This window comes from Enhygromyxa salina, from assembly GCF_002994615.1.
Taxonomy (GTDB): Bacteria; Myxococcota_A; Polyangia; order Nannocystales; family Nannocystaceae; genus Plesiocystis; species Plesiocystis salina_A.
Map to the genome: position 1 here is coordinate 1 of NZ_PVNK01000162.1, position 46,915 is coordinate 46,915.

General features: G+C 69.5%; 36 protein-coding genes and 2 tRNA genes. 16 read left to right on the plus strand and 22 right to left on the minus strand.

The features are described 5' to 3' along the window. The first annotated feature begins 628 nt into the window (after window positions 1-628). Entirely contained in the window at window positions 629-1,417 is a 789-nt protein-coding gene (locus ENSA5_RS17535) for a MerC domain-containing protein (RefSeq protein WP_146155816.1), read from the plus strand. Here the strand turns inward: ENSA5_RS17535 and dapF are convergent. The 5 genes from dapF to ENSA5_RS17560 form a co-directional block, all read right to left on the minus strand. Further along, window positions 1,357-2,220 carry a diaminopimelate epimerase gene (dapF, locus tag ENSA5_RS17540; RefSeq protein WP_106392825.1) on the minus strand — a complete coding sequence of 288 codons (864 nt, stop codon included), beginning with the start codon at window positions 2,218-2,220 and terminating at the stop codon, window positions 1,357-1,359. The genes ENSA5_RS17535 and dapF overlap by 61 nt on opposite strands. A 114-nt stretch (window positions 2,221-2,334) precedes the next feature. Then, window positions 2,335-3,378, minus strand: a complete 1,044-nt coding sequence (locus ENSA5_RS17545; protein WP_181197858.1) for an AAA-type ATPase lid domain-containing protein — start codon at window positions 3,376-3,378, stop codon at window positions 2,335-2,337. A 252-nt stretch (window positions 3,379-3,630) separates the two neighbouring features. Next, window positions 3,631-4,299: a preprotein translocase subunit SecG gene (secG, locus tag ENSA5_RS17550; RefSeq protein WP_106392827.1), complete on the minus strand. Its 669-nt coding sequence runs from the start codon at window positions 4,297-4,299 to the stop codon at window positions 3,631-3,633. A gap of 6 nt (window positions 4,300-4,305) precedes the next feature. Continuing rightward, the gene (gene tpiA, locus ENSA5_RS17555; protein ID WP_106392828.1) at window positions 4,306-5,103 is read right to left on the minus strand and encodes a triose-phosphate isomerase; all 798 of its coding nucleotides are present in this window, start codon (window positions 5,101-5,103) and stop codon (window positions 4,306-4,308) included. Between the two features lie 9 nt (window positions 5,104-5,112). Beyond that, window positions 5,113-6,330, minus strand: coding sequence for a phosphoglycerate kinase (locus ENSA5_RS17560; protein ID WP_181197859.1), 1,218 nt, complete (start codon window positions 6,328-6,330; stop codon window positions 5,113-5,115). Between the two features lie 599 nt (window positions 6,331-6,929). Here ENSA5_RS17560 and ENSA5_RS17565 point away from each other — a divergent pair. Beyond that, the gene (locus ENSA5_RS17565) at window positions 6,930-8,501 is read left to right on the plus strand and encodes a hypothetical protein (protein WP_106392830.1); all 1,572 of its coding nucleotides are present in this window, start codon (window positions 6,930-6,932) and stop codon (window positions 8,499-8,501) included. A gap of 14 nt (window positions 8,502-8,515) precedes the next feature. On the opposite strand, the gene hutH is transcribed toward ENSA5_RS17565, so the two are convergent. Continuing rightward, window positions 8,516-10,051: a histidine ammonia-lyase gene (hutH, locus tag ENSA5_RS17570; protein WP_106392831.1), complete on the minus strand. Its 1,536-nt coding sequence runs from the start codon at window positions 10,049-10,051 to the stop codon at window positions 8,516-8,518. Window positions 10,052-10,266: 215 nt separating this feature from the next. Here hutH and ENSA5_RS17575 point away from each other — a divergent pair, with 215 nt between their 5' ends. Both ENSA5_RS17575 and ENSA5_RS17580 read left to right on the plus strand, forming a co-directional pair. Then, window positions 10,267-11,970, plus strand: a complete 1,704-nt coding sequence (locus ENSA5_RS17575) for a serine/threonine-protein kinase (protein ID WP_106392832.1) — start codon at window positions 10,267-10,269, stop codon at window positions 11,968-11,970. Between the two features lie 263 nt (window positions 11,971-12,233). Next, window positions 12,234-14,063, plus strand: a complete 1,830-nt coding sequence (locus tag ENSA5_RS17580) for a serine/threonine protein kinase (protein WP_181197860.1) — start codon at window positions 12,234-12,236, stop codon at window positions 14,061-14,063. A gap of 147 nt (window positions 14,064-14,210) precedes the next feature. Here the strand turns inward: ENSA5_RS17580 and ENSA5_RS17585 are convergent, their stop codons facing one another. The 7 genes from ENSA5_RS17585 to ENSA5_RS17615 form a co-directional block, all read right to left on the minus strand. After that, window positions 14,211-15,164: a M14 family metallopeptidase gene (locus tag ENSA5_RS17585; protein WP_106392834.1), complete on the minus strand. Its 954-nt coding sequence runs from the start codon at window positions 15,162-15,164 to the stop codon at window positions 14,211-14,213. A gap of 16 nt (window positions 15,165-15,180) precedes the next feature. After that, window positions 15,181-19,140 carry a DEAD/DEAH box helicase gene (locus ENSA5_RS17590; protein ID WP_106392835.1) on the minus strand — a complete coding sequence of 1,320 codons (3,960 nt, stop codon included), beginning with the start codon at window positions 19,138-19,140 and terminating at the stop codon, window positions 15,181-15,183. 572 nt (window positions 19,141-19,712) lie between these two features. After that, window positions 19,713-21,914: a hypothetical protein gene (locus tag ENSA5_RS17595; RefSeq protein WP_106392836.1), complete on the minus strand. Its 2,202-nt coding sequence runs from the start codon at window positions 21,912-21,914 to the stop codon at window positions 19,713-19,715. A 47-nt stretch (window positions 21,915-21,961) separates the two neighbouring features. Continuing rightward, on the minus strand, window positions 21,962-22,786 hold the full coding sequence (locus tag ENSA5_RS17600) for a hypothetical protein (RefSeq protein ID WP_106392837.1): 825 nt from the start codon (window positions 22,784-22,786) through the stop codon (window positions 21,962-21,964). Further along, window positions 22,786-24,642 carry a sigma 54-interacting transcriptional regulator gene (locus tag ENSA5_RS17605; RefSeq protein ID WP_106392838.1) on the minus strand — a complete coding sequence of 619 codons (1,857 nt, stop codon included), beginning with the start codon at window positions 24,640-24,642 and terminating at the stop codon, window positions 22,786-22,788. The genes ENSA5_RS17600 and ENSA5_RS17605 overlap by 1 nt, the downstream gene beginning before the upstream one ends. Before the next feature lie 35 nt (window positions 24,643-24,677). Continuing rightward, window positions 24,678-25,715 carry a hypothetical protein gene (locus tag ENSA5_RS17610; protein WP_106392839.1) on the minus strand — a complete coding sequence of 346 codons (1,038 nt, stop codon included), beginning with the start codon at window positions 25,713-25,715 and terminating at the stop codon, window positions 24,678-24,680. A gap of 120 nt (window positions 25,716-25,835) precedes the next feature. After that, complete coding sequence (locus ENSA5_RS17615; RefSeq protein WP_106392840.1) at window positions 25,836-27,674, minus strand: serine/threonine protein kinase; 1,839 nt, start codon at window positions 27,672-27,674, stop codon at window positions 25,836-25,838. Window positions 27,675-27,916: 242 nt separating this feature from the next. On the opposite strand from ENSA5_RS17615, the gene ENSA5_RS17620 reads away from it, so the two are divergent. The 11 genes from ENSA5_RS17620 (at window position 27,917) to ENSA5_RS17670 (ending at window position 36,302) form a co-directional block, all read left to right on the plus strand. Beyond that, a complete protein-coding gene (locus ENSA5_RS17620; RefSeq protein WP_106392841.1) occupies window positions 27,917-29,803 on the plus strand; it encodes an AMP-dependent synthetase/ligase in 1,887 nt (628 codons plus the stop codon). A 95-nt stretch (window positions 29,804-29,898) separates the two neighbouring features. Next, window positions 29,899-29,970, plus strand: a tRNA-Val gene (locus ENSA5_RS17625). Between the two features lie 283 nt (window positions 29,971-30,253). Next, window positions 30,254-32,026: a threonine--tRNA ligase gene (gene thrS / locus ENSA5_RS17630; RefSeq protein WP_106392842.1), complete on the plus strand. Its 1,773-nt coding sequence runs from the start codon at window positions 30,254-30,256 to the stop codon at window positions 32,024-32,026. A gap of 304 nt (window positions 32,027-32,330) precedes the next feature. Beyond that, window positions 32,331-33,020 (plus strand): translation initiation factor IF-3, encoded by a 690-nt coding sequence (gene infC / locus ENSA5_RS17635; protein ID WP_444843370.1) that lies wholly within the window; start codon window positions 32,331-32,333, stop codon window positions 33,018-33,020. A 107-nt stretch (window positions 33,021-33,127) separates the two neighbouring features. After that, on the plus strand, window positions 33,128-33,331 hold the full coding sequence (rpmI, locus tag ENSA5_RS17640) for a 50S ribosomal protein L35 (protein ID WP_106392843.1): 204 nt from the start codon (window positions 33,128-33,130) through the stop codon (window positions 33,329-33,331). Window positions 33,332-33,334: 3 nt separating this feature from the next. Continuing rightward, window positions 33,335-33,688 (plus strand): 50S ribosomal protein L20, encoded by a 354-nt coding sequence (gene rplT, locus ENSA5_RS17645; protein ID WP_106392844.1) that lies wholly within the window; start codon window positions 33,335-33,337, stop codon window positions 33,686-33,688. 151 nt (window positions 33,689-33,839) lie between these two features. Next, a complete protein-coding gene (locus ENSA5_RS17650) occupies window positions 33,840-34,124 on the plus strand; it encodes an integration host factor subunit alpha (protein WP_106392859.1) in 285 nt (94 codons plus the stop codon). 8 nt (window positions 34,125-34,132) lie between these two features. Further along, the gene (locus ENSA5_RS17655) at window positions 34,133-34,786 is read left to right on the plus strand and encodes a MerR family transcriptional regulator (RefSeq protein ID WP_106392845.1); all 654 of its coding nucleotides are present in this window, start codon (window positions 34,133-34,135) and stop codon (window positions 34,784-34,786) included. Between the two features lie 74 nt (window positions 34,787-34,860). Next, window positions 34,861-34,934: transfer RNA gene (locus ENSA5_RS17660), tRNA-Pro, on the plus strand. Window positions 34,935-34,998: 64 nt separating this feature from the next. Next, entirely contained in the window at window positions 34,999-35,760 is a 762-nt protein-coding gene (surE, locus tag ENSA5_RS17665; protein ID WP_106392846.1) for a 5'/3'-nucleotidase SurE, read from the plus strand. Continuing rightward, window positions 35,757-36,302: an adenine phosphoribosyltransferase gene (locus tag ENSA5_RS17670; protein ID WP_106392847.1), complete on the plus strand. Its 546-nt coding sequence runs from the start codon at window positions 35,757-35,759 to the stop codon at window positions 36,300-36,302. The genes surE and ENSA5_RS17670 overlap by 4 nt, the downstream gene beginning before the upstream one ends. A gap of 91 nt (window positions 36,303-36,393) precedes the next feature. Here ENSA5_RS17670 and ENSA5_RS17675 read toward each other — a convergent pair whose 3' ends face one another. The 4 genes from ENSA5_RS17675 to ENSA5_RS17690 all read right to left on the minus strand — a co-directional run bounded on the left by ENSA5_RS17675 (window position 36,394) and on the right by ENSA5_RS17690 (window position 39,759). Continuing rightward, complete coding sequence (locus ENSA5_RS17675) at window positions 36,394-37,020, minus strand: ATP-binding cassette domain-containing protein (protein WP_181197861.1); 627 nt, start codon at window positions 37,018-37,020, stop codon at window positions 36,394-36,396. A gap of 191 nt (window positions 37,021-37,211) precedes the next feature. Continuing rightward, a complete protein-coding gene (locus ENSA5_RS17680) occupies window positions 37,212-37,631 on the minus strand; it encodes a DUF423 domain-containing protein (RefSeq protein WP_106392849.1) in 420 nt (139 codons plus the stop codon). Continuing rightward, complete coding sequence (locus ENSA5_RS17685; RefSeq protein WP_146155818.1) at window positions 37,628-38,155, minus strand: DUF5329 family protein; 528 nt, start codon at window positions 38,153-38,155, stop codon at window positions 37,628-37,630. The genes ENSA5_RS17680 and ENSA5_RS17685 overlap by 4 nt, the downstream gene beginning before the upstream one ends. 59 nt (window positions 38,156-38,214) lie before the next feature. Further along, window positions 38,215-39,759 carry a L,D-transpeptidase gene (locus tag ENSA5_RS17690; RefSeq protein WP_181197862.1) on the minus strand — a complete coding sequence of 515 codons (1,545 nt, stop codon included), beginning with the start codon at window positions 39,757-39,759 and terminating at the stop codon, window positions 38,215-38,217. Between the two features lie 245 nt (window positions 39,760-40,004). On the opposite strand from ENSA5_RS17690, the gene ENSA5_RS17695 reads away from it, so the two are divergent. Then, entirely contained in the window at window positions 40,005-41,606 is a 1,602-nt protein-coding gene (locus tag ENSA5_RS17695) for a hypothetical protein (RefSeq protein ID WP_106392852.1), read from the plus strand. 12 nt (window positions 41,607-41,618) lie between these two features. Here the strand turns inward: ENSA5_RS17695 and ENSA5_RS17700 are convergent, their stop codons facing one another. The 5 genes from ENSA5_RS17700 to ENSA5_RS17720 all read right to left on the minus strand — a co-directional run. Further along, window positions 41,619-43,193: a B12-binding domain-containing radical SAM protein gene (locus tag ENSA5_RS17700; RefSeq protein ID WP_106392853.1), complete on the minus strand. Its 1,575-nt coding sequence runs from the start codon at window positions 43,191-43,193 to the stop codon at window positions 41,619-41,621. A gap of 35 nt (window positions 43,194-43,228) precedes the next feature. Beyond that, window positions 43,229-44,158, minus strand: a complete 930-nt coding sequence (locus tag ENSA5_RS17705) for a hypothetical protein (RefSeq protein WP_146155819.1) — start codon at window positions 44,156-44,158, stop codon at window positions 43,229-43,231. A 31-nt stretch (window positions 44,159-44,189) separates the two neighbouring features. Further along, on the minus strand, window positions 44,190-45,197 hold the full coding sequence (locus ENSA5_RS17710) for a hypothetical protein (protein WP_181197863.1): 1,008 nt from the start codon (window positions 45,195-45,197) through the stop codon (window positions 44,190-44,192). A 117-nt stretch (window positions 45,198-45,314) separates the two neighbouring features. Next, window positions 45,315-45,956 (minus strand): hypothetical protein, encoded by a 642-nt coding sequence (locus ENSA5_RS17715; protein WP_106392856.1) that lies wholly within the window; start codon window positions 45,954-45,956, stop codon window positions 45,315-45,317. A gap of 223 nt (window positions 45,957-46,179) precedes the next feature. Next, the coding region (locus ENSA5_RS17720) for an N-formylglutamate amidohydrolase (RefSeq protein WP_146155821.1) at window positions 46,180-46,915 on the minus strand (736 nt) is incomplete at its 5' end.

The window sequence follows — 46,915 nt, forward strand, 5'->3', positions numbered from 1 at the left end:
AGTTCGGGGTATCGCCGTACGAAAAGCACCTTCGACGACCAGCCGACCGACCTGGTGAGAGAGCACCAAGAGCCTTCTGCATCCCAGATGGAGAGGCGACGCCCCGAACTCGGACCTCCTGTGGCCCAGCGCGGACCCCAGCGGCGACGACAGAGCCTCATCAACGGATGGTGCCCAGCGCCTCGGATCGGGGTCGTTCACGGCAAAGAGCAGAGCGCAAAAAGGCCGCAGGAGGTCCGAGTTCGGGGTATCGCCGTACGAAAAGCACCTTCGACGACCAGCCGACCGACCTGGTGAGAGAGCACCAAGAGCCTTCTGCATCCCAGATGGAGAGGCGACGCCCCGAACTCGGACCTCCTGTGGCCCTGCGCGGACCCCCAGCGGCGACGACAGAGCCTCATCAACGAGCCGGAGGTGCCCGCCGCGGACCCAGCGGCGACGACAGAGCCTCATCAACGAGCCGGAGGTGCCCGCCGCGGACCCCCAGCGGCCACGACAGAGCCCTCATCAACGCCGCGAAACCCAGATCGGACTTCGGGTACGCAGTACGGGGACCGCGAGTCGCGCAGGGCGCTGCTGGTGATCCGGTCCGGTGGCGGAGCAGGCCGAAGCAGCGTACACGAGCACGGTGACCTCCGGTCCAGACGAGCGTGCTCCGGCCAAGCGTGAGCAGGGGGAGACCCGCCCGGCCCCGCGTCGCTACCATGTCGCGCTGACGGCCAAGGAGGTGCTCGAGCGCCTGTCGGAGCAGGCGGGGGTCAAGGCCTACGAGCGCAACATGCTCCCGGACTTCGGCGGGTTGATCGAGGACGCGGAGTACACCCTCGAGCTCGGCTCGCGCGAGTTCACGATGCACTGCGGTCCGCCGGCGGCGCGGGGGCAGTCGGCCACGGGCATGCTGCGGCTCTTGTACTTGCGCGGTCGGCTCAGCTCGACGCGAGAGGGCACGCTGATCGAGCTTCGCTTCGCCTATCGCCGGCCACGCTGGGCCCTGCAGCGGTGGGTCGGGTTCTTGGCCCTCGCGGGTCTCGGGTTGGTGTGGGTCCTCGTTGGCCCCGGAGTCCTGGCCAAGAAGGCCTTGCTCTACGGTGCGCTCGCGCTCGTGCTCGGCCCGGTGATCGCCCACGATCTGCGCCGCGCAGATCGAATCGACGAGCAGCGCCGCGCGATGCTCAACCTGATCGAGCGCACCTTCGGTCCGATCCAGCTCGACGATCCGCACCCCGACGAGCCCTATCGCCGGCGGATGCTGCCCGGACCTGCGGGCCCAGCAGCTGAAGCGAGCGACGAAGACTCGGACTCGTCGGACGATGCGCGCGAGCCCGAGGAAGGGCAGGCCGGGGACGAGGGCGACAGCTACGACGACTCGGCCGCAGACGGCGACACGGACCCGTCGATGACCCCCGAGAAGGCCTGACGGGCGGGGCCGAGCATGGTCACGCCGACGCGCGGATCCGCGGGCACCGTGACATGGAGGACGCCGCCGGGCAGACGGACCGCGACGGGCGTACCAGCCGGGACCAGGCCCCCTTCGACGGCCGCGACGACCGTGCCGCAAGCTCCGGTCCCGCAGGCGTCGGTGATCCCCACGCCCCGCTCCCAGACCCACAGCTCGATCGCCGACGGGCTCTGGACCCGGGCAAACTCGACGTTGGTCTTGGCCGGTTGGTAGACGGGGTCGAGCTCGAGCGCGGATCCGAGGGTCCGCGCGAGGGCCTCGGGATCTTCGTCGCTGCCCACGAAGCAGACCGCGTGGGGGTTGCCCATCGAGACGCCGACGAACTCGCGCCCGCCGCCGGCCTCGGGCCGCGCCGCGCCGAGGAGCTCGGCCGGGCCCATGTCGACGCGGACCGAGACCTCGGCGCCGGTCCGCGCGGTGATCTGACAAGCCCGCGGTCCAGCGTCCGTGTCGATCGTCATCGCCTCGATCGAGCGACGCTCGCCGACGTACGCGGCCACGCAGCGGAGCCCGTTGCCGCACATCTCCGGTCGTGAGCCGTCGAAGTTCACGACCGTCATCGAGGCCTCGGCCGACCCGCGCCCGGGCCCGACGATCAGGATCCCATCGGCGCCCACGCCCCGCCTCCGATCGCACACGCGCGAGGCGTTGGCCTGGGCCCACGCGATGTCTCGAGCGAGCTCGACGGCGCTGCGATCGAGGCGATCGAGCAGCACGAAGTCGTTGCCGAGACCCTCGACCTTGCGAAACGCGATCGGCATTCGCAGGAGGGTATACCTGCTAGCCCCAGATCAAGCGCTGAACCAAAAAAGCTGAATGATTTAGGTCGAGTACGAGCCGAGAGGCGAGCGTTTGAGGCGAGCGTTGGGGGGGAGCTAGAGACTCTGCGTGCTGGGGTTGTTGCTCGGGGCGCGGAGCTCGTTGAGGCCGAATTTCTCGAGCTTGCGGCGAAGCGCGTGACGGGTGATGCCGAGCAGCTCCGACGCCCGCACGATCCGCCCGGATGAGAGCTTGAGCGCGAGCTGCAGGGCCTGGACCTCGATCTCGCGGAGCGAGGAGCCAGGCAGACGGATGACGAGCTCGGACTCGCCGGTCGTGTGCACGGCGGCCCCGTCGTCGAGGCCCAAGAAGCACTCGCCGGTGACCCAGTCACCCGAGCTGCGCAAGATCGCCTGCTCGACGATGAACTGCAGCTCGCGGACGTTGCCCGGGAAGTCGTGGGCCTCGAGCTTGGCCAGCGCTTGGGGAGAGATCCCGCGGATTGACTTGTCGTAGCGGCGCGCGGCCTCCTCGGCGAACTGGCGCGCGAGCTCGGCGACGTCGCCGCCGCGGTGGCGGACGGCCGGGACCGAGACCACCGAGTTGCCCGCCCGCGCCAGCAGCTCTGCGTGGAGCAGCGAGGTGTCCCGGAGCTGGTCGGGGTTGCGCTTGGTGATCAGCAGCAGCGCGCAGACCAGCTCGACGCCCTGGCTGCCGAGGATCTCCAGCAGCCGACGAATGGCTGGCTCGTCGGCGCGCTCGAAGTTGCGCAGCGCGACGGTCCCCGGCGCGCTCGCGCCGCTGGCAAGCCCGCTGGTCAGCGTCGCGATGACCCGGTCGAGCTGACTGTGGAGGGTGGGGTCGTCGGCGTCGAGGACCAGCAGGGGACGGGTCGACCGGTTGCCGCAGCGATGAATCCACTGGGCCACGCGAAGCTTGCCGGTTCCGGGCCCGCCGTGGATCACGACCACCGCCGAGCCCTCGCTGCCGATCTGGGTCGCGCGGATGCGCAGGCGCTCGATCACGCTCGACTGACCGGCCAGCCAGCTCTCGGCGGCCTCAGCCAGGCCGTCGCGGCTTGGCGCGACGTGGGTATGAAATTCGATCTGCGAGAGCTCACCTCGCGGGCCAGCCCACACTTCCCGCAACGAATCCGGCATGACGTTCTCCTTCACTCCACTGTGCTCGACTTCACCCGACATCAGCTCGGGCAATCACGCGCCGCGCTCCGGGTTCGCCTCATTCCTATCAGCAAACCCCGGTAGGACTGCAAGCAAAATATCAGTGCACTATGGATCAGTTGGGAACGGTAAGATGCGCGTTTTTGAGCATCCTTATTATAGGTACAATTAGCTCAGGCGGCCTAAATGGCCGCCTGAGTGTCGAAATCGAGGGTTTAGGAGAGGTGCCGCTCAGCCAGCCTGGTCCTCATCCGGCCCGTCGACCGAAGTGTCATCAGTCGTTTTTTTATCATCCGGCGCAGCATCTTGCGGGATTGATTCGCCACTTTGTGGCGAATCGCCCCGGTCTTCGTCGGGCGAATCGCCACGTTCCCCATTGACTGCGCCGTCGTCGGAACCCGGCTCGTCGGCCGGTTCTTTCGCGGGCTGCTCGGGGGCGGGGTCCGGCTCCGCTGCGGGCTCCGGCTCCGTTGCGGCCTCCTCGATCATCTCGAGGGGCGCGGCGCTCTGGGCCGGGACCATCGCGCTGGCCTCGGCCTGCATCGCCTTGCCTTCTTCGGCGGTGGGCAGCGGCTGCGGGCGCGGGCCGAGGCGCTCGTAGTTGATCTCTTCGTCGGCCTCGAGCATGCCCTCGGAGCCCTGGTCTTCGCTCTCGAGGAACTCCGAGCCGACGTGGGCGCTGGCGTAGGCCAGGTACATCGCACAGATCATGAAGGTCGCGGCGAAGCCCTGGGTCAGCTTCGACATGAAGTCGGCCCCGCCGCCTCCGCCGAACACGCCCTGGCTCGCGCCACCGCCGAGCGCCGAGCCGAGCCCGCCGCCCTTGCCAGCCTGAAGCAGGATCGAAAGGACCATGATCAGGGCGACGATGACGTAGATGATGGTGATGAAGGTGGTCATCGGAATTCAGCTCGCGCGGACGTGGTCGGCGGCGCAGGTCACGATATCGAGGAACGAGCGCGGGTCAAGCGACGCACCGCCGACCAGGAACCCGTCGATGTCTCCGGCTGCGAGCAGCTCGGTGGCGTTGGTCGGTTTGACGCTACCACCGTAGAGCAGCGATCTGTCAGCGCCTCGATGACCCTCGGCGTCGAGCCAGGCGCGGATCGCTGCGTGCATCGAGCTGGCCTGCTCGGGCGTCGCGGTCCGGCCGGTCCCGATCGCCCACACGGGCTCGTAGGCGACGGCCACGCGGCTGGGCTCGAGCTCAGGTGGGAGCTTCGCCAGCGCCGCCGAAAGCTGCGAAATCACGACGCTTTCGTGCTCGCCAGCGTCGCGTTGCTCGAGCCGCTCGCCGACGCACAAGACCACGTCGAGGCCGCCGGCGAGGGCCGACGCGAGCTTGCGGGCGACGAGCTCGTCGGTGTCGCCGAACTGGGCTCGGCGCTCGGAGTGGCCAATGATCGCGGCGCTGACGTGGGCCTCGCGCAGCATCGCGGGGCCGACCTCGCCGGTGAACGCGCCGCTGTCTTGGGCCGCGACGTCCTGGGCGAGCAGGCGCGGCGCGGCGACCCCGTCGCCCGTGTGGGGCGCGACGCGGTCGAGCGCGAGGTAGGTCGGCGCGATCCCGGCGCGGACGCCAGTGACCCCGCCGAGCGCTCCCGGGAGGCCGGCGGCGACCGCCTCGGCGAGCTGCGCGGCGGGCTCGCGCAGCAGGTTCTGCTTCCAGTTTCCAAGCACCCAGATCGTACGTGTCACAGTCATCTCCCGGTTTCAGTTCGAGCTTGCCAAGGCGGTGACGCCGGGCAGCTCGCGGCCCTCGACGAACTCGAGCGAGGCTCCGCCGCCCGTCGAGATGTGATTGATGTCGTCGGCGCGGCCCGAGGCGTTGAGCGCCGCGACCGAGTCGCCGCCCCCGACGAGCGTGTAGCCGCCGCAGTCGGCGACGGCCGCGGCCACGGCCATGGTCCCGGCGGCGAAGACCGGGTTCTCGAACACGCCCATCGGCCCGTTCCAGAACACGGTCTTGCCCGCGCTGATGACGGAGGCGAAGTTGGCCTCGCTGCGCGGTCCGATGTCGAGGGCGAGGGCGTCGTCGGGGACCCCGTCGGCGACCGCCACGACCTGCGCGTCGTCGCTGTCGAGGGCGGCGCCGCAGCGCAGATCAACGGGCAAGATCACGCGGACATCGCGGGCCGCGGCCTTGGCGAACACGCGCTTGCACTCGGCGAGCAGCGCCCGCTCGACCCGCGAGCCGCCGAGCACGCTGCCGCGGGCGAGCAAGAAGGTGTTGGCCATCGCCCCGCCGATCACGATCGCGTCGTCGGCCTGGAGGCGCTCGGTCAGCGCGACCAGGACCCCGAGCTTGTCCGAGACCTTGGCCCCACCGACGACCGCGACGAAGGGCCGCGCGATGTTGTCGACCAGGCGCCCGAGCGCGTCGAGCTCGGCGGCCATCAGGAGGCCGGGGGCGTGGGCGCGGACCAGCCCGGGGACGCCGACGACCGAGGCGTGAGCCCGGTGCGAGGCCCCGAAGGCGTCGTTGACGTAGGCGTCACACAGCTTGGCGAGGGCCTTGGCGAACTCGGGGTCGTTGGCTTCCTCGCCCGGCTCGAAGCGGAGGTTCTCGAGCAGCACGATCTCGCCCGCGCGGGTGTCGTTGACCAGCTTCGTGACCCCGTCGCCGACGACCTCGTCCGGCAGCCGGATCGGGCGCTCGAGCAGCTCGGACAGGCGACCCGCGACCGGCCCCATGGACAGGTCGTCGACGACCTTGCCCTTGGGCCGCCCGAGGTGGGAGCACACGATCAGACGAGCGTCGCGCTCGATCAGGGCGCGCAGGGTCGGGAGCGCGGCGCGGATACGGGTGTCGTCGGTGACCTCGCGCGCGTCCCCCTGACCACGCAGCGGCACGTTGAAGTCGACGCGCACGAGCACGCGGCGGTTGTCGACGTCGAGATCCTCGAACGAAGGCAGCTCGGGCGAAGCCATCGCCCCCGCCATAACGCATTCACCCGCCTTGGTCACCCCAAATGGGTGACGAAGACGGGTGACGAAGACGGGCGAGGGGAGCGCTACTCGGCGGGCAGCAAGCTGTCCTTCGCCTGCATGTCCGTGGACAGCAGCCCGAGGAGCTCGGCCGACACACCGATGATCTGCTCGCGCGTGTAGCCTTGATCTTGCAAATGCCGGAACAGAGTGCGGGTGAACACCGGCACGCGGCGGGCATCTTGCGACGGGTGGATACGATTGCGCGTAGTCATTCGCCTTGTCCGGCGCCGGTTTGTGCAACCCATGGGCCCAGATCCGCGAGATTTGGTCGGCTGGGTGAAAAGCCACTGAATTCAACCGCTTGGTTTTCGAAGCCCGGTGTCTGCGCGGCCCGAGAATTGGTGAAATCGCGCTCAGGGTGAAGGTCAGTGCACGCTTTTGATGGGTCTGAGTGTGTAATGAAGTTCGCGTATGCAGGGGTCCTACATCGGATGAATCATCCTCAAACAGTGTTTATGGGCTGAACGGCGCTCACTCCAAGGCCGTCGAGGCCCTCGGCTCGACCCGAGCGCGGGACAGCCCCACAATGGCGGCCCCAGATGCGCAAAGTCGCTGGAACCACGGCGCTCACGGTGCTCGGCTTGATCGTGATCGTGCTGAGCTCGGCGTGGCTGCGGACACCGGGCTTCACGCAGGGCGGGTTCGCGTCGCACGACGTGGCCGGCATCCTCTACAACGCGATGGTCCTCGACCGGGGCGGGCTGCCCTACGTCGACACCCTCGAGCTCAAGGCGCCGGGCACCTTCTACCTGGCCACGTGGTTCGCGGGACCCGAGGCCCGCGACATCGCTCGCTTTCAGATCGCGGCCAACCTCTGGGCGCTGCTCGGGCTGGTGCTGGTCGCCGGGCTGGGGTGGCGGCTGTGGGGCAAGCTGGGCGCGCTGGCCAGCGCGGGGCTCTACGCGCTCCACGACGCGCACCTCGACTCGATGGACGCGAACTACGTGACCTGGGCCAACGCGCCGCAGATCGCGGCGTTTTGGCTGGGCATCGAGGCCGGGCGCGCGCGCAGCGATCGCTGGCGCCCGACCCTGTGGATGCTCGCGGGAGCCCTCGCCAGCTTCGCCGCGCTGTGCAAGCGGCCCGACGCCGTGGTCTTGCTGGCGCTGCTGGTCATGGCGGGGGTGTGCTCGAGCGCGCGGACACGCGGGTGGGCCCGGGCCGTCGACCCGGGCTGCGTACTCGCCGGTTTCGTGCTTGGACATACACCGATTACCTTGCAGTACCTCGCCGCCGGGCAGCTCGGCGCGCTGGTCGACGGCTACTTCCTGAACCGCTGGGGCCTGCGCTACGTCGGGGCCAGCGAGCTCGGCCTCGGTCCGTCGCTGCGCGAGGGCGCGCTGGCCAGCGCGCACTTCCTCGGGCTGGCCGTGGTCCTGGCCAGCTTCCCCCTGTTCGCGGCGCTCGGACGGCGCGTCGGCGCGTGGCGACGCGCCGCCGCGCTCCAAGAGAGCGAGGCCCGGCAGCTGCGCGAGCTCGGCTTCGTGCTCGCGTGGCTGCTCGGAACCCTGATCGCCGCGAGCCTCGGCTTTCGCTTCTACAAGGGCTACTTCGTCGCCGTCGCCGCGCCGCTGTGTCTGCTCGCGGCGGCGCCGATCGGCCTGCTCGGGCGTCGCTGTCCGGCCCACTGGGCTCCGCGCGCGCTGGTCTTGGCCCTGTGCTCGGTCCTCGTCGGGCGCGAGCTGCTGATCCTCGATCACACCCGCGCCGATCGAGCCAAGCCCCACGACCTCGGCGGCCGCCGGATCGCCGCGCACCTGCTCGCCAACACCCAAGCAGATGACACGATCTGGATCTGGGGCTGGCACCTGTGGGACGTGTATCCGCTCGCTGGACGGATGTCGGCGAGCACGATCTACAAGTCCCTCGGCATTCTCAGCCAGCCCAACGACGACACCTGGCGGCGGCCAGCGACCCGTCTGCGCTTCGTCGAGTCGGAGTACTCGGCGCAGCTGATCCGAGAGCTCGACGCCGCGCGGCCGGCCTACGTGGTCTTGGGTTCGACCGTCCCGCACCGTGACTTCGACGAGCTGAAGTCGTTCCTGCGCCGCGACTATCGGCGCGACTATCGGGTGCGTATCGGCCGGGTTCAGTTCTGGCGAAGGCGCTGACCGAGCGCCGTGGCTCAGGCTTGGGCGGCCTCGCGCAGCCGCCCGGCCAAGATCGCCTCGGCCAGCGACTCGAGCTCGGCGCTCATGCTGCGGTCACCGGTGTAGGGGGCGAGGTGCTCGCGGATCGCCGCGTGCACGCGCATCAACGCCGGGCTGCTCTCGCGCTCGCGCAGATCGACGCCGCGGGCCGCGGCGGCGGCCTCGATCGCGAGGACGCGGGCGAGGTTGGCGACGACCGAGGCGAGCTTGCGCGAGGCGATCGGACCCATGCTGACGTGATCTTCCTTGCCCGCCGAGGTCGGGATCGTGTCGACGCTGGCCGGGAACGACAGCGACTTGCACTCGCTCGCGAGCGCGGCCGCGGTCACGTGGGCCATCATGAACCCGCTCTCGACCCCGGCGTCGTCGCTGAGGAAGGGCGGGAGCCCGCGAGAGTGTCGGGCCGTACACAGCCGATCGATCCGCCGCTCGCTGATCGTCGCGAGGGTGGTCAAGGCCGCGGTCGCGTGGTCGGCCGGGAGCGCGACGCTGCCCGCGTGGAAGTTGCCGCCGCTGAGGACGTCGAAGCCGGCCTCGGGGTCATCGGGATCGCGGAGCAAGACCAGCGGGTTGTCGGTGAAGCTGTTGAGCTCGATCGCGACGGCCCCGGCGACGTACTCGATGGCCGTGCGCGCGGCTCCGTGGACCTGTGGCATGCAGCGCATCGAGTAGGCGTCTTGAACGTTGCCGCAGTCGGCGTGGGACCGGTTGATCGCGGACCCGGCGATGAGCTCGGCGACCCGCGCTGCGCTGTGCTGCTGGCCAGGGTGGGGCTTGCCAGCGTGAATCCGGGGATCGCAGTGGGTCGAGGTCCCGAGCATCGCGTCGAGGCTCAGGGCGCCGATGATGTCGGCGGCCTCGACCAGCTCGCGGGCGTCAGACACGGCCAGCGCCGCGATCGCGGTCGTCACCTGGGTCCCGTTGATCAGGCTCAGGCCCTCTTTGGGGCCGAGCACCAGGGGCTCGAGCTCGCAGCGGCGCAGCGCGTCGGCCCCGGACATGCGCTCGCCCGCGAGCCACGCCTCGCCCTCGCCGATGATCGGCAGCGCGAGGTGGGCGAGCGGCGCGAGATCGCCGCTCGCCCCCACGCTGCCCTGGCGGGGGACGATCGGCACGACGCCTCGGCGCAGCAACTCGAGCAAGCGGGCGGGCACGACCGGGCGGACGCCGGACGCCCCGAGCGCGAGGGTGTGGGCACGCAACATCAAGAGCGCCCGGACGACGTCGGCGCCCAGGGGGTCACCCACACCGACTGCGTGGCTGCGCAGCAGATTGCGCTGGAGATCCTCCAGCTTGTCGGCCGGTACCGCGATGTTCGAGAGGTCACCAAACCCGGTGTTGACTCCGTAAATCTTGCCGCCCGCGGCGAGCGAGCGCTCGAGCAGTGCGCGGGTCCGAAGCAGCTCGACCTCGGCGGTCTCGCTCAGGGTCGCGTGGGCGCCCCGTCGGGCGACCCGGTGGACCTCTTCGATGTCGATCCGACGCCCGACGATCACCGTTTTGACGGACATGGCGACTTCGATAGCACGGGACGCCAGAACCCGAGCGCGTTCCCCCAGGCTCCAGCCCAGGGTGAGCTCACGTGACCCCGACGCCGGGTCCGACGCCGGACGCAGCCGTTTTTTTGTCGCGTTGACCGCTGCTGCGCTCACGTCTACGCTGGTCTGAAGTGCGAGTCTGCCCGCAGTGTGGGGCTCGCTACGAGGGTGAGGCGGTCTTTTGTCCCATGGACGGGTCGGCCCTCGGCGCGCGCCCGAGCCCGATCGGCTCCGCGCCGGTTTTGGGCCCCCTGAGCCCGTCACCGGCGACCGCGTCTTCGTCGGGCTCCGTCGCGCGTTGGCAGCCCGCGAGCGCGAGCGCGAGCATCCCCACGCTGACCGCGACGAGCAGCCCGGGCTGGCACGCGGCCCCTGCAGGTGGAGCGGCGGCCAGCGCGTCGGCAGCCGCCTCCGAAGCTTGGAGCCCGCCGCCGCGCGACGTCGCGCTCGAGGAGGAAGAGCCCCTGTTCGGGGTCGTGCTCGGTGATCGCTATCGCATCGATGAGCACATCGGCAGCGGCGGGATGGGCCTGATCTACAAGGCCACGCACCTGCTGATCGGCCGCAAGCTGGCGATCAAGGTCTTGCGTCAGCGCTTCGCCCAGCAAGAGGAGATCGCCAAGCGCTTCGCCCAGGAGGCTCGCCTCGCGTCGAGCGTCAAGCACCCCAACGTCGTCGACATCATCGACTACGGGACGACGCCGTCGGGCAGCCCGTTCAGCGTGATGGAGTTCCTCGATGGGCGCAGCCTCGCCCGTGAGATCGCGCAGCACGGGCCGCTCGAGCCCGCGCGCGCCCTGCAGATCGCCTGCGCGATCGCGCGTGGGTTGGCCGCAGCCCACCGCGTGGGGATCATCCACCGCGATCTCAAGCCCGACAACGTGTTCCTGGTCGAGGACGATCAGCAGCCCGAGCAGGTCAAGCTCCTCGACTTCGGGATCGCCCGGGTGGCCGGCTCCAAGACCCGCCTGACCATGGCTGGCGCGATCGTGGGCACGCCGCAGTACATGTCGCCCGAGCAGGCCCGCGGCGACGAGCTCGATCCGCGCTCCGACCTGTACGCGCTCGGCGTGCTGTTGTTCGAGTCTCTCACGGGTCGGGTCCCGCTGACCGCCGACTCGGCCGTCGGGACCCTGACCATGCAGGTGTTCGAGCTCGCCCCGCGGCTGAGCGACATCGATCCGCGCTTTTCCCAGTTCCCCTCGATCGAGACCGCGCTCGGTCGACTGTTGGCCAAGAACCGCGACGAACGTCCAGTGACGGCGCTCGACGCGGCGCGGGTGCTGCAGGCTGCGGCCGCCGCCGACCTCGGCTCGCGCGGCGACGAGCGCGAGCGCGCAGCGAGCGATGGCTGGCCCCAGCCGACCCCAGCCGTGTCCGAGCAGGACATCGTTCGGCGGGCGACGATCATGATCGGCTCGGGCTCCGTCGCCCACGCACACAGCGTCGAGGGTGACGGTCCGGCGACCGGTGACTTCGCCGCGAAGGCGGGCGGGGAAGGGGACTCGGTCCGCAAGCGGCCGAGCATCATCATCCGCGAGGGGGTCCCGTCCAAGGCCCAGCCTGCGCGCGTCGGGCCGGCCGGGTCCGCTCGACCCGCCGCCACGACCTCTCTGTCGAGGACGCCCACGCCAGAGTCGACGCGACCCCTCGGCAAACCTCCGCGTCCGGGTCTTCGCCGCCGACACCTCCCGCTGATCCTGATCGGCGCGGGAGCGGCGATCTTCGCCGCTCTGGTCACAATTGGCTTCGTCCAGTGGCTCCAGCGACGGGAGGCCCCTGATCCGGATGTCACAGGGATGAAGGGATCCGCCGTCGAGCAGCGTTGGCTCTCGCGTGCGCAGGAGCTCGACGGCCGAGGTGATCCCGGGCTGGCCTCGGATCGACAGTGAGCGCCCGCTCGCGGCGGGCGCGAGGGCGGGGTGTCCGAATACCCCTGGTTGGGCCGCAGTCGAAGGGCTCGCGTGCGTGTTCGAGCACACCCACCCAAGCCGCCCCTGCGGCCCGAGCGTTGCCCGCGAGGTGCGACTTGCGAGACAATCCCGGTGCAGAAAATAGGGTAGGCTAGCCCAGCCTCCCAACCGAAGAGCGACTCATGGCTGAACCCAATATGAAGATGAAGGCTCCCCCCCCGCCACCACCGGGAGCGGGATCGATGGGCGGCAAGAGCACGATGATCGCTGGCGCGCCGCCGGCGACGCCCAAGGCCACCGTCGTGGCAGACGGCAACTCGCCGCCGCCGACTCCACCTTCGACCGGCACCGTGGTCGCGCCCCCAGCCGACGAGCTCGCCAGCGGCGGCACGATGATCTCGAGTGGTGACGCTGGCGTCCCCGCGGTCGTCCCGGTTCAGGCGTCCGCGCCGGTTGCCACCGATCTCATCGGCCAGACCCTGCTCGGCCGCTACAAGGTCATCAAGAAGCTCGGCGAAGGCGGGATGGGCACCGTCTATCTCGGCGAGCACGCGACGATCGGCAAGACCTTCGCCATCAAGGTTCTTAGCCACGAATTCGCCCACAAGGACGACCTCCGCGAGCGCTTCTTGCAAGAGGCGCGCGCGGCCTCGATGATCAGCCAGGAGAACGTCGTCGAGATCACCGACTTCGGTGACACGCCAAACGGCTCGGTCTTCTTCATCATGGAGTTCCTCAAGGGCGAGGATCTCTCGGACACCGTCAAGGATCAGGGCCGCCTGCCGTGGGCGCGGGTCCAGCCGATCATGCTGCAGATCTGCCGGGCGCTGGCCGCCGCGCACGACGCCGGCATCATCCACCGCGACATGAAGCCGGAGAACTGCTACCGCATCAAGCGGGGCAAGAACGAGGACTTCATCAAGGTCCTCGACTTCGGCATCGCCAAGGTCACCTCCGAGGAAGAGGGCGAGGGCAAGGGCCTCACCCGCACGGGCATGATCTTCGGTACGCCCGAGTACATGTCGCCCGAGCAGGCCCAGGGCGCCAAGCCCGATCACCGCGTCGACGTGTACGCCGTCGGCGTGATCCTCTACGAGCTGCTCACCGGTCGGGTCCCCTTCACCGCGGACACCTTCATGGGGATCTTGACCAAGCACATGTTCGAGGTGCCCGAGGCGCCCTCGGCCGTGGTCCCCGACGCCGGGATTCCGCCCGAGGTCGAGGCGATCATCCTCAAGGCGATGCAGAAAGACCGCGAGCTGCGCTTCGCGGACATGCGCGAGATGGCGGCCGCGATCGAGGCCGTGGGATCCGGCGCGGCCGCGGTCGGCTACGTCAACGAGAACATCGCGCGCCCTTCGACCGGGGAGATGGCGTTCACCGGAGGTCGGCCGACCCCGGCGCCCGGGACGGTGCCGCCCATCGCGGGGCCCTACGAAGAGGAGCGCAAGTCCAACAAGGGCATCGTGATCGGCATGATCGCCGCGGCCGCGCTCGTCGCCGCGGGCGTCGGGGCGTTCATCGCGTTCGGCGAAGACAAAGATGCGGTCGCGACAGAAGACCCGGCCGAAGACCCGGCCGCCGTGGCCAAGGCGCCCGAGGTCGAGGAGCCCGAGGTCGAGGAGCCCGAGATCGAGGAGCCTGAGAAGGTCAAGGAGATCGCGGTCGGGACCGAGACGGTCAACTACCACATCACGACCAGTGACCCCGACGGCAACCCGATCGAGGCCTCGATCCTCGATCCGCGTGACAACGGCAGCTACGGCAAGACCAACACAGCCGAGGGCGTCGACGTCGAGAAGTCCTCGGATGCCTTGCCGCTGGTGCTCAAGGCCCAGGGCTTCGATCCGCTGCAGATCGAGATCTATCCCGAGCGCGACAAGAACTTCGAGTACAAGCTCGTGCCGACCAAGAAGGCGCCGACCAAGAAGGTGTCGTCGACCAAGAAGAAGGCGGACACGAAACCCGCGGAGAAGAAGGTCGAGCCCAAGCCCCAGGAAGAGACCAAGACCAAGCCGCCGCGGCGGGTGTCTCCCGATCTCAAGGACCCCTTTGGGGCCCGCGGCGGCTAGTTGGGGCCCGCGGCGGCTAGTTGGGGCCCGCGGCGGTTAGCTGAGGCCCGCGGCGACCGGCTAGTTGGGGCCCGCGGCGACCGGCTAGTTGGGGCCCGCGGCGGCTAGCTGAGGCCCGCGGGCGCGAGTTGGGGTCCGCGGCCGCTGCTAGCTCGATGGCCGCGGGGTTGCGATCGCGGCCAGCAAGTACGCCGCGACCCCGGGCACGTCGTTGTCGACCCAGGGCTGGGGATCGCGGGGGTTGAAGCGCCAAAACAGCGGCGCCCGCCGCCCGAAGGTCTGAGCCAGGCTCGCCGGGAGCGAGAAGCACTCGACGCAGATCGACCAGCAGCGACGCTCATGGTGCTGATGGTCCTCTTGCTCGCCCGTGAAGGTGTCGAACACGCGACTGGCGAGGCGGAGGTAGCGGGTCCGCGGCTGGGCCCGAGCCAGCGCTCGACACAGGCGCCGATAGGTCTGGAAGTCCTCGCGCGTGTGCACACGGGCCGGAAACATCGTGCCCATCACGCTGTGGAGGTTGGCGCTGGCGTGGAAATCTTGCTGCTCGAGCAGGCGATCGAGCGCCGCGGTCTCGGGCTCGCTCAGGGCGTGGGGGCCGCGATAGGTCGCGTCGCCGGGCGTCGAGCTTCCTGCCCCGGGCAGCGGCAGACGTCGGGTGCCGCGCGGCAGCGGCCAGTTGCGGTTGAGATCGACCCCATGGTGGTTGTGGCGCAAGGTCGCGAGCGGACCCACGCCGTCGCGGGCGTAGGTCCGGGCGTAGCCATCGGGGTTGAGGCACGGCGCCAGCCACAGCTCGGCCCGCTCGACGAGCTCGCGCAGCGGCGCGGGAGGTGTGCCGCTCGCTAGCTGAGCGAGGATCCCCGTGCAGACCCGGTTGCCGATGAATTCGGGCCCATGGGTGTTGGCGCAGACCAGGACCCGCGGGCTCGAGCCCGACCCGTCGCGTCGTGGGATGCGGACCGCGTGGAGCGGGCGGCCCTCGACGCTGCGGCCATACTCGAGCAACTCGGCGCCCACGCCCGATCCCGTGGCCCGCTCGACGAGAGACGCGAGCTCTCGCTCGCGCTCGTCGGGGCTGGGGTAGGGATCGAGGAGGGCCATTACATGACCCTCGCGCTCAGCCCTTGTCGGCGACGCCGATGTCGGTCGCCGCGGAGCTGCCAGACGGTGTTGGGCTGACGGTCTCGGCCGCGACGTCCTCGTTGGGCGCGACCTCGGCCGTGACGTCCTCGTCGGGCGCCGCGTCGGCCTTGGTGTCGGCCGAGCTGTCTTCGGACGCAGCTGGCTCGTCAGTCGCCGCCGCAGGCTCCCCCTCCGTCTTGGTCTCGGCCGGAGCTTCGGTCTCGGCCGGAGCTTCGGTCTCGGCCGGAGCTTCGGTCTCGGCCGACGCCTCGCTCGGGGACGCCACGTCGCCGAGCGCTTCGGTCGCCACGGCCATGGTCTCTGCGGCGCGCTCGTTCGGCAGCCGCAGCGGGGCACCGCCACCGTCCTCAATCCGGACCAGGGTCAGCGCGACGTCCTCGACGACGCTGCCATCGATCCGCGCGATCACGGTCTCGACATGGTGGAGGTCCATGCGGAACAAGGTGTTGCGATCGCGGACGGTCAGGTCCTTGACGGCCTTGCCGTGCAGACCGGTCAGACGCCGGAGCAGCGAGCGGACATGGGCGGCCTTGTGCCCGTGGCGACGGCCGATGTTGAGTCCGACCCGCACCAAGGAGCTCTCGTCGGGCACGTCTTGGATCAGCGGGACATCAGACTCGGGCTCGCTCGTCGGCTTGGCCAGGCTCCTGTCGCTCGACGTCGCCGCGAAGTCGGCGTCGCTGTCGTCGTCGCTGTCGTCCTTGTTGTCGTCCTCGCGCTCGAAATCCGAGGCCGAGAACTTGCCCGCCCAGACCTCCCAGAAGTCCTTGTGGGGAGGACAGGTCAGCTCGGGGGGAGCGGGCGGGGTCTTCTTGCGTCGGCGTCGGCGACGGCGCTTCTTCTTGGCGGGTTCGGCCGCAGACTCGGCCGCGGCCGGGCTTGTGTCGGGCGCGGATGAGCTCGTGTCGGGCGTCGCGACATCGGGTCCCGCCGGGGCCGACGCAGCCGGATCTTGGGTCCCTGCGTCGGAGCTCGGGCTGGCGTCGGCGGCCGAGGTGTCGGCGTCGTCGTCGCCGTCGGTGTCGTCGTCGCCGTCGGTGTCGTCGCCGTCGTCGTCGGTGTCGTCGCCGTCGTCGTCGTCGTCGTCGTCGGTGTTGGCGGCGGCGTCGCTGTCGGTGAGATCTTCGACCTCGACCTCGTCGGTGAGATCGTCGAGGACCGCGCGGCGACGGCCCTTGAGGGTGAGCTCGTCGAGCTCGTCGATCTCGCCGAACTCATCGCGCACAGCCGACAGCTCGTTCTCATCGATGTCGATGACGATCTCGTCTTGAGACACGAGCGGGATCTCGCGCGCGACCGATTCATCCTTCGATTCGCTGCGACGACGGCGACGACGCGACCGTGGGCGGTCGGCCCCGTCGCCCGAGTCACGCGAGGATGCACGGGCGGAATCCTCGCCAGCCCCCGCGCTTCCTCGGCGTCGGCGACGGGGGCGGCGCTTGCGTTTGCGCTTCTGGCCACCGTCGGCGCTCTCGTCGCTGGCGGCCTGTTCGTCGCCCTCGCTCCCACCGTCGGCGCTGGGGGCGTCGGCGCTTGCTTGCGCGTCCGCACCTGCTGCCTGCACATCCGCGCCTTCGTCCTCGCCGGACTTGCGGCGGCGACGGCGACGGCGACGGCGCTTCTTGGGCTTGGCGCCGTCTTCGTCAGCCGCGGTGTCAGCGGTCTGTGTCTCGTCGACCCCGGCATCCGCGCTCGGATCGCTTGCTGCGGCGGCTTCGGTCGCGGCGGCCTCGGTCGCGGCGGCCTCGGTCGCGGCCTGGCCGTCCTCGACCGTGGCCTCGGCGAGGGTCTCCTCGGCAGCGCCGACCGACTCGGGCGCCGGTTGAGCTGCGACAGCGGGCTCGACGGGCGGGGTTGCGACAGCCTCGGTTCCAGCCTCGTCACGCGCGATGGGCTCGCGCTTGCGGGAGCGACGACGTCGGGGCTCCTCGCGTTCGCGGGTCCGCTCGCTCGTGGGCGAGTCCTCGCGTGAATCGGTCCGCTGATCGGAGTCGCGTTCACGGCCCCGGTCGCGCTCACGACCCCGGTCATGACGGTCACGTGACCGCCCCCCGCGATCGCGGTCACGATCGCGGTCACGACCACGATCACGCCCGCGCCCACGGCTGTCGCGGTCACGACCGTCGCGCCCACGGCTGTCGCGGTCACGACCGTCGCGCCCACGGCCATCGCGGTCACGACCGTGTCGCTCACGTGATCGGCCAGGGTCGCGGCGTGCACCCTCGCGCAGCTCGTCGAGGCCTTCGTCGCTCTCGCTCTCGTCGTCTTGGGCCTCGGCCTTCGCCCGGAGCCGCTCGCCCTCGATCGCCTCGTGGAGCAGATACGCGACGACGAGCTCGCCGCGCGGATCCTCGGCGAGGCGGCGCGCGAGCAAGCGCCACTCCGGCGAGACCGGCTGGGAGTAGTCGTGGCTGATGCGGTCGAGCTTGACCTCGGTCCGGGTGGCCGCGAGCTCGTCGCTGCGCGGCATCTTGCGCTGGGTGAACTGGATGCTCTTGTAGCTCTTGGTCAGCGTGTAGAAGTTGCCGATCTCGAGCGGTGAGATCAGGCTCAGCGCCTGCCCGGCCCGACCTGCGCGGCCGGTCCGACCGGTGCGGTGGACGTAGACCTCGGCGTTCTCGGGGAACGAGTAGTTGATGACGTGGCTGACGTGGGACACGTCGATGCCGCGGGCTGCGACGTCGGTCGCGACGAGGAAGCGCAGCTTGCGGTCGCGGAACTGGCCCATGACCTTCTCGCGCGCGACCTGGGTCAGGTCGCTGGACAGCGCGTGGGCCGAGTAGCCGTTCTTCTGGAGCACGTTGGCGACCAGCCGGGTCTCTTCGCGGGTGTTGCAGAACACGATCGCGGCGGCCGGATCCTCGAGCATGATCACGTCGAGGAGGTCGCGGGTCTTGATCGTCCCGCCCGTCGAGTAGTAGGCGTGATCGATCTCGGCGGCGGCGATCTCGTCGCCCGAGAGCTCGATGCGGACCGGGTCACGCATGCTCCGTCGGGCGATGCGTTCGATCGCCCGTGGGACCGTGGCCGAGAACAGACAGGTCTGGCGCTCGACCGGGCACGCGCTGAGGATCGCGCGGATGTCCTCGAGGAAGCCCATCGAGAGCATCTCGTCGCACTCGTCGAGGACCACGGTGCGGACCTTGGACAGATCGAGCGAGCGACGGCGGATGTGATCGAGGATCCGACCCGGGGTGCCGACGACGGCGTGGACGCCGGATCGGAGCGCGTCGAGCTGGGGGGCCATGGCCGTGCCGCCGTAGACCGGCAGCACGTCGACGGGGGTGTCGACCGCGAGGCGCACGAGCTCCTCGCAGACCTGCTTGGCGAGCTCACGGGTCGGCAGCAGCACGATCAGCTGCACGCCCGTGTCGCTGGCCGGGCCACGCTCGAACCGGCTGGCCAGCCACGGAAGGCAGAAGGCTCCCGTCTTGCCGCTGCCGGTCTGCGACTGCACGACGACGTCGGCCCCGCTGACCATCGTCGAGAAGGTCTTCGCCTGGACGGGCGTGGGCTGGGTCCACCCGAGGGTGTCGATCGCGGAGCGCAGGCCAGGCGGGAGATCGAGTTGATCCCAGCTCGCAGGTGGCTCGGGCTCCGGTTCGTCGCCTTCGGAGGACGGCTCGGTGCTGGCGGGCTCCGGTTCGGCGCTGGCGGGCTCCGGTTCGGCGCTGGCGGCCTCTGGCTCGTCGCTGGCGGGCTCCGGTTCGGCGCTGGCGGGCTCCGGTTCGGCGCTGGCGGGCTTCGGATCGGCGCTGGCGACCGTGGGCGGGGGCTCGGCCTCCGCTACCTCGGCAGACGCGTCTGCGTTGCTCGACGCCTCGACCTCACCGGCCTGGTCGGGCTCGGTGGCGGTCTCGCTGCGCGGGTTGTCAGATTGGCTTTGGGATTGCGCTTGGTCCGACGCTTGGTCGGACCCAGTGGTCTCGGTCATCGAGGGAAACCTTCGAGCGCGCTGAGCTCCGCACGCGCTGCGGCCGATTGCCGCCTCCGTTCCCGCTCTCGAGCATGTTCGTCATCGATTCGCTCGAGCTTGTGCAGCAGGTCGGGGCTGGCATCGCCACAGGCCGCGTGGGTCTCGCGGAGGAGGTTGGCAAAGTCTTCGTCGGCCTCAGTCCCTGTGTCGGCCCGCGAAGGGGAACGATCCATCAGGGCTAGGAGCCTCGCGCGCATGAGCTCCACGCGGTAGGAGCAGTCGGCTTGGTCATCCGGGAGTCCTGGGCTCTGTTGCCAGAGTCCAACGCCGACGCCCCAAAGGGCGAAGACAATCACGGCGACGGCACCGATGATTCGAATCCACGTGAACACGCGCTTTCGGCTCGGTGGTTGAGGCTTGGTCAGTTGCGGCGAGTGTTCCAGGATCGGCCCCGGCGGTCAAGCGGGCCCGCCAATTGAAACTCTGCTCTGGCGGGCGTCAGAGCAGTGTAGAGGCCGTTCGTGCGCAAGCGTGTGGGACGTGACGTGGGCGGAGGGGACGATCGCGCTATGCGTGAGCCGCGCCTGCGCTCAGCCTCCACACGCGGTCTCGCCGCGTTTGCGCGTCGTAAACTGGAAGCGTCCGTCGATCAGCAAGGAGATCGGCGTGGCGGTCGGCCCGCCTGGCCGGACCCGGCGAATCTGGCAGCCGAGGGTCGACGATCCGTGACAGGCGAGGGGATCGTTGAGGTCGAGACCGGTCAGCTCGGGGATCCCGTCAATTCCAGGCCAGCCGCTCTGCTCGGCCCAGGATCCCGTATCCAGCGGGGTGACCTTGGTCGAGGAGACCTCGAAGTCGCGGAGATGGACCTGGACGAGGACCCCGTCGTCGAGCTGGAGAGGATCGCCCAGGACCGCGTTGAACACGCCGTCGATGTCGGCGAGCATCGGCGAGCCCTCGCGCAGATCGAGGACTTGAAAGGGGGCGGGCCCGCCGGGCTGACCGACCGCGGGGTACGCGGTAACCACGTAGACGCCGGGATCGACCGGCAGCACGAAGCTCCCGGCGGCGTTGACGCGGGCCTGATAGTAGAAGGGACCCGAGGGATCGCTGTCGTCGGTGTCGACGCGAAGTCGCTCGGCCGCGACGACCGCGTTGCTCGCGCTGCACCCCTCGCTGATGCACACGATCTCGCCGCGGAGCAGCACCCGCGGCTCGAGCTCGAAGGGCTCGAACTCGGTCGTCTCGGGGCCGACCGTGAGGTTGAAGCGCTGCGAGCGAAACGCCGAGCCGACCGGCTGAACGATCGACACCCGATAGTTGCGGCTGTCCTCGTCGGGATCGCCGGTTGTCAGCGAGACGCTGCAGCCCTCGTCGTCGCAGGTCTTGACGTTGCGGACCAAGATGCCGCTCGACCCGTCGCTGTTGGCCGCCGTCGGGACGCAGCCGGCGAATTGCCACACGGCGAGGTTGGGGTTGTACCACCGGGTCTCGAAGTTGACCTCGCCGAAGTTCTGGCAGCTGTCGAGGGTCGGCGGGGGCGGGGGCTCGACCTCGGGCTCGTTGCTCGGCAGGCACTCGGTCGAGCAGCACTCGTAGACGCCGAGCTCGGTCTCGGTCAGCGCGACGGGGTCGCCCTCGAGCGAGAAGGAGATCGCCTGGGGCGGCTGCCAGTTCGGCAGGCACAGGACCCCGTCGATGGTGACCTCTTTGAGGATGTCGGGCTGGGCCTGGAGCGCGAAGCCCTGGTTGAGGTCGTAGATCATGTTGGGCAGGCCCGAGTCCGCGGGCGGCGTGACGCGGACCAGGAATTGCCGCTCGAGCGGATCGGCGAGGCTGTCTTCGCAGTAGGTGTAGAGCTGCGCGGGCGGGAAGGCCCCAGCGGGATCCTCGAGGCTGATGCTCGATCCCGCGGACACGCCGCTCAGATCGAGGCCGCAGCTGCCCTCGAGGTTGCACGCCCAGCCGAGCGCGCAGTCGAGATCGTCGACGCACGCGCGCCCGGTTCCGAGCACCGTCGAGCTGCTTGCGATCGCTTCGTTGTAGATGAACTCGATGTTGGCGGCGGGCACCGGGCTTCCGGCCAGGGTCCGGACCGCGCCCTCGTTGCCGACGATCGCTCGCTGACAGCGTACGCGCCCGGTCGCCTCGAGCTCCTCGGGCGCGTCCTCGGCGATGACCCGCCAGTAGGTGCTGGTCGAGGTCGCGCCCTCGGGCGGGGCGACCTCGAGCTCGAGCGAGGCGTGGGCCCGCTCGTCGTCGGACTCGTAGCTGGGCCAGATGAACTCGACGGGCGGCGGGAGCTCGCCCTCGGGCACCGGCTGGTCCGGGACCGTCACGTAGTCCTTGCGCGAGCTGCTCAGATCGGCGAGCCCGAGGCGCGAGAGCGAGCTCAGCCCGAGGCGCTTGTCGGTCTGGGTGGTGCAGGTCAGGGCGTCCTCGTCACACACGCCCTCGCACTCGCCGCCGCCGCAATTGAGCACCGGGCGTGACTCGCTCGCCCGCAGCTGGTGGGACTTGATCAACGACTCGCGCTTTTGGACGCGCAGGAGGGTGCCGGCGAGCTCACGGGTGATCTCGGGGTCGCAGCCTTGGAGCTCGACGCGGAGATCCCCCTCGATGATGTCGAAGCCGAGCACGGTCAGGGGGGGCAGCTCCGCGGGCACGCAGATGTTGCCCTGGGCGAGGGAGCAGACCGCTTGATCCCCGCAGTCGTCGTCGTCGTTGCAGTCGGCGATTGGATCGCGATCGACGGTGCTGCACCCGCCCGCCGGGCCCAAGCCCAGGGCCAAGCCCAGCCCCGCGCCGAGGCTCAATCCCAGACCCGGCCTGGGCCGCACTAGGGGTCCGTGATGTCGGCGCATCCGCACTTTTCGTCGGTCTCCTCGAGACACTGAAAGACGTAGGTCTGGATGTCGTATGTAGCGCCCGCGGCGATGTTTGGCACTCCCTCCAGGACGACGGCCATGCTCTCGAGCGGGTCGCCCCCGGTCGTGGCGTCTCCGCTGTCGACGAGCGTGGCCTCGCGCTGAAACCACTGGCGGTCGGTGACCATGACCGAGAGGGTGTGAAAGCCGGGGGCGACCGGGCGGCCGGCGCCGTTGCACAGGTCGAAGCCGTTGGCGTCGCTGAGGGTCAGCGAGCGGACGTAGGGCCGGGGGCGCTTGAGGACCTCGAGCTCGTAGGAGCTGAACGAGACGTCGAGAGGGTCGCGGGGATCGAGGTAGGATCGATAGGCGACGTAGTCGAAGGCCGCGTCGCCGAGGGTTGGATCCCAGTCGAGCAGCGCGGCGGCGTAGATCTTGTCGGCGGGCTCGCCGTCGACTTCGTCCTGGTCTTCGATGTAGAGCGAGACCCCGGGCAGCTGCTTGGCGTCGATCTTGTTCTCGCCGCAGATGCACAGCTCGTAGTCGCTCGGGTCGAGGAAGGTCGGCAGGGCGGTGAAGGCCGGCAGCGGGCACTCGCAGGTCTCGGGATCGCAGGCGCAGCGGGCGTCCTCGTCGATCGGGATGCCCTCGACGAAGTGGACCGGGTACTGGTTGATGTCGGTCGTGAACACCTGGATGTCGCGGTCGGGGATGATGCACGCGAGGCCGACCCCGATCGCGGCGGCGCCGAGCAGGGCGAGCACCAGCCCGCGGCGACCCACGCCCGCGGCGTTCATCAGCTGCTGGCCTCCTGCGACTTCTCCTTCTCGATCTTCTCGAGGTGGCGGAAGATCGTGCGCGGATCGACGCCGAGGTCGCGCGCGGTCTTGGTCCGGTTGCCGTTGTTGAGCGCGAGGACCTTGTCGATGTAGGCGCGCTGCCAGCGGTCGCGGGCCTCGGTCAGCGGGACGATGTCCTCGGGCGAGCTCGCGCCCTCGGGCACGTCGAGGTCGAGATCGGCGGCGTTGATCCGAGGCCCCTCGGCCAGGACCATCGCTTTTTTGAGGTGGTTCTCGAGCTGGCGAATGTTGCCGGGCCACGAGAAGTTGGCCATCGCTCGCTCGGCGCTGTCCTCGAAGCAGGTCTGCGGATCGAAGCGATCGCCGAATTCCTTGGTGAAGCGCCCGACGAGGTAGCGGGCGATCAGGAGCACGTCGTTGCCACGATCGCGCAGCGGCGGCAGCTCGATGCCGATCACGTTGAGGCGGAAGTAGAGGTCCTCGCGGAAATTGCCCTCGTCGACCTCGCGCCGCAGCTCGCGGTTGGTCGCGGCCACGACCCGGACGTCGATCGGCATGGTCTTGGAGTCGCCGACCCGCTGGATCTGTCGCTCCTGCAGCACCCGCAGCAGCTTGACCTGGAGGGCCAGCGGCATCTCGCCGATCTCGTCGAGGAAGATCGTGCCCTTGTCGGCGGCCTGGAATTTGCCAATTTGATTGGCGACGGCGCCCGTGAACGCGCCCTTGACGTGGCCGAAGAGCTCGGACTCGATCAGGTTCTCGGGGATCGCCCCGCAGTTGACGGTCACGAAGGGGCCCTTGGCCCGGGGCGAGCGGTCGTGGATCTCGTGGGCGATGAGCTCCTTGCCGGTCCCGGTCTCGCCGGTCACGAGCACGGTGATGTCGGTGCTCGCGACCTTCTCGACCCGCTTGTAGACCTCGATCATCTGCGGGCACGCGCCGATGATCGAGCCGAATTTGACGTTCTCGAGCCGCTCGGCGAGCTCGGTCTTCTCGCTGCGCAGCTCGTTGAGCAGGGTCGCGTTCTTGATGAACAGCGCCGCCTGGCTGGCGAAGACCTCGAGGGTCTCGAGCTGCTCGCTCGTGAACAGGTCGACGATGTCGTTGTTGCCGACGTAGAGCAGCCCGAGCAGCTCGCCGCGGACCAGCAGCGGCGCACACATCACGCTCGAGAGCTTGAGGTTGATGACCGAGAGGCTGTTTTGGAACCGGGTGTCGTGGAGCGCGTCGGAGATGATCTGCGGCTTCTTGCTCGAGATCACCGAGCTGATGATGTCGTCGGACAACAGCGCCGAGGGGTCGTCGACGGGCTCGCGCTCGAGGTTGCGGGCCACGCGGATCTCGTAGCCGGCCGGGTCGTCGGGGTTGCTGACCCCGGCGAGGACCAAAAAGCCCTTGCTCGCCCGGGTCAGGCTCACGACCTGGTCGATCAGCTCATCGAGGAGCCCGTCGAGGTCGGCGGGCGTCGCGAGCAGGCGCGAGAAGTTGTGCAGCTTCTGCATCGCCGCGAGCTGCAGCGCCGACTCGTCGCCGCGCGGGGTCGGGGTCTGCGGGGTCGGGCGCTCGTCGAGGGTCGAGAAGGTCAGCTCGAGCTCGCCGATGACGAAGATGTCGCCGTGGCGCAGGTCGAGGCTCCGGGTCTTCTTGCCGTTGACGAAAAAGGGGTTGGACCGGGCCGTCGACTCGAGCCGAAAGCGGCCCGGCTCATGGGTCAAGGTCGCGTGGGCGGGGGCGACGTCGGGGCTGTCGATGACCAGATCGCTGTCTTTCGACGAGCCGAGGGTGGTCAGCTTGCGGACGATCGCCAGCTGCTTGGTCTTGCCGTCGAGGGCCGTGTACTGAAGGTGCGGCATGGGGTCACGAAGGGGAGGGCGCGGGAGCGGGCAGGTCAAAACTGCAGGGTCACGCCGAGGCCCAGCCCTGCGGGGACGAACGCCGGGTGCGGCCGGACGCGCAGCTTAGCATCGGGCTTGGACTTGGTCCCTGGCCCGGCGCGAGGTCGCCTGGGGCGGGGCGAGGACTCGGCCTCGTCGAGCTCTGCGTCGAGCTCGCGGCGGGTTTTTTGGCCCTTCTCGACGACCTCGATTGGCTTGAACAGGACCTGGGCGAGGGCGATGTCGAGCACGACCGAGCCGATGAACACGTAGCCCATCACGGCCTCGGCGTTGCGCACGGCCTCGACCTCGTCCTTGAGCGCGGGGAGGTCGGAGTCCGGGGCGTCGATCGTGCAGACCAGCGACTTGCGGTTGAAGCCGTCGGTCCGCACGCAGCCGTAATTGGTCGCGCGATAGATCAGCAGCCCGAGGCCGGCCGCGCCGGTCGCGACCTCGAGCGCGAGGAAGGTTCCGCCGAGCGCGCGATTTCCGTTGGTGAAGTGGCCGACGCCAAAGGGCAAGAACGCGAGGCCGCGGTTGCGCTTGACGACCTCGGTCAGATACACGTCCTCGTTGGCCAGGGCCTCCTGCAGGGCGGCGATCCGGCCCTGGGACGCGCGGAAGTCGACCTGCAGCTCGGTGAGGTCGGCCTCGCACGACAGCAGCTGGCCGCGGCAAGCCTCGGCCAGCTGCGCGTCACGCTCGCTGCGGACCACGGCCACGAGATCGTAGAACCGACGCCCGTGCAGACCGCTGGGCGGCGCCCAGTCCGGGCTGCTGTCGAGCAGGCGCGTGATGTAGTCGCGGGCGAGCTCGTCGCGCTCGCTCGGCCCGAGGCCCTCGTCGAGGAGCGTGGCCTCGGTCAGGTAGCGCAGGGCCGACTCGCGCAGGAACTCGTCGGCGATGTCGCCCTCGCGCACGAGCGGCTCGAGCAGATCTCGGACCTCGGTCCAGTCGCCCTTGCGCCAGGCTTCAATACCCCGCTCGACTCTGAGCTTCGCGTCTTGCTCGTCCGCCGGGGCGTCATTGGCCGCAGGCGGAGCCGCGAGCACGGGGTGAGCGCCGAGGAGAAGGAGTGCCGCGCCAAAAGCGCTAGTGAGTCGTCGGAGCATCCGCGCTGCCCGTTCGGACGCGGAGCGTACCGGATTTTCCGGCCCCACACACGAGCAGGGCTACTCGTCGAACTTCTCGAGGGTGATGCGGATCTGGTTGTTGCCGGGTGTCAGCTTGTACTCGTCGGTCTTGGCCCGGAAGCCCGTGGACTTGAATTCGAGCTTGACGAGCATCTCGGTCTCGCCGCGCTGAAAATTGAGCGAGGGGAAGCTGTTGGCGGTCTTCTTTTGGTAGGTGCAGCCGGCCACGCAGTTGACGATCAACTTGGACGGCGGGATCTCGCCGGCTTGAAAGATCAGCCGGGCCGGCATCGGTGCGGCCTGCAGGGACTGGACCTGGCCGTCCTTGCAGTTCTCGGGGTTGAGGATCAGCGAGCCGCCGTAGGTGTCGCCCGAGAGCCGGACCCGGGTGGTTTCGGTCACGGCGATCACGAGCTCGCCCTCGGGGGGCAGCGGCTGGCGGCCCTGGCCCGATACGACGAGGTCGTAGTCGCCGCCCGCGAGCAGCGCGGCGGGCAGGTCGAGGACCTTGACCGTGCAGTCGACGCTGGCGTCCGGGCGCGGACCGTTGCCGGTCGTGCGGGTGCCGCCGCCCTCGTCGCTCGGCTCGCCCGTGTCGGTGCCCTCGATCAGCAGGCCCTCGGTCTCGGACACGAGCGACGGCTGCTCTTGCGGATCGCGCTGCGGGATGTAGTAGCCGTTGTTCGCGGCCCCGTCGCCGAGCTCGGCGCTGGCGACCTGGCCGGGCCGGGGCGGGTCGGGGCGCAGCAACAAGACGCCCGCCGTGACGATGCCCGTCAGCGCCAGGGCACCTCCGGCCACCATCGCCTGGCGCATGCGCTGGCCGCGAATCCGGACCCGGTCGAGCATCGAGGCCGCGCGCTTGTTGTCGGGCTCGATCTCGAGCACGCGCGACAGCAGCTTGAGCGCGCGCGCGCCGTTGCCGTCGCGCATCGCCCGAGTCGCGCGGCGCATGAGCTCGCGGCACACGCGAGCGTCGAGCGCGTCGGCGTAGTGCTCGGGGTTGTCGAAGTAGGCGGCGAGCTCCTCGGGCACGGGCTCGACGGCGAAGCCCGAGAGGTACTCCTCCAGGGCCAGCGCGAGGCTGTTGGCGCTCTGGTAGCGATCGCCGGGCTTGAGCGCGAGGGCCTTGGCGATGATCGCCTCGAGATCTTCGTCGACCTTGGGGTTGATCAGCCGCGGCGGCTTGTAGTCGCCCTCGAGGATCCGGTTGAGGACCTGGGCCGGGTTGCGGCCGGCGAAGGGCAGCTCGTCGGTCGCGAGCTGATACAACATCACGCCGAGCGCGAAGATGTCGATGCGCTTGTCGACTGGCTTGCCGTTGATCAGCTCGGGGGCCATGTAGGCCGGGCTGCCGAGCAGCTGGCCCGTGGTCGTGAGCCGCTGGGTGTCGAGGATCTGCGCGATCCCGAAGTCCATCAGCTTGAGGCAGCCATCCTCGCGGATCATCACGTTCTCGGGCTTGATGTCGCGGTGGACGATGCCGAGGGAGTGGGCGTGCTCGAGCGGCAGACACAGGCGATGGGCGACCATCGCCGCGAGCACCGGGCGCGGGACCCAGCGCTCGTCGAGCCAGTCGCGCAAGGTGACGCCGTGGATGAACTCGCAGACGATGTAGCTCTCGTCGGCGCGGGTCGGATCGGAGGAGTCGAAGATCTCGACGATGTTGTCGTGGCGGAGCTTGGCGACGGTCTTGGCTTCACGCTCGAGCCGACGGCGCGACTCCTCGCGATCGGCGAGGTGGGCGTGGAGCACCTTGACCGCGACCTCGCGATCCAAAATCGTGTCGCGGCCGCGATAGACCACGGCCATGCCCCCATGCCCGACCTCTTCGAGCATGTCGTACTTGTCCAGCTTTTGCCCGGCGAGGCTCGGCATGAGTGCAGCGGCCGCGCGGCTCGAAGCCGGCGGCGAACGTCCGATCGACTGGACCCCTCCTCGATGGTCCGCCGAAAACCCGGCGACGTCCACCCGACGCGCACGACCTTTCACGGGTGACACAGGGGGGCGGCGAGGGCAGGGGGTGTCACTCTAGCCTGCGCCAACTCAGTTGGCGAATTAGACTTTTTGGACCTGGGGGGCCCACACCGCGTCGGGTATGCTCCCGCGGACGAATTCTCATGAGCGAGCGCAGCTTTGCCCCGCGGCCCGCCGAAGGCCTCAACTATCCGAACGTCGCGCAGATGTTCTTGGCCCGGGTCCGCAGGGCCCCCGAGCTGACGGCCCTGCGCTTCAAGCGAGACGGCCTGTGGCGCCCGCTGAGCTGGCGTGGCTGGGAGCTGGCCGCCCGGGAGCTGGCCGCCGGGCTGATCACCGAGCTCGACGTCGGCCGTGGCGATCGCGTGGGGCTGCTCGCTGGCACCCGGGTCGAGTGGGCACTGTGCGACGTGGCGATCGCCATGTGTGGGGCCGTGTGCGTGCCGATCTACGCGACCTCGACGGGCGCCGAGATCGCGTTCGTGCTCGCGGACAGCGGCGCGCGGGTCCTGATCGCCGATCACCCCAAGATGCTCGCGCGCCTGCACGAGCACGAGCGCGGGCCGCGAGACGGCGCCGAGGCCTGGACCTCCGTCTCGGCCGACGCCCTCGAGCATGAGATCTACATCGATCCCGACCCCGTCGCGGACGAGCTCGGGCCCGCGCGCGAGGGGGGCAAGCGCATGACCCTCGAAGCCCTGCGCGAGGCCGGGCGCACGGCGCTCGCGGGGGTCAACGACGCGCGCACGCGCATCGAGGCCGCGATCGCCGAGGTCGATCTCCATGACGTCTTCACGATCGTCTACACCTCCGGGACCACCGGGCAGCCCAAGGGCGTGGTCCTGACCCACAAGAACCTGGTCTACGAGGCCTGGGCGATCAAAAACAGCATCGCGGTCGACCGCACGGATCAGCAGCTCCTGATGTTGCCGCTCGCGCACATCTTCGCCCGGCACCTGCTGTGGGCCGCGGTCGACAGCGGCGCGGTCACGGCCTTGTCCGAGCGGATGGCGACCGCGGTCGCCGACATGCGTGAGATCGCTCCGACCTACGTCGGAGCCGTCCCGCGCTTCTACGAGAAGATCCAGCTCGAGATCGAGCAGGAGCTGGCCGCGCGCAGCCTCGTCGAGCGCAAGCTGGTCGACGCCGCCTTCGGCATCGGCCGACGGGTCAGCACCAGCCGCCAGCGCGGCCAGGGCATCCGACCGCTGCTGGCCGCGCGGCACCGGGTCGCCGACAAGGCCGTGTTCGAGCCCATACGGGCCCGGTTCGGCGGCAAGCTGCGCTTTTTCGTCTCGGGCGCCGCGCCCCTGAGCCGCTCGACCGCCGAGTTCTTCCACGCCGCGGGCCTGTTGATCCTCGAGGGCTACGGCCTGACCGAGACGACCGGAGCGACCAACGTCAACCGCCCCGATCGGTTCCGCTTCGGCACCGTCGGCCCGGTCTTGCCGGGCTGCGAGGTCTTGATCGGAGACGAGGGCGAGATCCTGCTCCGCGGGCACAACGTGATGGCCGGCTACCACGGCCCGCAGCTCGACACCTCGCTGATCGACGCCGACGGCTGGCTGCACACCGGGGACGTCGGCGAGGTCCGCGAGGGCTTCTTGCGCATCACCGACCGCCTCAAAGATCTGATCATCACGGCCGGGGGCAAGAACATCGCGCCCCAGAAGATCGAGGCCCGGCTGCGCGAGCGCGTCGGCCTCGCCCACGTGCTCGTGACCGGGGATCGTCGGCCCTACCTCGTCGCGCTCGTGGCCCTCGACGAGGCCGAGATGCTGGAGATCGCCAAGCGCCAGGGGCTCGGCTGCCGCGACTACGCCGACCTCGCCCGCCACCCGCGGATCCGCGACATCGTCGGGAGCTACGTCGACGATCTCAACAAGACCCTGCCGCGCTACGAGACCATCAAGAATTTCGCGATCTTGCCCGAGCCCGTCCGCGCCGCCGACGTCACCCCGACCCAGAAGCTCAAGCGCAGGGCCGTCGAGGCCCGCTGGGCCCGCTTGATCGACGGGCTCTATGCCTAGCAGCGTAGCGCAATGAACGCGCTTGACCTGCGCCCGCTGTCGCGATACGACCCCGTCCCCGAGCTCACAGGGCTCACAGGGCTCACAGGTCTCACAGGGCTGTAGCTCAGGGGTAGAGCGCTACCTTGACACGGTAGAGGTCGGCGGTTCAAAGCCGCCCAGCCCTAACCAGGATGAGCCCCCGACATCAGTCGGGGGCTTTTTTTATTGGCGCCCGGGTCCAGCTGCGGGTTTGACAGCCCCGGGGACCGCTGCCAGGCTGAAGGTCGATGGCAGCCGTCAGGCACATCCTCGCGCCCCTTCGGGCGGCGCTCACGACCACCACTACGACCGCCTAGCCGCAGCTCGGCGCCGTCGACGTCGCTCGTCGTCGGACCGCCGAGGTCGCGGCTTTTGCTTTGGTTCGACATCGACGCGCCTCCGAGCGACCCTACCCAGCGAGATCTACCCATGGCCTCCGAACACGACGAAGAAATCGAGCACATGATCGACCCCTCGGTGCCGGATCTGTCTCCCCTCGAGACGATGCGGCACAGCGCGGCCCACGTGATGGCCGACGCGATCAAGCAGCTGTGGCCCGAGGCCAAGCTGGCCTTCGGCCCGCACACCGAGGACGGCTTCTACTACGACATCGAGATGCCGCACCGGATCTCGCCCGACGACTTCCCGGCGATCGAGGCCAAGATGAAGGACATCGTCAAGGCCAAGCACGCCTTCGTGCGCGAGGAGGTCGAGCGCGACGCGGCGCTCGAGCTGTTCCGGGCCGCGGGTGAGGACTTCAAGGTCGAGACGATCGGCTCGATCCCCGCCGACGCAACCCTGACGCTGTACCGCAGCGGTGAGTTCGTCGACCTGTGCCGCGGGCCCCACGTGGCCGACACCGGCCGGATCCTCGCGTTCAAGCTCCTGCGCGTGGCCGGGGCCTACTGGCGGGGCAACGAGAAGGGCCCGATGCTCCAGCGCCTGTACGGCACGGCCTTCCCCGATCGCAAGCAGCTCAAGAAGCATCTCATGATGCTCGAGGAGGCCAAGAAGCGGGACCATCGCAAGCTCGGCGTCGAGCTCGGGCTGTTCCACTTCGATCCGATCGCGCCCGCGAGCCCCTTCTTCACCGGGCGCGGCGCGACGGTCTACAACCTGCTTCAGGCCTACGTGCGCAAGCTCTACGCGCGCTACGGCTACGAGGAGGTCGTGACCCCGCAGATCTTCGACATGGAGCTGTTCCGCCAGAGCGGTCACTACGATCACTACAAGGACAACATGTTCATCTGCGAGATCGACGAGCGCGAGTTCGGGGTCAAGCCGATGAACTGCCCCGGCCACTGCGTGCTCTACCGCCAGACCCGGCACAGCTACCGCCAGCTGCCGATCCGGATGGCCGACTTCGGCCGCCTCCACCGCTACGAGCGCGCGGGCGTGACCCACGGGCTCACGCGGGTCCGGACCTTCGCCCAGGACGACGCGCACGTGTTTTGTCGTCTGGATCAGCTCAGTGAGGAGATCGAGGCGGTGACCAAGATGATCCTCGAGACCTACGAGGTCTTCGGCTTCGAGGACGTCGAGATCGAGATCTCGACCCGGCCCGAGTCTTTCCTCGGAGAGATCGAGACCTGGGATCGGGCCGAGCGAGCGCTGGCCGACGCGCTCGATCGCCAGGGCATCAAGTACGCCATCAACGCGGGCGACGGGGCCTTCTACGGGCCCAAGATCGATTTCGGCGTGCGCGACGCGCTGCGCCGCCCGTGGCAGCTCGGGACCTGCCAGCTCGACTTCCAGCTGCCCGAGCGCTTCGCCCTCGAGTACGTGGCCAGCGACGACTCCCGCGAGCGGCCCGTGATGATCCACCGGGCGATGCTCGGCAGCCTCGAGCGCTTCTTCGGCGTCTACCTCGAGCACACCGCGGGCAAGTTCCCGATCTGGATCGCGCCGATCCAGGTTGCGATCTTGCCGATCACCGACGGCCACCACGAGTGGGCGCGCGAGGTCGCGGCCGCGTGCCGGGCCGCGGGCCTGCGCGTCGAGGTCGACGAGCGCAACGAGAAGCTCGGGCTCAAGATCCGTGAGGCGACCCTGCTCAAGGTCCCTTGCATGCTCGTGCTCGGCGACAAGGAGGTCGAGGCCCGCGGGGTCGCCCCGCGCAGCCGCGACGGCAAGACCGGCGAGCTCGAGTCGCTCGCCGCGTTCGTCGCCCGGCTGTCCGAAGAGGGGAAGATCCCCGGCTAGCCCACCTGGGCGGCCGTAGCGCGGCACCTCCGGGCCCGACACGCCAAAGCTGCGTTGGGCCCGGGGGCCCACGCAGACCCCTTGTGAGGTCAATGAAAGCTTGGTCTCATCGGGGTGCTTGACGAACGTCGCGTGACGGGACAACGTGCACGCGACCCGGACCGCTCGCCGATCGCCGGCACGGCCCGGGTCACCTACAGAACTTCAGGAGAACGACACCATCGGACGCAAACGCTCGAGGCCCGCACCACGCAAAAGGGAGACCCACCGAGTCGGACGGAGAATTCGAGTTCGGGAGGTCCGCGTGATTGATGCGGACGGGTCCCAGCTGGGCATCCTGGCCACCCAAGACGCCATGCGGCGTGCCGAAGAACAGGGCTTGCAGCTCGTAGAGGTCAACCCCAAGACCTCTCCGCCAGTCTGCAAGATCATGGACTACGGCAAATTCAAGTACGAGACCGCCAAGCGCGAGCGGGAGACCAAGAAGAACAAGAAGAGCCAGGAGCTCAAAGAGGTCAAGTTCCGGCCCAAGACCCACGACCACGACTTCGACTTCAAGGTCAAGCACGCGCGTCGTTTCCTCGAGGACAACAACAAGGTTCGCCTGTTGGTTCAGTTCCGTGGGCGCGAGATCACCCACCCGGAGACGGGCCGGGACGTGCTCAACCGGGTCGTCAAGGCTGTGGTCGATCTCGCCACTGTCATCCAGATGCCCAACATGGAGGGCAACCGGATGAGCATGATCATCGCGCCCAAGCCCCGCCGTGACGGTGGCGGTGGCGGCGGTGGCGGCAGCAAGGCCAACAAGCCGAGCACCCCGCGGGCCAACAAACCCGAGGCCGAGGCCAAACCCGAGGCCAAGCCCGAGGCCAAGCCCGAGGAGGCCGCCCCAGACGCGGCCGCCGGATCTCCCAACGAGAGTCAAGACACGCCCGCGGGCGGCAAGCAGACCGAGGGCCAGACCGACGACGCAGCCGCCGCGTCGGGCTCTTGAGCCACTCCATCCGCGAACTCGCCGATGGTCTTGCGACCCCGGCATCCCTGATGTAGACAACCGGCCCCCCAGCCACACAGCTGGGGCGCCAGGTCGAGGTTACCGACATGCCCAAGATGAAATCTCATAGCGGTGCGAAGAAGCGCTTTCGCTTCACAGCCACCGGCAAGGTCAAGCGCAAGCACTCGCACAAGAATCACATCTTGACGAAGAAGTCGCCCAAGCGGATCCGCAAGCTCCGCGGGACGGCGATCGCGTCGAAGCCCGACGAAGTGCGCGTCCATCAACTCCTGCCCTACGGAGCGAAGTGAGCCATGCCCCGCGCTAAACGAGGATTTAAAGCCCGCCGTCGTCGCAACCGCATCCTCAAGGCTGCGAGCGGCTTCCGCGAGGGTCGCCGGACCATGTATCGGCGCGCCGTCGAGGCCGTGCACCACGCCTGGATGCACGCCTACACCGGCCGCAAGCAGAAGAAGCGGACCATGCGTCGGCTGTGGATCGTGCGCATCAACGCCGCCGCCCGCCAGCAAGGGGTCAGCTACAGCCGCCTCATGGACGGCTGCAACAAGGCCGGTATCGCGCTCGATCGCAAGGTGCTCGCCGACCTGGCGATCGCCGATCCCCAGGGCTTCGCCAAGGTCGTGGATACGGCCCGCGCGGCGCTGTAGGGCGGCGCGCGATCCGTCCCGCTTCATTCGAGGCTCGAGGGTACCCCTCGAGCCTCGTTGTTTTGGTTGTGGGTTGCACCCAAAGCGTCAACGATAACGAGGACTTGTGCCCGGCGAGGAAGCGAGCGAGGATCGCGGTCGGAGGAACGCGATGACGAAGGCCGACATCGTCGACAAGGTCTGTGAACAGGTAGGGGGCTTCTCGAAAAAGGAGGCCGCGGATCTGGTCGACCAGGTATTCGACACCATGAAGGCGGTGCTCGAGACCGGCGAGAAGATCAAGATCTCGGGCTTCGGCAACTTCGTCGTCCGCGAGAAGAAGCCCCGCCCGGGTCGCAACCCCCAAACGGGGCAAGAGATCACCATCGAGGCCCGCCGGGTCCTCACCTTCAAGCCCAGCAACGTGCTCAAGGCCGCGCTCAACGGCGAGAGCTAGCTCCGACCATGGCAGCAGGTCCGCCCAGCGCCAAGAAGCCAGCCGGCGCCAAGAAGCCAGCCAGCGCCAAGAAGCGCCCGGGCAAGACGGCCAAGCGGCGAGCCAAGCGCTCGGGCGCCAAGGCCAGCGCCGACAGCCTCGAGCTCGGGACCGACAAGCTCTACTTCAAGATCGGTGAGGTCGCGAGCATCGTCGACGTCGCCGCCCACGTGCTGCGCTACTGGGAGAGCGAGTTTGCGCTCATCAAGCCCCAGAAGTCTCGCTCGCAGCAGCGCGTGTACAGGCGCAAGGACGTCGAGAACCTGCTCCGGATCAAGCACCTGCTCTACGAGCGCAAGTTCACGATCGCGGGCGCGAAGCAGGAGCTGCGCGGGGGCGCGTCGAAGATCGAGCGCGCGGAGGTCAGCGGCCTCTATCGTGCCCAGCGATCGATGGCCCAGGTCCGTGAGCAGCTCGATCTCCTCGCCCACGCGGTCCGGGCCCAGCCTGACTCAGGTCACATCGCGGCCGACCCGGCCGAGTTCGTGCGAGCGTCGGGGGGCGCGCGCAGCTTGCTCGCGGGCTCGTCCAGCGGCGATAGCGACGCTAGGGGCGACAGCAGGCCCACCCAGCACCTGCTCGAGCGGCCCGACCGCCCAGATCTCGCCGATCGAGATCGCTGAGAGCTTACGGGAACTAAAACCTCATCCTCCCCCTTGCCGAGGATATACCCAGCTGATATGAGCCCTGTCCCCGCCGGGGCGTAGCGCAGTCTGGTAGCGCACTTGACTGGGGGTCAAGGGGTCGAAGGTTCGAATCCTTTCGCCCCGATCGGCGGAGCGAGCGGTCCCATCGGACCGCTCGCTTTTTTGGTTCTGTCGGGTTAGATGGGGGCGTGGGTCGCCCGCTGATCTTGGTCTCGAACGACGACGGGATCCGAGCCCCGGGGCTGCGTGTCCTCGCCCGCGTCGCGGCTGAATTTGGCGACGTGCTGGTCTGCGCCCCGACCGAGGAGCGCTCGGGCTTCAGCCACGCGATCAGCTTGCACTCTTCGCTGCGGACCAACTCGACGCCCGAGCTCGGCGACAACTGGTACGCGGTGTCGGGGACGCCGGTCGACTGCGTGTACCTCGCGAGCTTGCACCTGTGTGAGCGCCGGCCGGATCTCGTGCTCACGGGCGTCAACCCCGGCTACAACCTCGGCGCCGACGTGTTCTACTCGGGCACGGTCGGGGCCGCGCGCGAGGGGCTGCTCCGTGGGTGCACGGCGATGGCCGTGTCCGTCGAGGCCGAGGCCGATCCCGCGCTGAGCGTGCCCTTCGTCCGCCAGCTCGTCCCGCTGCTGCTCGCCCGGGCCGCGCTCGGCGAGCGTCACCTGCTCAACCTCAACGTGCCCCGCAAGCCCACAGGCCTCCGAGTCGCGCGCCTCGGGCACCGCTCCTACGACGACCAGGTCGACGAGCGAAAAGATCTCGCCGGGCGCAGCTATTTTTGGATCGGCGGGCCACCTGCTCCGATCAACGACGACAGCGACAGCGACATCGGCCTGGTCAGTCGGGGCTTCGCCGCGCTGACCCCACTCGAGCTCGACATCACCGCCCCCGAGATCGACGACTGGGCGACCTGGGTGGCGGCGAAGGACTCGTCCACGACATGAGCATCGATCACGAACAGGCCCGCGAGCTGCTGCGCAGCAAGATCCGCAGCATCCCCGACTTTCCCAGCCCGGGGATCTTGTTTCGCGACATCACCCCCGCGCTCGCCGACGCCGAGGCGTTCACAGCCGCGGTCGAGCTCCACCTCCATCACATCGCCGATCTCGACGGGCAGCTCGACGCGATCGTCGGCATGGAGGCGCGCGGCTTCCTGTTCGGGCCGATCCTCGCCCACCGCCTGAACCTCGCCTTCGTGCCCGCGCGCAAGCCAGGCAAGCTCCCGGCCGAGACGATCGCCGAGGACTACGCGCTCGAGTACGCCAAGAACACCCTCCAGATCCACGCCGACGCCCTGCGCCCGGGCGCCCGCGTCCTGATCGTCGACGACCTGCTCGCAACCGGCGGGACCGCGGCCGCGACCACCCGGCTGATCGAGCGCCTCGGGGCGACCGTCGCCGCGCAGCTGTTCATGATCGAGCTCGTCGCGCTCGGCGGACGAGCAGCGCAGGGCGACCACCGCGTCGAGGCCGTGCTTCAGTTCTGAGGCCTCCGGTCGCCTGCCGCCCGCGGTGGCCGTGGGCTGCTCGGGCGCGAAGCTCAGACCCGCCCACACCGCGAGCGAGGCGCTCGGAGGGTCAAGACACCCTGAAGGGCTGGGCGTCGAGGGCGTCGAGGGCCCAGCGGTCTTGATCGTGGGCCGCAAGCAAGATCGCAGCTCCGGCCGCCCGGCGCTCGACCAACCACCCGAGCAGGCGCTCGCGGCTCTCCCCATCGACCCCAGCGAAGGGCTCATCGAGCACGTAGAGCGCCGCGTCGCCAGCGGCGATCGCCGCGAAGGCGAGGCGCCGCCGCATGCCCACGCTGTAGGTCGTCGCCAGCAGCTCGATCGCCGGGCCGAGCCCGGCGAGGGCCTCGAGCCGCGCGAGCGAGTCGGCGCCTCGGTCCTCGAACACGTCGGCGTGGAACTCGAGCAGCTCGCGGCCGCTGAGCCCGGCCGGGAGGTCGATCTCTTGGGCGAGGTAACGGAGGCTGCGGCGGGCCTGGAGCGGCTCGCTGCGCAGGTCATGGCCGCCGATCTCGACCGCTCCGGCGTCGGGGATCACGGTCCCGCAGATGCAGCCGATCAGGGTCGACTTGCCGGCCCCGTTGGGCCCGACCAGGGCCACGGCCTCGCCTGCTTGAAGTTCGAGCGAGACCCCATCGAGGACGACGTTGTCGGCGTATCGCTTGCTCAGCTCGAGCGCGCGCAGGGGAGGGCTCACCGCGCCAGTCCAACCGAAGCAGGGCCGCGAGTCCAGGGCCCATGAAAGAATGAAAGAATGAAAAAATCTCCTGCCCAGCGGGTGCGACGAGGGATCAGCTCACCCGCGGGCAGGAGATGCGACTCGAAGTGGTGCGTCGTTCCACTCCGGATACTCCGACCCGCCCGGACTCAGTCCGGTTTCGGCCCGCTCTAGTTTTTCTCGGGGTCGGTTGGGAGACCGTAGGCGTGAGCGACGATCGCCGCCCACCCGAGGATCAGACCCAGCCCGCCGAGCGGGGTCACGGCGCCGAGCAGGCGCGGTCCGCCGAGGGCCATGGCATAGAGTGTCGACGAGAACACGAGCACGCCACCGCAAAAACCGGCGGCGGCGACGGTCCGCCAGCGCGTCCAGGGGCCCGCGCCCCAGCCGACCAGGAGCAGGGCGAGGGCGTGGATCTGCTGGTAGCGCGCCGCGGTCTGCCACCACTCGAGCTGCTCGGGTGTCAGCCGGGACTCGAGCCCGTGGGCGCCGAAGGCTCCGGCCGCGACGCCGAGCAGACCGAGGGCGCCAGCGAGCATCATCGTCGTGCGCCGGGCGTGGGTTTGATCGAGCGGGGTGTGATCGGTCATGGGCTCTCGCTCTCGGCCAGCTGCTGCGCGAGCCATGCGCTCAGCTCGACGGTCGAGCCGTCGGCGAGGACGACCAGGTAGGGCAGGTTGGACTTGAAGCTGCGGGCGGCGATCTCGTCGAGCCAGGGCTCGAGCTCGATGAGGTCGTAGCCGATCCACTCCCACTTGGTCCGGAGCATGCTTGCGAACTGCTCGGCGGTGTACTCGCTGGGGTCGCTGTCCTCGCCGTCGGCCTGGTCGACGAAGCGCAGGCCGCTCGCGCTGATCAGATCGAGGGCCTTGTCGATCGCCGGATCTGCGGGAGGCCGATCGGCGAGCTTCGAGGCCGCGCCAGCTTCGGCCTCGCCGCCCGTCTTGACCTCGTCGGGAGCGGGGCCCGCCTCCGAGGCCGCGGACCCTGCCCCGACCCCCGCGCTCGGCGAACGCATGGGCTCGTGGCGCACGGTCGGTGGCTCGTCGCGGCACGCCAGCGCGGCTGTGAAGCCGAGGACGGGGACCAGGGCGAGGGCGCGAGCGCGGGGCACGAGCGCCAAGGTAGCGCTCCCCGGCCCGGGGCACGAGCGCAAGCGCTGCTTGGGAGCGCTCAGCCGGGCAGGCCCGCGCCGATCCCGGGGCTCGTTCGTGGCTCCAGGCGCGGCCCGCTGGGTGTCTCGCCGGGATCGGGCAGCTCCGCGCTGACCTCGCTCGGATCCACGACCACGCCGCCCGGGACGAACGCGGGGTCGTACTGGGGCGTGCTGTCGTACTCGGACAGCGCCCGGCGCTCGTCCGCCGCCTCGGCTCGGGCCTTCTCGGCCTCGCGATCGGGCGGCCCGATCGGGCGATCTTGGACGAAGCCGCCGCGGCTGGAGTCGCGGACGTGCACGACCACGGCGCGGCGGAGATCGCTGGGCAGGTAGCCGGTCCAGCCCAGGGGCAGGGTCGGCCCGGTCCACTCGAACACGTAGCGCGCATCATGAGGCGCGAGGTTGACGCAGCCGTGGCTCTTGGGGGTGCCGAATTTGTCGTGCCAGTAGGCGCCGTGGAGGGCGTTGTGGCCTTGAAACAGGATCACCCAGGGGACGCCCTGGACCATGTAGGGCTTGTCCTCGTAGGCCTGGCTGGCCATCGTCGTCGACGCGACCTTGGCCCAGACGGGGTAGTTGCCGCGGGGGGTCGGCATGCTCCTGCCCGACGACACCATGGTCGCAAACACGGCACGATCGCCGCGGTAACCGACCAGGACCTGCTCGCCGAGGTCGACGTCGATCCACTGGTCGTTGCCGGTGTTGCGCCCGCGCCAGTCGTCGAGGACCTCCGGCGGAGGGGCGGCGGCGATGTGGACCTCGTTGAGGTGATCGGCGTCGATCCACAAGTCCTCACCAACCCGCCAAAAGCTGCGCTGGCTCGAGGCCTCGCTGCGCTCGAGCAGCGGCACCCGCGTACGCAGCTCGAGCTCGAGCACGCGCTCGGCCGAGGTCGCGGGCGCGGACCGAACCGGCGTGCCCTTCTTGAGCTTGGTCCACGCGAAGCTCGGGCCGGCGTAGGTCCCGGTCAGCTCGACCCCGGACCACTCGCTGCCCTGGCCGCCGAAGCGGATGCCGGCCTTGGGCACGAGCGCGCCGTCCTCGGTCTGGATCCAGTCCGCGCCGTCGTACTCGAGGGTCCGGGCCACGACCAGGCTCATGCCCTTGGTCAGCGGGCGGGTGGGGACCCCGGCGTCGACGTCGGCGTAGCCCGCGTACATCGGCACGCCGTCGGTCCGGACGTAGGCGTAGCTGAAAGGCACGCGCCGGCCCTCAGCCAGGGGCATCGCGGCGCCGGGCTCGGGCCCGCGCTCGCTCTCGCGGGCCTGCTCCGAGCAGACGAAGCCGAAGGGGTAGATCGCGTACCAGGGCTTGCCGTGGCAGCCCTTGTCGTCGCGGCTCTGGACGATCCCGCGCACGACCAGGCGGGTGCCGTCGGACACCGTGGCGAGGCGCTTGTGCGGCACCCACGGGCGGCCACGGACCACGGTCTCGGACCACGTGGCCTCGATGTAGCGGACGTCGGTCGGCTCGATCTCGACCTCGTCGGCGCTCGGACCGGGCTCGAGACCGGTGAGCACGCGGAGGGTGTGGGCGAGGAGCGTTGCGGTGATCGGCATCATGGCGATCGTGGCGGGGCAGGGGGGAGGGCGTGACCGGCGGCGGACAGGGGCCGGGCTGACGCGGCGTCGGGCGCTCACGCTATCATCGCTGGACGGCGAGCAAAAAACATACGCGCGACGCCGAGCCGCCATTCCGCGAGGCGCTCGCGCGGCGTCTGGCCCTGAGCCTCGCGCTGGTCGTCGGTCTCGCGGCGATCTGTGCGCCGTGGTTCAACATCCTGTCCGACAACGCGGACGGCGCCGGGATGCAGGCCCACCTCCACGGGATCTTCGAAGCTCGTGACCTGCTCTATGACGACGAGTACGCGGCCCTGCGGATGTCGCCGCTGTTCGCGTTCGTGACCGAGCGCGGGGTCGTGTCGAACCACTGGCCGGTGGGCGCGAGCTTCTTGCAGGCGCCGGGATGGCTGCTCGGTCGGCTCGCGGGCCTGACCTTGGTCGGGGACGGCGTGTCCGAGCGCGCGGCGACGTGGACCGTGCCCTTGCTGGGCCTGCGCTGCTGGGCGCTGCTGGTCCTGGCCTGGGTCAGCGTCCGCGTCCATCGGTGGTTGGCCGCGCGCGTGCCTCGAGCGCGCGCGACCCTCGCGACCGCGGCGCTGGTCCTCGGCACGCCGCTGCTCTACTACGCGGCCGAGTCGCCCCTGCGGCCGCACCTTTGGGGCGCCGCGGTCGTGGCCGTGCTGACGATGCGCTGGTTCGACGCGATCGAGCGCGCGGCCGAGGATCCCGAGCGCGCGCGCCAGAGCCTTCGCCGGCCGCTGGAGCTGGCGACCTACGTGGGCCTGGCCACGGCCGTGCGTCCGCAGCTGGCGATCCTCGTCGTGCTCGTCGCTCACGAGCGCTGGCTTGCGAGCGCCGAGGCCTCGCTCGTCGATCGCGTCAAGCTGCTCGCAACCCACGGGCTCGCGTCCGCCGCCGCCTTTGTCGTGTGGCCCTTGCTCGTCTTGCGCATGCAGCTGTGGATGTACGGCGGCCTGGGTGACTACAGCGGTGAGGTCAGCCATCAGCTCCGGGCGTTCTTGTTGTCGACGCACCACGGGGCGCTGGTGTGGTGCCCGGTGCTCGTGCTCGGCCTGCTCGGGCTCGCGATCGGGGCCGCGCAGCGACGCCACGGCGCGCTGATCCTGATCGGGCTGTTCGCGGCGCAGATCTGGCTCGACGCGGGCACCCGAGAGATCGAGCCCTACACGGTGCTCGGGACGCGGACCTGGGCGGCGGGCACAGCCTTCGGTCCGCGCAAGCTGCTCGACGCGATCCCGCTCTTGTTGCCGGGGGTCGTGTGGTTGTCGCGCTGGCTCGACAGCCAGCTGCCCTCGGAGCAGCGGCGCTGGCGACGGCGGCTGGCGGCGGCGACCGTGCTCGCGCTCGTCCCGACGCTGCTGCTGTTGACGGCGGCCTTCGTCGACCCCAAGGTCTGCTCGTCGGTCCTCGACCCCGAGCGCCTGTCGATCGCGCTCAGCCTCGGCTTTGACCCGAGCAACTGGCAGCTGGCCTGGGACCAGCGCGCCCTGGCGCTGCGGGTCACGCTGAGCGTCGCGACGATCGTCGGGTTGCCGCTCGCGGTCTTGGTCGTGGCCCAGCTGCGCCACGGGCCGGGCTCGCGGCCCCGAGCAGCCTCCCAGGCCCGGCGCTGGCCGTGGCTGTTGGTCCTCGCCGCCGGGATCGCAGCCAACTTGTGGCTCGTCTGGCTCGAGGCCCGAAGCGCGGCGCTGCTCGAAGCCGACCCCCAGCGCATGGACCGGGCGGCCGCGCAGATGAACCCCTGGCACGAGGCCACGGTGTCCGAGATCCCGCGTCATCACGCGCTGCTGCGTGCGCGGCTCGGCCCCGAGGCCGTGCCCGACTGATGGCGCGCCCGCTCACCGCGGCGGCAGGACTGGAAGCCGCGGCCGCTCGGCGGCCTTGCCCGTGCGCCGGGCGACCAGCCACTCGTCGCCGTAGCAGCGCGGGCGCTCGGTCGGGGGCAGGGCCTCGAGCGCCCGAGCCCAGTCGCGATAGCCGGCGCCAGCGTGGACAGCCTCGATCGCGGCGTGGCCGACCTCGGGCCCGCCCTGGGCCAGCATGTACTCGATCCAGGCCCACTTGGGCGGCTGCGGCCGCAGCTCGACCTTGCCCTTGAGGCCCCGACGGATGCGATCGAGGCGGGCCTGGGCCGCCTTGACGCCCATGAACTCGGCGCCGTCGAGGGGCGTGTTGCGCTTGGCCACGAAGGTCGAGAAGGTCAGGGTCAGGCGCACGATCTTGGCCAGCTCGAGCGCAAAGCGAACCAGCTCGTCGGCGTCGGCGTCGGTCTCACCGGGGGCGCCCATCATCTCGTAGACCTTCATGCGGTGGAAGTCGGCGGCTCCGATCAGCGAGGCCGCGCGGAGCAGCTCGGCCTCGCTGACCTTGCGATCGAGGGCCAGGCGCATGCGCTCGCTGATGCCGTCGGACGCGACGGTGATCGTTCGGTAGCCGCCCGCGGCGAGCCGGGCGAGCAGCCCCTTGGTCAGACGATCCGCGCGCAGGCTGGAGATCCCGATGCCCTTACCGCGCTCGACGATCCGGGCGACGAGTTCCTCGAGCTGCGGGTGATCGGTGACCGCGGCGCCGACGAGGCCAACCTTCTTGGCGTGCTCGGGGATCAGCGCGAGCGGGGTCTCGAGGTCGAGCAGGCGCATGCCCCCGGTCGTCGCGCCCCGCATCACGCAGAAGGTGCAGCGCCGCGAGCACCCGCGCTCCGGCTCGATCAAGAACATCTCGCTGAGCTCGGTATCGGGGCTGACGATGGCCGAGCGCGCGGGCAGCAGCTCGCTCGGAGCGCTGGCCATGGTCGGGATCGGCTCGAAGTAACCCGGCTCGATCTCGCCGCGGATCGTGTGGGGCAGCTCGGCCGCGGCGTCGATCGCCGCGCCCCGCTTGTGCGCGTCCTGGATCCGCGCGACGGCCTCGGGCAGCAGCGACTCGGCCTCGCCGACGATCAGCAGATCGACGAAGGGCAGCATGACGCTGGGGTTGCTGTTCGTCAGCGGACCGCCGCCGATGACGATCGGGTCTCGCGGCCCTCGGTCTGCGGCCAACAGCGGGATCCCGGCGCCCTCGAGCAGCCGGATCACGCCGCTAATCTCGAGCTCGTAGGCGACCGACAGCCCAATGATCGGGTAGCTGGAGATCGGCTGCTCGGACTCGTAGCTCGAGATCGCCAGGCGCTTGGGCGGCGGCCAGGCCAGCGACATTCGCTCCCAGCTGTCGGGCAAGAAGGCCCGGTGACACCCGGGACCGTGCTCGTTGAGCAGCCGATACAGGGTCTGAAACCCGAGGCTCGACATGCCCACGTGGTAGGGGCTCGGGTAGGCCAGGACGATCGGCGCTGGCCGTCCGAGGCCCAAGGTCCCGATCTCCCGCGCGAGGCGGCGCTGGATCAGCGCGCGCTCGCTGCTTCGTTCAGCCCTCATCGGGCTCGTTCATACCAGAGCAGCGAGTCGCCGCTCTAGAACCGGATCGCCGCGGCAGCCCCACCACCGCCGGGCAGGAGCGTCGGCCCGATCGCCGTCAGCTCGACGCCGTTCTTGGCTTTGGCGCTGGCGCCGGCCTTGGCCTTGTTCTTCTTGGCGTGGATGGCGATCAGCGCGATGCCGGCCGCGACCAACACGCCGCCGCCGATGAAGCCCGCGTAGGTCAGCACCTTGCCCGTGGCCAGGCGGCTCTCGAGGGTGACGGGGCAGTCCGACGCGTCGACGTTGCGGCACGCGTAGTCGCCGACCGGGTAGCCGGTGTTCGTCGAGGTCGAGGCCAGCTGATCGAGGCTCTTGCCCGCGCCGACGGCGATCGCCGAGCCCGCCGCGCCGGCACCGACGCCGGCGAGACCGAGCGTGATCATGACCGCGCCGCCGATCAGCAGGCCCTTGTCGCCCTTCTCCTTGGGCTTCTTGCCGCTGTCGCCGGGGCCGTCGCCGGCCTCGGTAGCGAAGGGGTTCTCGACGTCCGTCGGCGCTTCGGCCTCGGGCTCGGGCTCCTCCTCCTCGGGGGTGCGGCAGCCCTTGGCCTCGATCTCTTCGAGGATCCCCTGCGCCTCGGTGATCTTCTCTGGGTACTTGTCGGCCTCGCCGTACTCGACGAAGTGCGTCAGGTAGTCGTAGGCCTTGTCGCAGTTGTCGACCTTCCACGCTGCGATGCCGACCTTGTGGGCGAACCCGTGCTTGCCGGGGACAAGGTAGTAGGCCTGCTCGTAGAGCACGACCGCGGCCTCCCAGTTGTCTTCGTCTGCGAGGCGCTCGGCCTCGATGTAGAGGCCCTTGGCCTTCTCGATCTTCTCGTCGTCGCTGAGCTCATCCGCTGGTGCGGTCACCAGGGGGTACTGCGCCAGCGCGACGCCCGGCATGGACACGGTCAGCAGGAGGGCGACGGGAACACGAAGCATGCGCATGTATGACTCGATCGATAAGGAAAACTCAGAAGCGGATCTCGGCGACTGCACCGCCGCCGCCGCCAGGCAACACGACGGGTCCGAGGCCAGTGAGCTCGACCTTGCCGTCTTTGCTCGCGGTCTCGAGGGCTCCGCCGTTCTTTTTCTTGTTGGTCATGTAGATGGCGAGCATCGCAACGCCACCGATGAGCGCGGCCCCGCCGACACCCAAGCCGACATAGCCGAGCACGTTGCCGGTCGCGAGGCGGCTCTCGAGCTTGTAGGGGCACTCGTTCGCGGGCACGCTGCGGCAGGCGTAGTCGCCGACCGGAAAGCCCGACGGGGTCTGGTTGGTCGAGAGGCTGCGCAAGTTGCCAGCCGCTCCGCTGGCCAGGGCCAGGCCCGTGATCCCGACCGCGAGGCCCGCGACCCCGACCCCGGTCAAGGCCGCGCCGCCGATCAGCAGACCTCGCTTCTCGTTCTTCTTGGCGTCGCGGGCCTTTTTGGCCTCTTCCTGACGGATCTCCGTGCTGGTGTCGCCCAGCGGGTTCTCGGTGTCCGTCGGCTCCGCCGAGGTCGATGAGGTGGTGGTCGTCGCCGCTGTCGGGGTCGCGCAGCCGGACACGGAGATCTCACCGAGGATCTGCTTGGCCTCGTCGATCTTCTCGCCGTGCTTCTCGGGATCGCCGTACTGGAGGAAGTGCTTGAGGTAGGTGTTGGCCTTGTCGCAGTCGCCCGCGTTCCAGGCCGCGGTCCCGACCTTGTGGGCGAAGCCATGCTTGCCGGGGACGAGGTAGTAGGCCTCCTCGTAGAGCGGCACGGCCTCGACCCAGCGGCCCTCGCCCGCGAGCGCCTCCGCCTCCATGTACTTTTGCTTGGCGAGCTCGAGCTTCTGATCTTCAGAGAGTTCGCTGGGCTGAGCTTGGGGCTGCGGATCCGGCTGAGCTGTTGGCTGGGGCTGGGAGGCTGGCCCCGAAGGCGGCGGCGGCACCTGAGCGAGGGCCACGCCGGGCATCGACAGGGTCAGCAGGAGGGCAACGGGTACACGAATCAAGCGCATCGGTTCTCAGTGGGGGGACGAGGTGACCAGCTACGTGGCGACGCGGTGAGGGTGGCCTCGCACGCGGCGGTGGGACTCTCGCAAATCGGAGACTGCAACGCAGCAGCCGCGCTACAGATCGTCGAAGTCGGACGCTTTCTTGGTCGTCTTCTTCTTCTTGGTCGACGATGCCTTCTTGCGCTTCTTCTTTTTCTTCGCCGGCTTCGGCGCCTCGGCGGCCGGCTCTGCCGCGGCGTTCGGATCGACCGGCGCGGCGTTGGGATCGACCGGCGCGGCGTTCGGATCGACCGGCGCGGCGTTCGGATCGACCGGCTGACCGGGGACGGCGCCCGGTTGACCGGGGGCGGCGACGGGCGGAGTCGCGCCGGGGGGCGGCGGCACTTCTTCGTCGGCTTTCTTCTCGTCGGCCTTCTCGGTGTCGGCGGCCTTGTCCTTCTCGGTGTCGGCGGCCTTGTCTTTCTCGGCGACCTCCTCGTCCTTGCCCTGGCCGAGGAAGATGACCGCCGCGACCCCGACGACCGCGATCGCACCACCGATGATCGCCGCGATCGCGATCGTGTTGTTCTTGGCGGGCGGCGGAGCCTCGACCTCAACCTGGGCCGCCTCGGGGGGCGCCTGGTTGGCCGCCGGTGCCGGCTCGGGCACGGGCTCTGGTTCGGGCTCTGGCTCCGCTGCCGGAGTCATCGCCAGCTCGTCTACGAGTTGGCCGAGCAAGTCGTCAAAGGCGTCCGCTTCTTTGTTGGCTGGGTTCACGGCCGAGAGTCCTTTCGTCGTCCTCTTGTCCACGCGGCCCACAGTTGATGCGGGCCAAGTAGAGAGCCGAGCAATAATTGCTCGCCCGACGATCCGTGGCGCGAGTGTAGCGTCAGGGGTGCATCTCACACAAGTGAAGGGAGCCCTTGGTTCGAAAGGCCGCGCGCGCAGCTCAGCGAGCCCCGCGAAGTAGCAGCTTCGTTCGATATGAGATGCGAGTCGATCATTCCGCGGCGCTTCGGTCGGCCAGCGCGTCCCGCTGGAGGCTCAGCTCCATCGTCAGGGCATCGATCGCAACGACCAGCGCGAGCAGTCGCCGTCGCTCACGCCCCGCGGACTGGCCCTTGCGACCAGGCGCATGGACCGCGTACCGCCCCGACCGCGCCCCGCGGATCGGAGCGAGCTCGCGGGGATCGGGGACCGGCCTTGGATCGAGGCGATACTCGTCCATGTAGAGCGATCGGCTGACCTCGAGTTGAAGGGCATGGACGCGATCGTTGGGGCGCCCGAAGGTCCCCGCGATGTTTCCGCCCTGGTAGGGATCGTCGATCGCCACCGACAGCGGCCAGCGCGATCCAAACTGGGCGTGCACCTTGCGGCTCCGGCCTGACAGCGCAGCCATGGCCGAGGCGACCAAGCTGGTGTCACACGCGCTGCCCGAGCAGGTCCCCAGGACGAGATCTCCGGGTACGGTGCCGGGCATGGAGTGTGCGTCGAGGACCACCGCGTAGCCGAACTGACGGCGGCGCCGCTCGATCAGGAGCTCGAGCGCCCGGTAGTAGGGTCGGTGAAACTGCTCGATCCGCGCGGAGAACTGGGCATGGGTCAAGGTCGTCAGCAGCGGGATGTTGCCGACGGCGTAGCGCCAGACGACGCCGCGGTTGCGGATCACACGGCGGGGATCGCCTGAGTTTGTGTTGGAGCGCCGACGGGCCGACGGGGCAGGGCGGGCCGACGGG

What these genes read in the sequence shown, in the direction of transcription:
- dapF (WP_106392825.1), bottom strand. Translation starts at nt 2,220, where the DNA reads ATGCCGATCGCGTTTCGCAAGGTCGAGGGTCTCGGCAACGACTTCGTG.
- ENSA5_RS17545 (WP_181197858.1), bottom strand. Translation starts at nt 3,378, where the DNA reads ATGCCGGATTCGTTGCGGGAAGTGTGGGCTGGCCCGCGAGGTGAGCTC.
- secG (WP_106392827.1), bottom strand. Translation starts at nt 4,299, where the DNA reads ATGACCACCTTCATCACCATCATCTACGTCATCGTCGCCCTGATCATG.
- tpiA (WP_106392828.1), bottom strand. Translation starts at nt 5,103, where the DNA reads ATGACTGTGACACGTACGATCTGGGTGCTTGGAAACTGGAAGCAGAAC.
- ENSA5_RS17560 (WP_181197859.1), bottom strand. Translation starts at nt 6,330, where the DNA reads ATGGCTTCGCCCGAGCTGCCTTCGTTCGAGGATCTCGACGTCGACAAC.
- ENSA5_RS17565 (WP_106392830.1), top strand. Translation starts at nt 6,930, where the DNA reads ATGCGCAAAGTCGCTGGAACCACGGCGCTCACGGTGCTCGGCTTGATC.
- hutH (WP_106392831.1), bottom strand. Translation starts at nt 10,051, where the DNA reads ATGTCCGTCAAAACGGTGATCGTCGGGCGTCGGATCGACATCGAAGAG.
- ENSA5_RS17575 (WP_106392832.1), top strand. Translation starts at nt 10,267, where the DNA reads ATGGACGGGTCGGCCCTCGGCGCGCGCCCGAGCCCGATCGGCTCCGCG.
- ENSA5_RS17580 (WP_181197860.1), top strand. Translation starts at nt 12,234, where the DNA reads ATGGGCGGCAAGAGCACGATGATCGCTGGCGCGCCGCCGGCGACGCCC.
- ENSA5_RS17585 (WP_106392834.1), bottom strand. Translation starts at nt 15,164, where the DNA reads ATGGCCCTCCTCGATCCCTACCCCAGCCCCGACGAGCGCGAGCGAGAG.
- ENSA5_RS17590 (WP_106392835.1), bottom strand. Translation starts at nt 19,140, where the DNA reads ATGACCGAGACCACTGGGTCCGACCAAGCGTCGGACCAAGCGCAATCC.
- ENSA5_RS17600 (WP_106392837.1), bottom strand. Translation starts at nt 22,786, where the DNA reads ATGAACGCCGCGGGCGTGGGTCGCCGCGGGCTGGTGCTCGCCCTGCTC.
- ENSA5_RS17605 (WP_106392838.1), bottom strand. Translation starts at nt 24,642, where the DNA reads ATGCCGCACCTTCAGTACACGGCCCTCGACGGCAAGACCAAGCAGCTG.
- ENSA5_RS17615 (WP_106392840.1), bottom strand. Translation starts at nt 27,674, where the DNA reads ATGCCGAGCCTCGCCGGGCAAAAGCTGGACAAGTACGACATGCTCGAA.
- ENSA5_RS17620 (WP_106392841.1), top strand. Translation starts at nt 27,917, where the DNA reads ATGAGCGAGCGCAGCTTTGCCCCGCGGCCCGCCGAAGGCCTCAACTAT.
- thrS (WP_106392842.1), top strand. Translation starts at nt 30,254, where the DNA reads ATGGCCTCCGAACACGACGAAGAAATCGAGCACATGATCGACCCCTCG.
- rpmI (WP_106392843.1), top strand. Translation starts at nt 33,128, where the DNA reads ATGCCCAAGATGAAATCTCATAGCGGTGCGAAGAAGCGCTTTCGCTTC.
- rplT (WP_106392844.1), top strand. Translation starts at nt 33,335, where the DNA reads ATGCCCCGCGCTAAACGAGGATTTAAAGCCCGCCGTCGTCGCAACCGC.
- ENSA5_RS17650 (WP_106392859.1), top strand. Translation starts at nt 33,840, where the DNA reads ATGACGAAGGCCGACATCGTCGACAAGGTCTGTGAACAGGTAGGGGGC.
- ENSA5_RS17655 (WP_106392845.1), top strand. Translation starts at nt 34,133, where the DNA reads ATGGCAGCAGGTCCGCCCAGCGCCAAGAAGCCAGCCGGCGCCAAGAAG.
- ENSA5_RS17670 (WP_106392847.1), top strand. Translation starts at nt 35,757, where the DNA reads ATGAGCATCGATCACGAACAGGCCCGCGAGCTGCTGCGCAGCAAGATC.
- ENSA5_RS17680 (WP_106392849.1), bottom strand. Translation starts at nt 37,631, where the DNA reads ATGACCGATCACACCCCGCTCGATCAAACCCACGCCCGGCGCACGACG.
- ENSA5_RS17690 (WP_181197862.1), bottom strand. Translation starts at nt 39,759, where the DNA reads ATGATGCCGATCACCGCAACGCTCCTCGCCCACACCCTCCGCGTGCTC.
- ENSA5_RS17695 (WP_106392852.1), top strand. Translation starts at nt 40,005, where the DNA reads ATGCAGGCCCACCTCCACGGGATCTTCGAAGCTCGTGACCTGCTCTAT.
- ENSA5_RS17700 (WP_106392853.1), bottom strand. Translation starts at nt 43,193, where the DNA reads ATGAGGGCTGAACGAAGCAGCGAGCGCGCGCTGATCCAGCGCCGCCTC.
- ENSA5_RS17705 (WP_146155819.1), bottom strand. Translation starts at nt 44,158, where the DNA reads ATGCTTCGTGTTCCCGTCGCCCTCCTGCTGACCGTGTCCATGCCGGGC.